Origin of the sequence: Methylobacterium radiodurans (assembly GCF_003173735.1) — a bacterium.
GTDB lineage: Bacteria > Pseudomonadota > Alphaproteobacteria > Rhizobiales > Beijerinckiaceae > Methylobacterium > Methylobacterium radiodurans.
This window is the reverse complement of record NZ_CP029551.1, coordinates 3,579,256-3,633,507: the sequence shown is the minus strand read 5'-3', so window position 1 is coordinate 3,633,507 and position 54,252 is coordinate 3,579,256. Positions and strand designations below refer to the sequence as shown.

58 protein-coding genes and 2 pseudogenes (1 of these 60 only partly in view) are annotated in these 54,252 nt (G+C 70.0%); 30 read left to right on the top strand and 30 right to left on the bottom strand.

What is annotated here, in order from left to right; all coding sequences use genetic code 11:
* Positions 1–137 precede the first annotated feature (137 nt).
* Positions 138–419 (bottom strand): hypothetical protein, encoded by a 282-nt coding sequence (locus DK427_RS16980; protein WP_162559819.1) that lies wholly within the window; start codon positions 417–419, stop codon positions 138–140.
* A 1,286-nt stretch (positions 420–1,705) separates the two neighbouring features.
* Here DK427_RS16980 and DK427_RS16970 point away from each other — a divergent pair.
* From DK427_RS16970 to DK427_RS26420, 4 genes are all read left to right on the top strand, one after another.
* On the top strand, positions 1,706–1,975 hold the full coding sequence (locus tag DK427_RS16970) for a hypothetical protein (protein ID WP_109954230.1): 270 nt from the start codon (positions 1,706–1,708) through the stop codon (positions 1,973–1,975).
* Between the two features lie 345 nt (positions 1,976–2,320).
* Positions 2,321–3,007 carry a DUF2490 domain-containing protein gene (locus tag DK427_RS16965; protein WP_245930603.1) on the top strand — a complete coding sequence of 229 codons (687 nt, stop codon included), beginning with the start codon at positions 2,321–2,323 and terminating at the stop codon, positions 3,005–3,007.
* Between the two features lie 93 nt (positions 3,008–3,100).
* Positions 3,101–3,322 (top strand): hypothetical protein, encoded by a 222-nt coding sequence (locus DK427_RS16960; protein ID WP_109952287.1) that lies wholly within the window; start codon positions 3,101–3,103, stop codon positions 3,320–3,322.
* A gap of 686 nt (positions 3,323–4,008) precedes the next feature.
* On the top strand, positions 4,009–4,194 hold the full coding sequence (locus tag DK427_RS26420; RefSeq protein ID WP_162559818.1) for a hypothetical protein: 186 nt from the start codon (positions 4,009–4,011) through the stop codon (positions 4,192–4,194).
* Between the two features lie 322 nt (positions 4,195–4,516).
* Here DK427_RS26420 and DK427_RS26415 read toward each other — a convergent pair whose 3' ends face one another.
* Together DK427_RS26415 and DK427_RS26410 are read right to left on the bottom strand one after the other, a co-directional pair.
* On the bottom strand, positions 4,517–4,666 hold the full coding sequence (locus DK427_RS26415) for a hypothetical protein (RefSeq protein ID WP_162559817.1): 150 nt from the start codon (positions 4,664–4,666) through the stop codon (positions 4,517–4,519).
* 75 nt (positions 4,667–4,741) lie between these two features.
* Positions 4,742–4,918, bottom strand: coding sequence for a hypothetical protein (locus tag DK427_RS26410; RefSeq protein WP_162559816.1), 177 nt, complete (start codon positions 4,916–4,918; stop codon positions 4,742–4,744).
* Between the two features lie 160 nt (positions 4,919–5,078).
* Here DK427_RS26410 and DK427_RS16950 point away from each other — a divergent pair, with 160 nt between their 5' ends.
* The gene (locus DK427_RS16950) at positions 5,079–5,453 is read left to right on the top strand and encodes a VOC family protein (RefSeq protein ID WP_109952286.1); all 375 of its coding nucleotides are present in this window, start codon (positions 5,079–5,081) and stop codon (positions 5,451–5,453) included.
* Positions 5,454–5,567: 114 nt separating this feature from the next.
* Here DK427_RS16950 and DK427_RS16945 read toward each other — a convergent pair whose 3' ends face one another.
* Positions 5,568–6,911: an MFS transporter gene (locus DK427_RS16945; RefSeq protein ID WP_162559815.1), complete on the bottom strand. Its 1,344-nt coding sequence runs from the start codon at positions 6,909–6,911 to the stop codon at positions 5,568–5,570.
* Positions 6,912–7,683: 772 nt separating this feature from the next.
* Here DK427_RS16945 and DK427_RS16940 point away from each other — a divergent pair.
* The 6 genes from DK427_RS16940 to DK427_RS16925 all read left to right on the top strand — a co-directional run bounded on the left by DK427_RS16940 (position 7,684) and on the right by DK427_RS16925 (position 11,075).
* Positions 7,684–8,742 (top strand): zinc ribbon domain-containing protein, encoded by a 1,059-nt coding sequence (locus tag DK427_RS16940; protein ID WP_109952284.1) that lies wholly within the window; start codon positions 7,684–7,686, stop codon positions 8,740–8,742.
* A gap of 217 nt (positions 8,743–8,959) precedes the next feature.
* The gene (locus tag DK427_RS16935) at positions 8,960–9,412 is read left to right on the top strand and encodes a hypothetical protein (protein ID WP_162559814.1); all 453 of its coding nucleotides are present in this window, start codon (positions 8,960–8,962) and stop codon (positions 9,410–9,412) included.
* Between the two features lie 69 nt (positions 9,413–9,481).
* Positions 9,482–9,646: a hypothetical protein gene (locus DK427_RS26405; protein ID WP_162559626.1), complete on the top strand. Its 165-nt coding sequence runs from the start codon at positions 9,482–9,484 to the stop codon at positions 9,644–9,646.
* Between the two features lie 92 nt (positions 9,647–9,738).
* Positions 9,739–9,969: a hypothetical protein gene (locus DK427_RS16930; protein WP_109952282.1), complete on the top strand. Its 231-nt coding sequence runs from the start codon at positions 9,739–9,741 to the stop codon at positions 9,967–9,969.
* Between the two features lie 129 nt (positions 9,970–10,098).
* Positions 10,099–10,251, top strand: coding sequence for a hypothetical protein (locus DK427_RS26400; protein ID WP_162559625.1), 153 nt, complete (start codon positions 10,099–10,101; stop codon positions 10,249–10,251).
* 41 nt (positions 10,252–10,292) lie between these two features.
* Positions 10,293–11,075, top strand: a complete 783-nt coding sequence (locus tag DK427_RS16925; protein ID WP_109952281.1) for a DJ-1/PfpI family protein — start codon at positions 10,293–10,295, stop codon at positions 11,073–11,075.
* A 57-nt stretch (positions 11,076–11,132) separates the two neighbouring features.
* On the opposite strand, the gene DK427_RS16920 is transcribed toward DK427_RS16925, so the two are convergent.
* Positions 11,133–11,321: a hypothetical protein gene (locus DK427_RS16920; protein ID WP_109952280.1), complete on the bottom strand. Its 189-nt coding sequence runs from the start codon at positions 11,319–11,321 to the stop codon at positions 11,133–11,135.
* Between the two features lie 216 nt (positions 11,322–11,537).
* On the opposite strand from DK427_RS16920, the gene DK427_RS16915 reads away from it, so the two are divergent.
* Positions 11,538–12,035, top strand: a complete 498-nt coding sequence (locus tag DK427_RS16915; protein WP_109952279.1) for a DUF427 domain-containing protein — start codon at positions 11,538–11,540, stop codon at positions 12,033–12,035.
* A gap of 43 nt (positions 12,036–12,078) precedes the next feature.
* On the opposite strand, the gene DK427_RS16910 is transcribed toward DK427_RS16915, so the two are convergent.
* Positions 12,079–12,324 carry a DUF6894 family protein gene (locus DK427_RS16910; protein WP_109952278.1) on the bottom strand — a complete coding sequence of 82 codons (246 nt, stop codon included), beginning with the start codon at positions 12,322–12,324 and terminating at the stop codon, positions 12,079–12,081.
* 155 nt (positions 12,325–12,479) lie between these two features.
* Between DK427_RS16910 and DK427_RS16905 the strand changes: the two are divergent.
* Both DK427_RS16905 and DK427_RS16900 read left to right on the top strand, forming a co-directional pair.
* Positions 12,480–12,829: pseudogene (locus DK427_RS16905) on the top strand (SOS response-associated peptidase family protein); the annotation flags it as partial.
* 105 nt (positions 12,830–12,934) lie between these two features.
* Positions 12,935–13,294: an MmcQ/YjbR family DNA-binding protein gene (locus tag DK427_RS16900; protein WP_109954229.1), complete on the top strand. Its 360-nt coding sequence runs from the start codon at positions 12,935–12,937 to the stop codon at positions 13,292–13,294.
* A 381-nt stretch (positions 13,295–13,675) separates the two neighbouring features.
* Here the strand turns inward: DK427_RS16900 and DK427_RS16895 are convergent, their stop codons facing one another.
* Entirely contained in the window at positions 13,676–16,093 is a 2,418-nt protein-coding gene (locus DK427_RS16895; protein ID WP_109952277.1) for an MASE4 domain-containing protein, read from the bottom strand.
* Positions 16,094–16,253: 160 nt separating this feature from the next.
* Between DK427_RS16895 and DK427_RS26395 the strand changes: the two genes are divergently transcribed.
* Positions 16,254–16,583 (top strand): hypothetical protein, encoded by a 330-nt coding sequence (locus DK427_RS26395; protein ID WP_162559624.1) that lies wholly within the window; start codon positions 16,254–16,256, stop codon positions 16,581–16,583.
* Positions 16,584–17,015: 432 nt separating this feature from the next.
* Here DK427_RS26395 and DK427_RS16885 read toward each other — a convergent pair whose 3' ends face one another.
* Complete coding sequence (locus tag DK427_RS16885; RefSeq protein WP_109952276.1) at positions 17,016–17,975, bottom strand: AraC-like ligand-binding domain-containing protein; 960 nt, start codon at positions 17,973–17,975, stop codon at positions 17,016–17,018.
* Positions 17,976–18,096: 121 nt separating this feature from the next.
* Here DK427_RS16885 and DK427_RS26740 point away from each other — a divergent pair, with 121 nt between their 5' ends.
* Both DK427_RS26740 and DK427_RS16875 read left to right on the top strand, forming a co-directional pair.
* Positions 18,097–18,537 (top strand): DUF6894 family protein, encoded by a 441-nt coding sequence (locus DK427_RS26740; protein WP_204165179.1) that lies wholly within the window; start codon positions 18,097–18,099, stop codon positions 18,535–18,537.
* A 94-nt stretch (positions 18,538–18,631) separates the two neighbouring features.
* Entirely contained in the window at positions 18,632–19,090 is a 459-nt protein-coding gene (locus DK427_RS16875; RefSeq protein ID WP_109952275.1) for a Ros/MucR family transcriptional regulator, read from the top strand.
* A gap of 297 nt (positions 19,091–19,387) precedes the next feature.
* Here the strand turns inward: DK427_RS16875 and DK427_RS16865 are convergent, their stop codons facing one another.
* The 3 genes from DK427_RS16865 to DK427_RS16855 all read right to left on the bottom strand — a co-directional run bounded on the left by DK427_RS16865 (position 19,388) and on the right by DK427_RS16855 (position 21,621).
* The gene (locus DK427_RS16865) at positions 19,388–20,395 is read right to left on the bottom strand and encodes an inorganic phosphate transporter (RefSeq protein ID WP_109954228.1); all 1,008 of its coding nucleotides are present in this window, start codon (positions 20,393–20,395) and stop codon (positions 19,388–19,390) included.
* A 5-nt stretch (positions 20,396–20,400) separates the two neighbouring features.
* Positions 20,401–21,057, bottom strand: a complete 657-nt coding sequence (locus tag DK427_RS16860) for a DUF47 domain-containing protein (RefSeq protein WP_109952273.1) — start codon at positions 21,055–21,057, stop codon at positions 20,401–20,403.
* A gap of 297 nt (positions 21,058–21,354) precedes the next feature.
* Positions 21,355–21,621: a PepSY domain-containing protein gene (locus DK427_RS16855; protein ID WP_245930602.1), complete on the bottom strand. Its 267-nt coding sequence runs from the start codon at positions 21,619–21,621 to the stop codon at positions 21,355–21,357.
* 495 nt (positions 21,622–22,116) lie between these two features.
* Here DK427_RS16855 and DK427_RS16850 point away from each other — a divergent pair, with 495 nt between their 5' ends.
* Positions 22,117–22,515 carry a TIGR02300 family protein gene (locus DK427_RS16850; RefSeq protein WP_109952271.1) on the top strand — a complete coding sequence of 133 codons (399 nt, stop codon included), beginning with the start codon at positions 22,117–22,119 and terminating at the stop codon, positions 22,513–22,515.
* Between the two features lie 106 nt (positions 22,516–22,621).
* Here DK427_RS16850 and DK427_RS26390 read toward each other — a convergent pair whose 3' ends face one another.
* On the bottom strand, positions 22,622–22,762 hold the full coding sequence (locus tag DK427_RS26390; protein ID WP_162559813.1) for a hypothetical protein: 141 nt from the start codon (positions 22,760–22,762) through the stop codon (positions 22,622–22,624).
* 266 nt (positions 22,763–23,028) lie between these two features.
* Between DK427_RS26390 and DK427_RS16845 the strand changes: the two genes are divergently transcribed.
* The gene (locus DK427_RS16845) at positions 23,029–23,286 is read left to right on the top strand and encodes a hypothetical protein (protein WP_245930601.1); all 258 of its coding nucleotides are present in this window, start codon (positions 23,029–23,031) and stop codon (positions 23,284–23,286) included.
* 59 nt (positions 23,287–23,345) lie between these two features.
* Here the strand turns inward: DK427_RS16845 and DK427_RS16840 are convergent, their stop codons facing one another.
* Together DK427_RS16840 and DK427_RS16835 are read right to left on the bottom strand one after the other, a co-directional pair.
* On the bottom strand, positions 23,346–23,627 hold the full coding sequence (locus DK427_RS16840) for a hypothetical protein (protein ID WP_109952270.1): 282 nt from the start codon (positions 23,625–23,627) through the stop codon (positions 23,346–23,348).
* 255 nt (positions 23,628–23,882) lie between these two features.
* Complete coding sequence (locus DK427_RS16835; RefSeq protein ID WP_109952269.1) at positions 23,883–24,092, bottom strand: cold-shock protein; 210 nt, start codon at positions 24,090–24,092, stop codon at positions 23,883–23,885.
* Positions 24,093–24,495: 403 nt separating this feature from the next.
* On the opposite strand from DK427_RS16835, the gene DK427_RS16830 reads away from it, so the two are divergent.
* Positions 24,496–25,506 carry an SDR family oxidoreductase gene (locus DK427_RS16830; RefSeq protein WP_109952268.1) on the top strand — a complete coding sequence of 337 codons (1,011 nt, stop codon included), beginning with the start codon at positions 24,496–24,498 and terminating at the stop codon, positions 25,504–25,506.
* A gap of 388 nt (positions 25,507–25,894) precedes the next feature.
* Here the strand turns inward: DK427_RS16830 and DK427_RS16820 are convergent, their stop codons facing one another.
* The 4 genes from DK427_RS16820 to DK427_RS16805 all read right to left on the bottom strand — a co-directional run bounded on the left by DK427_RS16820 (position 25,895) and on the right by DK427_RS16805 (position 31,154).
* Positions 25,895–26,320: a response regulator gene (locus DK427_RS16820; RefSeq protein ID WP_109954225.1), complete on the bottom strand. Its 426-nt coding sequence runs from the start codon at positions 26,318–26,320 to the stop codon at positions 25,895–25,897.
* A 425-nt stretch (positions 26,321–26,745) separates the two neighbouring features.
* The gene (locus DK427_RS16815) at positions 26,746–28,434 is read right to left on the bottom strand and encodes a methyl-accepting chemotaxis protein (RefSeq protein WP_109954224.1); all 1,689 of its coding nucleotides are present in this window, start codon (positions 28,432–28,434) and stop codon (positions 26,746–26,748) included.
* Positions 28,435–28,728: 294 nt separating this feature from the next.
* Positions 28,729–29,064, bottom strand: a complete 336-nt coding sequence (locus tag DK427_RS16810; protein WP_245930600.1) for a thermonuclease family protein — start codon at positions 29,062–29,064, stop codon at positions 28,729–28,731.
* A 113-nt stretch (positions 29,065–29,177) separates the two neighbouring features.
* Complete coding sequence (locus DK427_RS16805; protein ID WP_109952266.1) at positions 29,178–31,154, bottom strand: alpha/beta hydrolase domain-containing protein; 1,977 nt, start codon at positions 31,152–31,154, stop codon at positions 29,178–29,180.
* Between the two features lie 234 nt (positions 31,155–31,388).
* Here DK427_RS16805 and DK427_RS16800 point away from each other — a divergent pair, with 234 nt between their 5' ends.
* On the top strand, positions 31,389–32,048 hold the full coding sequence (locus DK427_RS16800) for a phosphatase PAP2 family protein (protein WP_109952265.1): 660 nt from the start codon (positions 31,389–31,391) through the stop codon (positions 32,046–32,048).
* Between the two features lie 190 nt (positions 32,049–32,238).
* Here the strand turns inward: DK427_RS16800 and DK427_RS16795 are convergent, their stop codons facing one another.
* Positions 32,239–32,901, bottom strand: coding sequence for a ribonuclease H family protein (locus tag DK427_RS16795; RefSeq protein ID WP_109952264.1), 663 nt, complete (start codon positions 32,899–32,901; stop codon positions 32,239–32,241).
* 258 nt (positions 32,902–33,159) lie between these two features.
* Here DK427_RS16795 and DK427_RS16790 point away from each other — a divergent pair, with 258 nt between their 5' ends.
* Positions 33,160–35,199, top strand: a complete 2,040-nt coding sequence (locus DK427_RS16790) for a YgiQ family radical SAM protein (RefSeq protein ID WP_109952263.1) — start codon at positions 33,160–33,162, stop codon at positions 35,197–35,199.
* Positions 35,200–35,248: 49 nt separating this feature from the next.
* Here DK427_RS16790 and atzF read toward each other — a convergent pair whose 3' ends face one another.
* The 4 genes from atzF to DK427_RS16770 all read right to left on the bottom strand — a co-directional run bounded on the left by atzF (position 35,249) and on the right by DK427_RS16770 (position 39,736).
* The gene (atzF, locus tag DK427_RS16785) at positions 35,249–37,054 is read right to left on the bottom strand and encodes an allophanate hydrolase (protein ID WP_109952262.1); all 1,806 of its coding nucleotides are present in this window, start codon (positions 37,052–37,054) and stop codon (positions 35,249–35,251) included.
* Between the two features lie 84 nt (positions 37,055–37,138).
* Positions 37,139–37,921 carry an ABC transporter ATP-binding protein gene (locus tag DK427_RS16780; RefSeq protein WP_109952261.1) on the bottom strand — a complete coding sequence of 261 codons (783 nt, stop codon included), beginning with the start codon at positions 37,919–37,921 and terminating at the stop codon, positions 37,139–37,141.
* Positions 37,914–38,774: an ABC transporter permease gene (locus DK427_RS16775; RefSeq protein WP_109952260.1), complete on the bottom strand. Its 861-nt coding sequence runs from the start codon at positions 38,772–38,774 to the stop codon at positions 37,914–37,916. Before DK427_RS16775 ends, DK427_RS16780 begins: the two co-directional genes overlap by 8 nt.
* Positions 38,771–39,736: an ABC transporter substrate-binding protein gene (locus tag DK427_RS16770; protein ID WP_109952259.1), complete on the bottom strand. Its 966-nt coding sequence runs from the start codon at positions 39,734–39,736 to the stop codon at positions 38,771–38,773. The genes DK427_RS16775 and DK427_RS16770 overlap by 4 nt, the downstream gene beginning before the upstream one ends.
* A gap of 118 nt (positions 39,737–39,854) precedes the next feature.
* Between DK427_RS16770 and DK427_RS16765 the strand changes: the two genes are divergently transcribed.
* The 4 genes and pseudogenes from DK427_RS16765 (at position 39,855) to DK427_RS27125 (ending at position 43,025) form a co-directional block, all read left to right on the top strand.
* Complete coding sequence (locus DK427_RS16765; RefSeq protein WP_109952258.1) at positions 39,855–40,745, top strand: LysR family transcriptional regulator; 891 nt, start codon at positions 39,855–39,857, stop codon at positions 40,743–40,745.
* A 75-nt stretch (positions 40,746–40,820) separates the two neighbouring features.
* Positions 40,821–42,011: pseudogene (locus tag DK427_RS27135) on the top strand (PAS domain S-box protein); the annotation flags it as partial.
* 100 nt (positions 42,012–42,111) lie between these two features.
* Positions 42,112–42,663, top strand: coding sequence for an HWE histidine kinase domain-containing protein (locus DK427_RS27130; RefSeq protein WP_245931038.1), 552 nt, complete (start codon positions 42,112–42,114; stop codon positions 42,661–42,663).
* The gene (locus DK427_RS27125) at positions 42,660–43,025 is read left to right on the top strand and encodes a response regulator (protein ID WP_109952257.1); all 366 of its coding nucleotides are present in this window, start codon (positions 42,660–42,662) and stop codon (positions 43,023–43,025) included. Before DK427_RS27130 ends, DK427_RS27125 begins: the two co-directional genes overlap by 4 nt.
* Positions 43,026–43,031: 6 nt before the next feature.
* Here DK427_RS27125 and DK427_RS16750 read toward each other — a convergent pair whose 3' ends face one another.
* Positions 43,032–43,745: an HWE histidine kinase domain-containing protein gene (locus DK427_RS16750; RefSeq protein ID WP_109952256.1), complete on the bottom strand. Its 714-nt coding sequence runs from the start codon at positions 43,743–43,745 to the stop codon at positions 43,032–43,034.
* A 197-nt stretch (positions 43,746–43,942) separates the two neighbouring features.
* On the opposite strand from DK427_RS16750, the gene DK427_RS16745 reads away from it, so the two are divergent.
* Positions 43,943–44,206 carry a hypothetical protein gene (locus DK427_RS16745; protein WP_109952255.1) on the top strand — a complete coding sequence of 88 codons (264 nt, stop codon included), beginning with the start codon at positions 43,943–43,945 and terminating at the stop codon, positions 44,204–44,206.
* A gap of 40 nt (positions 44,207–44,246) precedes the next feature.
* Here the strand turns inward: DK427_RS16745 and DK427_RS16740 are convergent, their stop codons facing one another.
* The 6 genes from DK427_RS16740 to DK427_RS16715 form a co-directional block, all read right to left on the bottom strand.
* Positions 44,247–45,236 carry a catalase family peroxidase gene (locus DK427_RS16740; RefSeq protein ID WP_109952254.1) on the bottom strand — a complete coding sequence of 330 codons (990 nt, stop codon included), beginning with the start codon at positions 45,234–45,236 and terminating at the stop codon, positions 44,247–44,249.
* Positions 45,237–45,469: 233 nt separating this feature from the next.
* Positions 45,470–46,474 carry a D-erythronate dehydrogenase gene (denD, locus tag DK427_RS16735; RefSeq protein WP_109952253.1) on the bottom strand — a complete coding sequence of 335 codons (1,005 nt, stop codon included), beginning with the start codon at positions 46,472–46,474 and terminating at the stop codon, positions 45,470–45,472.
* A 14-nt stretch (positions 46,475–46,488) separates the two neighbouring features.
* Positions 46,489–47,754: a 3-oxo-tetronate kinase gene (gene otnK, locus DK427_RS16730; protein ID WP_109952252.1), complete on the bottom strand. Its 1,266-nt coding sequence runs from the start codon at positions 47,752–47,754 to the stop codon at positions 46,489–46,491.
* The gene (otnI, locus tag DK427_RS16725; RefSeq protein ID WP_109952251.1) at positions 47,751–48,533 is read right to left on the bottom strand and encodes a 2-oxo-tetronate isomerase; all 783 of its coding nucleotides are present in this window, start codon (positions 48,531–48,533) and stop codon (positions 47,751–47,753) included. The genes otnK and otnI overlap by 4 nt, the downstream gene beginning before the upstream one ends.
* A gap of 8 nt (positions 48,534–48,541) precedes the next feature.
* Positions 48,542–49,453 (bottom strand): L-threonate dehydrogenase, encoded by a 912-nt coding sequence (gene ltnD, locus DK427_RS16720; protein ID WP_109952250.1) that lies wholly within the window; start codon positions 49,451–49,453, stop codon positions 48,542–48,544.
* 241 nt (positions 49,454–49,694) lie between these two features.
* Positions 49,695–51,011, bottom strand: coding sequence for an MFS transporter (locus DK427_RS16715; protein ID WP_109952249.1), 1,317 nt, complete (start codon positions 51,009–51,011; stop codon positions 49,695–49,697).
* A gap of 233 nt (positions 51,012–51,244) precedes the next feature.
* On the opposite strand from DK427_RS16715, the gene DK427_RS16710 reads away from it, so the two are divergent.
* From DK427_RS16710 to nhaA, 3 genes are all read left to right on the top strand, one after another.
* Positions 51,245–52,255: a LacI family DNA-binding transcriptional regulator gene (locus DK427_RS16710; protein ID WP_425452600.1), complete on the top strand. Its 1,011-nt coding sequence runs from the start codon at positions 51,245–51,247 to the stop codon at positions 52,253–52,255.
* Complete coding sequence (otnC, locus tag DK427_RS16705; RefSeq protein ID WP_109952247.1) at positions 52,252–52,914, top strand: 3-oxo-tetronate 4-phosphate decarboxylase; 663 nt, start codon at positions 52,252–52,254, stop codon at positions 52,912–52,914. The genes DK427_RS16710 and otnC overlap by 4 nt, the downstream gene beginning before the upstream one ends.
* A 394-nt stretch (positions 52,915–53,308) precedes the next feature.
* Positions 53,309–54,252, top strand: partial view of a Na+/H+ antiporter NhaA gene (gene nhaA / locus DK427_RS16700; protein ID WP_109952246.1) — the 5' portion only. Its footprint extends 250 nt past the window's final position; only the first 944 of its 1,194 coding nucleotides appear in the window; its start codon is at positions 53,309–53,311; its stop codon lies beyond the right edge, outside the window.

The window sequence follows — 54,252 nt, the reverse complement described above, 5'->3', positions numbered from 1 at the left end:
CAACAGCGGCTGGGATCTGGGTCACGGCAACGCTCGGCGTTGTCGGCGGGCCGCAGCGACACGAGCCCGGACGCCGTGCATTGCAAGGCCTACGGTCATCTCTGCTGAACATCCCCGACGAGGGGACGTAGCGCCGGTCAGGGCGTCAGGCGACGGCGACCGGTGCGGTCCTCCACATATCCCGCGAGCGTCGCAGCGAAGGACCGGCCTGCCGACAGGGCTTCGGTGATCTGGACGGACACCTGCCCGGTCGTGCTCGCCGCCTTCTCGCCAGCGAGCGTCATGATCTCCGTATCCGTGCGCTCGGCGGCCTTCCAGCCCGCCACTCCCGTGAAGCCGATCAGGGTCAGGCTGACCGCTGATCCCGCGATCACGACAAGCTTCTTGGATGAACTGCGGCTGCGTGCGCCCGGCAACATTGCTCGCCCTCTACGTGATCGATTGCTGAAGGTGATAGATGTCCGGGGTTGCTGTCGGGTAAATGTCCGCTAATAGCTACGAATTGTTATTTGAGTTCACGTCGTTTCATGACGAGGAGCGGTCGCGATTTCGACAGACGCCGATGCACGGCAGGTGTAAAATTCACGACGCGTGAGCGCAGGCCGCTTCTTAGGGGCGCAAACGATCTCTCTCGCAATGGTGTTTTCATGGACTGGGGCTGGGTCTCGAAGGTCTTTAAAGACGAATTGCAAGCCGTCGATTCGCACTTGTGAGTGGTCCGTGCTGAGGTTTGGCCTGCGGGGCGGTCTGCTGGGTCAGGGCCGCGGTACCCTGGAGGAATCCTGGAAGCGGACGTTCGAGTGGCACCCGAAGCGCTTGGGAAGGCCCTCGATTTGAAATCGGACGAGGCAGGCATCCATCAAGGCTCGACGAGCTCCACTCGAGGCTGAGGGAGCGAACGCCGCCGAGCGGTGCTGGAGGTAGAAGCTTTCAGGATCGCTACGTTCAGGTGAGGGGCGCGGGGCAAGCTTTGCAACGGCATGAATGAAAGCCGCGCGAGCCGCGCCCAGGGTCTCACAAATCTCGGCTCAGTGCTTGATGTCTGGAAGGCGGTTTTTACAGCTGCGCTTGCTCTACGCCTCGTGCTCGGCTGAGGGAATTGCCCGTCGACGGGCCACGCATGAATGTGGAAGGCCAGCCACTGCGGGCCGCACCTGCGGCGACGCCACCGAGGCCGCGCTCAATAGCCATTTCGTGGGGGACGTGGCGCTGCTCTGCGGGCGTTCGGACCTGGAAGCCCCGGCCCGCGAGATGCGCCTATGTCGGATTGGTCATCGACGCATTGCGCCTGCGCAGATCAGCCGACTAGGCAGGTCAGCGCCAGCAGGCTGGCGAAGAACAGGCCCGACGAGGCGAGTACGCCCGCGATCTCGCGATGCTGGAGGATGAGGGTGCGGGAAGCGGCGATCATGGCGTGGACCGGATCGGGTTTGATCCGGTCAGCCTCGGGCCGAAAGATTGACGTTTCGAAGGCGAACCGTGCCGTCCACAGCATCCGGTCCCGTGCTGCGGCGGCCGAGATACAACGGAACTGCGTGCGGCCAGTACGCCGGCTGTGAGACGCGCCGGGTCGTGGATTTGATTCCGTGATGGGACGTGCGTCCTGACACGTCGCGCCGGCAGAGGTCGCCCCATCTGGAGATCACGCAAGACGATGCGGACCGGATCGGCCGGCCGCCAGCGTGATCAGGAGTTGAAGACCGCTATGAAGACCCGTGTCGCCGCCGCTGTCGCCGCCCTTATGCTCGGCGTTGTTGCCCCGGCCTCGTCTGCGCTGGCCTTCAGCTATGATGCGCCCCGCGGCCACTACACCGGCTTCGTGCCCTACGAGCCGCAGACCACCGGCGCGATCGGGGTTTTCGGCAGCCGCGATCCGGCCATCTGCCCGATGAGTTCGGCGGCGGAGGGCAACGCCAACCAGCAGAACTTCCCGGTCAAGCAGTACGGCCAGACCGCGGGCGGCAACCGCTGCTAAGGGGCGGGCCAAGTGCAGCAAATCGTGAGGGCGTTCTGCTGCGGCATGATCGGCGCGTTCATGGTCGCCCTCGGCCTGACGCTCTGGGGATCGGCCGGTGTGCGCGCCGCGCTCTGAGGCATATGGCGACGTGATGTTGCACGGGGCCGCCAGCGAGCGGCCTCGTGCTCCTTTCGCAGCCTGCAATGGAGGGTAGGCGCCGCCTGTGATCGACCCGCAACACGGGTCAACCTGAGATCTCCACGCGATGACGGGGGATCTTGCGGGCGCCATGCCGGACGGAACACACCATGTCCCGCTGGCCGCTGTTCCGAGGCTAGAGGTGCTGTTCCGGGAGACGGGATCGTGATCAGGTCTGTGCTCCGCCTCGCGTCGGCCTTCGGCCTTCTGGCGTCGGGCCTCCCAGCGGCAGCGCAGGTGGCGCATGACGGGCAGCTGTGGATCAATACGACACTCTTCGGCGGCGTCGATGCCTTCGCCTATTTCGCTGAGATTCAGCCCCGCTTCGGCGATGGCATCTCGCGCCTCGACCAGCTGATCCTCCGGCCGGCTGTCGGCTGGAAGATCAACGACCAGCTCACGATCTATCAGGGCTATGCCTATGTGGAGACGGCGCCGCTCGGCCAGCCGCCCCTCACCGAGGACCGCAGCTTCCAGCAACTGAGCTGGGAGGTCGGCGAATGGCAGCGCGTCAAGATCTCTTCGCGCACCCGCTTCGAGCAGCGCTGGCAATCGAATGGCCGCGATGTCGGCTTTCGCATCCGCGAGCAGCTGCGCGCTTCCTATCCGCTGACGATGGACGAAGGAGGCATCGCGGCACTCGGGTGGACCGAGGCATTCTTCGCGCTGAACGACACGGATTGGGGGGCCCGGGCCGGCTTCGATCGTGCCCGCACGTTCATTGGGCTGGAAATCCCCTTCGCGGGCAAATCGGCAGTCGAGATCGGGTACATCAACCAGACCGTCAACGCGCCCGGCACCCGCGGCGAGATGGACCACATCGTCTCGCTCAACCTCTTCGTGCGGCAGTAGAGCGTTCTCGGCGGTGCGCGTCGCGCTTCCGTCGCAGGAGCGCATGCCGCCGCCCCGGGTTCTCTCCTCAGCTAGAGGATAGGGAGCCGCATTGTGGAAGCCGACGATCTGCGGGGCGCTTCGTTCCGGGTCCTCACCTACCGCGATGGGCGACAGGTCATCTGTGAGAGCGTGGAGACCGAGGTGGCGGCGCGTACGCGCTTCGCCTCCGCGATCGACCTGTGCCGGGCGCGAGATGATGACCATGCGCATCGGGTCGAGCTCTGGCCGGAACACAGCCTGCTTGAGGCTCGGCCGGAGGAGACGAGCGCATGAGATGGGTCACAACCTGCACCGCGGCGGCTCGACGCGGATCACCAAGCCCGCTCGATCCGACGAGCGGCACCGATCATCCGATCAGGCCTGCCGCAGCTGCGCATCGGCAGCCAACGCCTCCATAACGAGATTGTTGACCTGAGCATCCCGTCTTGGCCGGCCGCGGAACGATCCGCGCGGCCGCACGGGCATTGGCCGCTCGTAGCGCGCCCCGAAGCCGACCATCGCGCAGCGCGCCAAGCCAGGGGCGCAGCGCGCCAAGCCAGGGCGCGAAACCTTTTGGCATCCGCGATGGCGGTTGCGCGCCTCTCAGCGAATGCGCCACGCGTGACCGCGTCTGGAGCAGACAGCACCGGCATGGCTTTGAGGCCTGGGCGGCCGGTCTTGCCTGTTCTGAAATGGCTGAAGGCGGGATACAACGCGCCGAGCAGACTCTGTTCCCGAGCTGCGGTCCCCTGCGGACGCTGCATGCGCGCCTTCGGGTTTTCTGCCCTCGCGGATCCGGTCAGCCGACATGTGCCACGGCAAGGTGCCGTTGGGGATTGGCCGCTTCCTTCCATCGTAATCCTGTCCCCTGCATCCGAATGCAGGGGTACGTGGGCGCAGCCGCGTCGAAATCCTGGCCGGAACTGCATCCTGGCAGAATGATTGGCATCATAGGTGCTCGTTGGCAGGATGGCCGCAACATGCCGCAGATGTTCGATTGGATCTTCTTCGCGATCATGATCCCGTTCCCGGCGTTTCTTGTCTGGGATTACCTCGCACATCGTTCGCCGAAAGATCGGCCGCTTGGCCAAATTCTCTTCGGACCTGCAATCCACGGCAAGGGTGGAAACAGACTCTCTGAGTCGGGCGTGTCTCAATCGGATTGAATGCCGCTTCGTGGGGATGCCTGCTGGGCCGGACGCGCAAAAGTGCGAGCCGAGCGATCGAAGATGAGTTCGGTCCGCCCGCCGTTCGGTCTCGCATGTCCGCGAGACCGCAGCGATGCCGTATAGGAGCATGCGCGCTCGGCCCGCCCCGTCAGGCGGCAGGTACGGCCCCGGCGGATACGGCCACGGCGGCCTACGTTAGCCTTGGGCTGCTGGTGAAGCCTTGGTGGGCTGCTGGTGAGCCTGTCGGCGATGAGCGGGGCGACTCGGCCCGCAGAGATCCTCGGCGAGCGCACGATTCGGTGCGCCCGTCGTCTGATCGTCAGGTCGGCTGCTGCTCGGTGTCCTTCACGGCCGGGTCGTCCTCTTCCGGCACGTCCGCCTGAGGCGGCGGCAAGGGGTTGCCCTCGCTGTCTTCCTCGATGAGGGCTCCGGGATCTTCGCCCGGCATCGGGGTATCGGCGATCGTCATGGGCTCGCTCCTCCTCGTGATGATGGATGTGCAAGTCCCGGTCGCGAGCCGTGTTCCGGGCGCCCGGGATGCGCCTCAGGCCACGCAGGTGCGGGTCAGGTAGGGCCACGACGGTCTGCAGGGCTCGACCGTCACGGCATGCGGTGCGCGCGGAAGCACGCGGCTCGGCGCGGCGGCCCGGACGGGCGCGGTGAAGGCGGTCGCACCGTAGAGCAGCGTGCCGGCGGCGAGGATCCTGAGCATATCGATCATGGCGTGATCCCCCTGCGACCTCGAGCGGCCGTCCTATGAGGCGGGTGTCTAGGAGCTTGGCTTTTCGGCCCGATTGCGTGGATTGTTGCGCGGTGCCATCCATGAGGCCGCCGGGGAGACCACTTGGCGGCCCGATTTCGAAGCTGGATCGGGAGGAAGCATGTTCACGCACGTCATGATCGGGAGCAACGACCTGGAGCGGGCCAGGAGCTTCTACGACGCCACGTTCGCAGCCCTCGGCGGCGAGCCGGGCAAGATGGATGAGCGAGGCAGGCTGATCTATGCCCACGCGGGCGGTCGGCTGATGATCACGAAGCCGATCGACGGCAATCCGGCGACAGCGGCCAACGGCGGGACCATCGGTATCGCCGCCGCGAGCCGCGATCATGTCCTCGCGTGGCACGAGGCCGGCGCGACGCACGGGGGCACCGCGATCGAGAGCCCGCCCTCGGAGCGTCCGAACGGGGCGTTCGTCGCCTACCTGCGCGATCCGGACGGCAACAAGCTCACCGCACGGACCGTGCCGGGAAAGTGACCCGAGCGGCCGGCCTCACCGCGCCGCCTTCAGACGCCTGCTCTCGACCGGGAGCACGGCGGGAGGTCGAGGCCGAGCCCATGGGAAGGCAGCAGGAGCGAGCCTCAGGCCGGATCACCCCTCGGAGGTATCCGTGCCGCGCAGAGACCGACGCCCCAGCATCGGACGCTGCAACCCGTTCGCCGAGGCCGGTCGATGGCCGGGCGTCGGCACGGATCGTGTGCAGACCAGAAACAGGATCGCGACGCCGAATGCGACGAGCGTCGGCGCCATCACCGCGGCAAGCGTGCCAGCCAAGGCCGATCCGACGACGTCGCCGAGATTCATCGCCGCCATGTAGACCTGGAACTGCGTCGCCGACGCATGCCCCGCGCGGCTTGCCAGCAGCACAGTCGGCAACAAGGCGACATAGAGCAGGGCGGGTACGACACTTGTCAGCCCAATGATGAAGGGACCCGCCGTGGCCTCCAACCCGGCACCGATCAGCGCTCCCGCGGCTCCGAGCGCCACCGCGCAGGCGAAGAGAAGGGTGCGCAGGGCCCGACGCGGCCCGACGCGGTCGACGGCTGCACCGAGACCCGCCGCGCCGAGGGTTCCGCCCAGGAGCGCAAGCCCTGCCTGAAGACGCGACAGGTCACCCGCGGTCCAGCCATGGACCTGCACCAGCGCGACGGTGAAGGGCACCTGGAAGAGCGCGAGCCCGAAATCGATGGCAAAGCACATCGTCAGCAGAATCGTCGCGTCGCGCGTTCGGAACGCGGCGAGAAGCCGACGCGCAAAGGAGATCATCTCCGACGCGCGGCCCCGGCCCGGTGCGCGCGTTGAGGCTGCTCTGTGCGGGGAGAGGAAACGGTCGCCCGGCGTCTCGCGCACGAGGATGGCCGTGAGAGCCAGCGATGTCGTCAGGGCGCACAGCACGCCGGCCGCAACGGGCAGGCCCTTCCCCGCGAGGAGCCAAGCGAAGATCGCGGCCCCCGCCGCGCTGCCGATCACGAAACCTGCCCGCGTTCCGGCGCTGGTGCGTCCCAATTCGTCGTCCGGCACGCTGTCGGCGATCATGCGGTCGGTGGCGGTATCGGCAAGGGACGCGGCCATGCTGTGCAGGAAGAGCACGGCACTGACGGTCGTCAGGCTCGGAGCCTCGCCGAGCAGGAGCAGGCTGGCGAGGCACGCCTGCGCGAAGGCCAGAGACAGGACGAGCCAGTAGCGACGGGGCCCCATGCTGTAGGGAGAGGCGCGATCGATCACCGGCCCCCAGAGCAGTGGCTGCAGGACCCAGGGCAGGCCAACGATCGCGAGGTGGCGGCCGATATCCGTGGCGGAAGTTCCGGCCGCAGCGAAGTGGTTGGCGAGCGCCGTCAGTGCGAAGCCGGCCACGACGCCCTGATAGAGGTAGAGCAGCGTGAAGAGGCCGAATCGCCAGCTTGACGACCTTAAGCTCGGCGGTCCTGGGCGCACCGGTTCGATCTCCGATCACTGCGAAGGCCCGGAAACGGACTTTCCCAAGGCAAGCTGAGGGCCCAAGGCCAGCTGAGGGCCCAAGGCCAGCTGAGTGTCGATAGCGGGGCTTCAGACCCCCCGAGGCCAGTGTCTGCGCGTGGCGTGGTGGTTGAGGTCATCGCCCGGCTGGCTCGAAGGCAAAGAGGCCGACCAGTCTCCGTGGCAGCGCTCCGCCAGCGCAGCGATCCGGGGTGCCCGGCCCTGTCATTGGCTTAGCAGTGCCCCTACTCAAATCATAATCCTTCCGTCTGAGGTCGTCTCTCCCTCGCCACCCGCTCTCGCCCGAGCGGTTGCAGCCGCGGTGAAACTCGAAAAATCAAAAGCTTACGACTGCTCGGCCGGCACAAGCGGGTGGTCCATATGCCTGTGACGATGGCCCGCGCCTCAGGCACCCATCGACCGGCATGTACGGGTTCCGGTGCGTCGTGCCGGAGGAGCTACGGGCGCTTGTTGGCGTTCCGTGCTGGCCGGTCTGGTCGCCGGGGTCGGCGCAAGGGCATCCTGGGCCGCATCCCGGTGGTCGCGGTCGGTGCAGCGGCGCAACCCTGTATCAGGATTGATGTCCTGCTGTCGGCCTGAGCTGCCGGAATGCGCAGCCCGTGGCTTGCCGAACGGAGGCACCTGACGCACCGGTAAGAGTTTGCAGCGCGACGATTTTTCGGCACAAAGCCGGACAGTGAGCCGCCGCGTCCCGGGCTCACGGCAGCAGGCTGCGGTGGGGGAGACTCGGTTGCGATCTGGAAAGCGGCTGTCCGAACGCTGGTTCAACCTCGTCCTCTGGCTCGTCGCCCTCGTCTTCGCGGTCTTCCTGATCGGCCTCGGCGCGCTCGTCGTCGGCGATCTGCCACAGGTCGAGCGCCGCTTCACGCTGGAGCAGTTCCTCGACGGCGAGCAGGCAAGAGCTTCGGCGAGCGCCCTGAAGCAGTTGCGTCGCGAGCAGGACGACAACCAGCGGCAGGCGGAGCAGGCGCGCCTCGCCCTCGACGCAGCGCGCTCGGCCTCCGAATCCGCCCGCGAGACCTTCGCCAACTGGCTGAGGACGCGCGATGCCACGCAACGGGTCGATCAGGATCCCGGGCTGATCGCGCGGACGGAGCGGCTCGATGCCCTGAAGGCGGCCGAGCGCGCCGTCGAGGAGCGACTGGAAGCGCTCGACAAGGCGGGACTGGACCTGTCCCAGCGACAATCCGCTCAGATCGGCATCGACACCGAGCTGCGCAGCGCCGCTCAGGAGAAACTCGACGCGGCCGAGCGGGGGCAGGAGCTACGGGTCTTCGCCTACCGACTGGCCTTCACCCTGCCGCTTCTGGCGCTGGCCGGCTGGCTGCTGCTCAAGCGGCGTCATGGCCGGAACTGGCCTTTCGTCTGGGGCTTCGCTCTGGCGGCGACCTTCGCCTTCTTCGTGGAACTCGTCCCCTACCTGCCGAGCTACGGCGGCTATGTGCAGTACAGCGTCGGCATCGTCGCAACCCTGCTGGCCGGAAAGGCGGTCATCAACGCGCTCCACGCCTACAGCGAGCGGCAGCGGGCCGCCGAGTTGCGGCCAGACGAGGAGCGCCGCACCGAGATCGCGACGGATCAAGCCTTGCAGCGGCTCGCCAAGAAGGTCTGCCCCGGCTGCGAGCGGCCGGTCGATCTCGCCAACCCAGACGCGAATTTCTGCCCGCATTGCGGCATCGGCATCTTCGAGCGATGCGTGGCTTGCAATCACCGCAAGAGCACCTTCGAGCGGTTCTGCTACGCCTGCGGCAAGACGGCGACCACGTTGCCGATCCCTGGGATCACCTAGCACTCCTTTGGCAGACGGGCGCACAGGCCTAAGAACGCCTCGAAAGCGGCCGTCGCAGTTCGGGCTCAACCTCGCGCCCTGGGGCGGAGCCGACGTGGGCGTTCGTCCTGTTCGAACCCTCGTAAGTCGATGTTAACGCTGCAGCCCTCTTACTCGGCGCATGGGCAGGAGCCTGTGAGGTCGATTGACCGGCCCTGAAGCAGCGAAGGCGAGAGCGATGATGCATTCCCTGCTTGCAAACCCGCGCTGGGATCGCCGGGCCGTGATGGCCTGGAGACCGCGTCGGGCCGCCGTACTGCCGATGATCCTGGGAGCCTGTGCCCTGTCGGGATGGGGCGCGTACATCGGCAAGTCCGCTGAGCTCCGTGGACTGACCGAGACGATGATTGTCGCTCGCAGCGAACGCGATGGCTTGGAAGCACGGGTTCAGCGGGCGGAGCAGGCAAATGCCGAGCTACTGACCGCCACGGAGAGCAAGCTCAGCGCGCTCCGCGAGGAGCTGCGCCAGACCTCGGCGGCACGCGAAGTCACCAAGGCACAGCTTGCAGCCGCACAAAAGGAGCTTGGCGTCTCCAAGAAGCGTCTGGAGCAGGCAGCGCGTGATCGCATCACCGAGACAGGCAGCATCAAAGCCGGCGAGCCCGGCAAGAAGCCGCCTTCCAAACCCTGATTCCGAGGCTCCGACACAGGCACGTTGATTCCCGGTCGGCTGGGCGGGCGATCCGCCGGTGGTCGGCGCATGGGCGCCGGTCGGCTCGACGCAGCCGCAGCCCTGCCGGCCAGGGTTCTGCGGCTGCGTCGAGCCTGGGACGAGGCGATCTGGCCGCACGCGACGCGCGGCTACTTCAAGATGCGCTCGGCCATCCCGCGCATCCTCGACGGCGTCGCGTCCGAGGCGGCCTGAGGCGGTGCGCTGCCCGTCCGGCGTCGGTCGGAGTCCGGGATCGGGCCTTCTGTCACAGCGCGAAGGCGTGCCCTGCCGACCATCTTCAGGCCATGCGATCAACTCCCTTCACCATCGTCATCTTCGGCAAGCGGTACGAGTGCCGTGTGGCCGGCAACACCGAGTCCGAAGTGGCCGACACGGCCGAGCGTATCCTCCACCAGCTCCGGCAGGAGGATCGGGTCTGGCCCGCGCAGGTGAACATCGACTGCGCGGATCTCGAGGCGGGAAAGCGCCTCGCCGCGTACTTCGCGGCCATCACGGTAGAGCCCGACCTCGACTGACTCATGAAAGATCCGGTGCGGCCGGATGCGACGATGCCGGTGCGTAGCCGCTTAGGTGCCTTCACAGTCTCGCCGCGTTCCAGGCGCCATCATCGCGCGATGGGCAGACTACCCAAGGCGGGTCGGCCCTTGGCTCAGCAGAGAGTGCGCGCGTTGATCAATGCCCTGGCCGCAATCCTCACCGTTCTCGCAGTGCTCCTCCTGCGTGCGGTGCTGAAGCTCGCACTTCTCCCCTTCCGCGTCGTGCGCGGCCTGTGGCGACGGCAGACGGCCCCGGCCTGATATCGGCGCGAGATGGCGCCTCGATAGAAGGATCGACGGTCATGGTGAGCCGCCGCGAGGTCGGTGCGGCCGCCCTCGTGGCCGCGAGCCTCCTACCTCGCCGCACCCAGGCACGCGATGCGCCCTCGCCAACCACGACGGCGCAGCCGCCGCGCATCGCCATGCTGCTCTATCCTGGCATGACGGCCCTCGACGTGGTCGGCCCGCAAGGCTTGCTCGCGGGCCTCGCACCCGGCAGCCTGCATCTCGTCGCCCGAGCCGCCGGCCCCGTGCCGAGCGACACCGGTATCAGCCTGCGCGCCACGACGAGCTTTGCCGATTGTCCCGCCGACCTCGACGTGCTGTTCGTGCCCGGCGGTGACGGCACCCCCGCCCAGATGCGCGACGCCGCCACGCTCGCCTTCCTGCAGGATCGTGCGGACCGGGCGCGCTGGGTCACGAGCGTCTGCACCGGCTCGCTGATCCTCGGTGCCGCAGGGCTGCTCGATGGATACCGCGCGACCTCGCACTGGTGCGTGCGCGACACCCTGCTCCCGCTCCTCGGCGCGATCCCGGTCGATGGGCGCGTGGTGTTCGACCGCAACCGGGTCACCGCGGCCGGCATCTCGGCCGGGCTCGACTTTGCCCTCGCGCTCGCCGCCCGCCTGCGAAGTGAGGAGTATGCGCGGACGGCCCAGCTCGTCGCGGAATACGCACCGCAGCCGCCCTTCGCGGCGGGCAGCCCAGCCATCGCGGGACCGGCGACGACACGCGAGGCCCTTGCGATCCTCGGCGATCTCGTCGCCGAGGCGCGAGCAGCAGCAACGACGCGTCGCCCCCGTTAGCCAGGCTCTTCGGGCGAGCGACCCTGCGGTGCAGTGGCAGCAGTGGTCCCGTCGCCGTCAGGCGAAGTCGCCGAGCTTGTCGCCCGCATCGCCCACCTTGGTCAGCGCGTCCGAGCGACCACCTTTCACGGGCGGTGTCGCCGGCTCGGAGGGTGGATCCCCCCCGGGTGCCTGGGGCGGTGCCGGCGGATCGCTGACCGGTTCGGGCGTCTCGTCGGGTATCGGGGTATCGGACTCGTCCAGCATTGTGGTGCACCGTGGCGATCGTAGGCGGGAACCAAGCCACGCATCGCATCTTCGTTCCGGCAGGTTGCGCGCCCGCGAGACTTGGAAACGCGAGACTTGGAAACGCGAGGCGGATGGCGGCGAGCGGCTGCCCGGCGATCCGGGCCTCTCAGGCCACCCGGGCATGGAGCGGGTAGCCTGCGACACCGACACCGCATGACCGTACGGGGGCGAAGAATGAGACGACCCATCCCCTTGCCGATCAGCCCCGGTCAGGAAAGCGTATGGGACTATCCGCGCCCGCCACGCTTGGAACCGGTGCCCGAGCGTCTGCGGGTGATCTTCGACGGCGTGACCGTCGCCGACACGGTGCGGGGCTGGCGCGTGCTGGAGACGAGCCACCCGCCGACCTACTACCTACCGCCGCGCGATATCCTCCCCGGCGCGCTCGCCCCGGCTGGCGGCGGCAGCTTCTGTGAATGGAAGGGCCGGGCGGCCTACTTCGATGTCGTCGGGCCGCAGCGGCGCGCCGAGCGGGTTGCGTGGGCTTATCCGATGCCGGCCGACCCCTTCGCCGGACTCGCCGACCACGTCGCCTTCTACGCCGGTCCGATGGATGCCTGCTTCGTCAACGAGGAGCGGGTCACCCCGCAGCCGGGCGGCTTCTACGGCGGCTGGGTCACGAGCCGGGTCGTCGGCCCGTTCAAGGGTGAGCCCGGTACGATGGGGTGGTGAGGATCTGTCCCAATCCTCGTGTTGGGAGGCCTCTGGGCGCGCCTCACGCGAGGCGAAGGTGATCCTCTGCACCCGACACGAATGGCTGCACCAGCACGCGCCGGCCGCTGAGATCGTGCACGCTGACGTGCCAGTCCGACCAGTCGGCCCGATCATCGAGGCTGCGCATCACCTCCTGGGCGACCTCATCGGCGCGACGCACCAGCCGTTCCGGCACCCGGATGTCCTTGCCGCGCGCGTCGAACACGCACTCCAAACCGTTCGTCGCGTGGAAGCGGTAGCGGGCCATGATACGCCGATCCTCCGAGCCGACCGAGCAAAGGCGCGAGTTCGCCTTTCGTTCCATTCTGGGGATAGGTGGTGGAGAACCGCAAGCCGCTGCGTGGCCGAGCAACGGGTTACACCCAGGTTCGAGCGAGCGGCCTGCCTGGGGACCGGCCCGGGATGTGCAATCTCTACAGCCTAACGGCGACGTCCGAGGAAATCCGCCGTTGGTTCGGCGTGACGCGCGACGAGACCGGCAACCTGCGCGCCATCTTCCCTGACCAGCCTGCGCCGGTCGTGCGGCAGGGGCGGCGGGCGCGCTGACGCTGATGCGCTGGTGTATTCCGGGGCCGAAAGCCTTCGGCGAGCACCCGGTCACCAACGTGCGCAACGTGAAGAGCCCGCACTGGCGGCCCTGGCTCAAGCCCGCGTACCGCTGCCTCGTGCCCCTGACCGCCTTCAGCGCGTACGCCGACACCAGACCGCGCAAGACGCCGGGCTGGTTCGCCCTCGGCGAGGCGCGGCCGCTAGGCAGGAGGTCGCGCGAGGCGAGCGCAAGGACGAGGCCCCTCGCTGATGCCGCCGGACCACGCAGCCGACGGTTCGGCAGCGCGAGGTGCGTGCTATCAGGGGTGATGCCCTGCCTTCCCGAAGACGTACGTGCGTTGGCGTTGATGCTGCCCGAGACGGTGGAGGGCGCGCATCAAGGGCACCCTGACTTTCGAATCGTCGGCCGAATATACGCGACCCTCTGGACGGACGAGGAGCGCGTCGTGGTCAAGCTCACGCCCGAGTTGCAAGCCGAGCTGTGTGAGGCTGAGCCCGACGCCTTTGAGCCGGTGCCGGGCAACTGGGGCAGCCGCGGCTGGACGAGCCTCGACCTCAACGCGGCGGAAGAGGAGACGCTGCGAAGCGCCCTTTTGACGGCGTGGAGAACGGTGGCCCCACCGCGCCTTGTCGCCCGCTACGAGGGGCTGGCGCTTGATCCCGAGTAGGCTCGTCGAAGGCGGAAGGGGTAAGTGGCGGCGAAGCCTCCACCTACCTAACGGGAGGCGATTTGGCGGCGGACTGAAAGGTTTGGCGGGCAGCCTCGCGGATGTCCCCGAGCGCGGGTCGTCCCGTCCGGGGTGCCGGGCTTGTGTAGGCGGACGCTCGGCACGACCCTGCTGGGGATCGTGGTTCCAAAGACTGACCACTCACCCCGATGGCACTCGCCCGTCTCCGCGATTGGCAACCTAGCGGCGGAGGGACTCGGTCCATAGCGCGCCATGACGGAGGGAGAGATGTTCCCGAGGAGCGTTCAGACACGAAGTTCTGCCTGAGAACGCGTCCGTTGCAGCCAGCATCATCGGCAATGCACCTCGCCCGGCAAGCGGTCAGCCGAGGACGACGCGGAGCTTGTTCGCCAACTCGTCCCGCCGGTAGGGCTTGCTCAGCAGCGGCAGGTCGGCCGGCACCGCGTGCTCGTCGAGCGCCGTGCCTGTATAGCCGGACGTCAGCAACACCCGCAGTCCGGGACGCAGGCGACGCGCCTCAACCGAAAGCTGCACGCCGTTCATTCCACCCGGCATCACCACGTCCGAGAACAGGATGTCGATGCGCTCCCTGCCGGCCAGCCGTTTCAGGGCCTCGGACGCCTGCGTCGCGGTCAGCGTCCGGTAGCCGAGTTCGGTCAGGCTCTCGACCGCCATCTCCAGCACCGCCGGCTCGTCCTCGACCGCCAGCACCACTTCGCCCGAGACCGCCCGGCGCAGCGGCAGGGCATTCTCGGACCGGACTTCGACCGCCTTCTCCGCGGAGCGCGGCAGGTAGAGCTCGACGGTGGTGCCCCCGCCAACCTCGCTCTTGATCTGAGCATGGCCGCCGGCCTGCCGCACGAAGCCGTAGACCTGGCTTAGCCCAAGCCCGGTTCCCTTGCCGACGTCCTTGGTCGTGAAGAACGGCTCGAAAGCTCGGCCGCGCGTGGCGGCGTCCATGCCCTGACCGGTGTCGGAGACCGCGACCAGGACGTAGGGGCCGGGGCGCAGGTCCGGCCGGTCCGCGATCTCGTGTGCGTCGAGGTGGGCATTGCAGGTCTTCACCGTCAGGACGCCGCCGCCGGGCATCGCGTCACGGGCGTTGACGGCCAGGTTCAGCACCGCGCTCTCGAACTGCCCCGGGTCGAGTCGGACGGGGTCGAGGCTCGCATCGAGGTCGAACCGGATCTCGACGGTCTCGCCGACGGCGCGCCCCAGAAGGGCCTGGAAGTCCTTCAGCAGTCGGTTTGGGTTGACGGTCTCGGGCCGCACCACCTGACGTCGCGAGAACGACAGCAGCTTCTCGGTAACCTCGGCGCCGCGCCGCGCCGCCGTCATCGCCGATGTCGCCAAGCGCTCGACGCGCTGCGGGTTGTCGGGCTTGCGCACGATCAGGTCGAGGTTGCCCACGATGATGGTGAGCAGATTGTTGAAGTCGTGCGCGACGCCGCCGGTCAACTGGCCGATGGCTTCCATCTTTTGCGCCTGGTTCAGGCGCTCCTCCGCCTCGCGCTGGCGCGTGGTGTCCATGACGACGCCCGCCATCGCGCGGGGCTGGCCAGTCCCGCTCTGGTAGAACTTGCCCCGCACCGTGACCCAGCGCGTCGCGCCGTCGTCGGCCCGCCGGATGCGGCAGTCGATGTCGAGGCGTCCGTTCTTGCCCCCCGCCTCGAACGCGGCCCTGACCGCGTCGCGGTCCTCCGGCACGACGTGCGCCAGGAAGGTCTCGATGTCCCAGGCGGAAACCGGCTCGTTATAGCCGAAGATGGCGTCGTGCCGGGGGGACCGTCGCGAGACGCCGCTGCGCAAGTCGAGGTCCCAGTCGCCCATCTCCGCGGCCTCCAGCGCCAGGGCGAGGTTGTCACGCGCGAGCTGCAGTTCCGCGCGGCGCGCCTCGCGCTCGTCGGCGGCGGCCTCGGCACGGGCGTAAAGGAAGTCGATCTCGCGCAAATAGACGCCGAGCAGGATGAAGCCGGCGATCAGCGCCTCCATGCGGCCCGCGAACCAGCCGACGGTGGCGCGGGCGGCTCCCGGCAGCGTGACCATGTTGTCGAAGACGAGGAGGAGCAGCGACACTGCGAGCCAGAGCTGGAGCACAGTGCGCAGGCGGGTCTTCCAGCACAGGACCACCAGCGCGAGCACGGTCAGGCCGACGACCCCGGGACCGACGCCCGACGTGGTGAGCAGCCAATAATCGTCGCCGTCGACGCATTTGGGCAGGAGATGGACGTAGCGGGTCACCGCGACCCAGGTGAGCGCGACCGCCGCGAGGGTGCCGCCGACCGTGAGCAGTCCGATCCGTCCGGCGCGTTCCGGCGGAGCGCGCAGAGGGCGCTGGTGCCCGTCCATGACGGCGTAGGGCAGCGCGAAGAGCGGCGGACCGAGGTGCCAGAAGGTCCAGAGCCACGTCGTGGTGTCGGGGCCGTCACCGACGAGGCGTCCCTGCGCGAGGACGTTCGGGAACGAGAGCATCTGCAGGAGGACGACCAGCGTGACGTACAGGCTGCCGCTCCCAAGGACGAGCAGCGGGATCGAGCGGATGCGGCGGTACTGGGCGAGGAACAGGTAGGTGGTCAGGCCATAGACCACGATCAGCGCCGATTGGTAGACGGGCACGAAGCCCGGCATCGACGGAATCGGGCGGCCGGCCACCGGCAGCAGCGCGAGCGTGACAGCCCCGAAGGCGAGGCTGACGGCGACCGCGAGCCGGCGTTGAGCCCTGCCGGCCCGGGCGGTCGCGAGGGTCGCCAGGGTCGAGGCCGACGCGGCCTTGCTCATCGTGTGCTCCGTCCCGAAGCGCGATGGCTAACCGGGCCGGCAAGTCTCTCGCGGGTCATTGGAATACCATGATGCCGATCTGGCCGCCATTCGGCGGCGGCCTGCTGGCGTTCCAGTCCAAGCTTTGCGGCGCGCGGTCTGTTCCTGCGACGGGGCATCGATGCGGTCCTTCGCCGAGAGAGCCATCACGCGATCGGCGCTTGCCGCGAGAACACCCCTGGCGAACGCGCACCGCCTCGTTGGCCGCGGCGACGCGCCTGTGCGCGTCAACGTGGAAGCCGATGAGGTCGGCGAACATCCGGAGGATTATCGACGACCTCAGGCCGGTTCGATGAGGATCATCGCCGCGCGGGCGACGGCCATCGCCGTCATGCTGCCGGTGCTGGACTCGGCAGGCTGGCTTGGGGAATTCGGCACGCCCCTCGTGATCGCGAGCTGCGTCGCTGCCGCGGCGGCGCTCGCCACGATAATGGTTCTCGCCCGCTGGTGAATGGACCCGCGCCACATGCCCGGTCCGGCTGTTCGACCGCCGCGCCCCAAGCCAGGAGCCTGCCGATTGGCCGACGCCTCGTTGCCGGATCTCTATCGCGCCGAACGCTTCGACACGGGTCTCCTCGGCTTCGACGTCATGTGTCGCTATCCGGGTGCCCTGTTCCTCGGCGCCGGCGGCTATCATCACCAGCTGGCCTGCAACGTCTGGAACAGCCGCGGCGCCCCCGTGCGCGACGGCGCGACGAACCGGCCTCGCCGAGGTCGAGCTGCGCGCCGAGGCGCCGATCCTGATGGCTGCGCGGACGTGCTGGTGGGATGGCGGCCTGCCCCTGGTCGAGGACGGGGACGCGCTCCTCGTGGCGGACCCGTGGGGAACGCGTCTGCGCCTCACCCCCATGCCCGGGACGACGGTCCGGGCTCGGCGCTGCTCTCAGCTCCGGGCGCGCGCCTGCCGACGGCACGCGCTGGGCAATATTCCGTAGGCGGCCCTGAAGCGACGGCCGAAATGCGTCATGTCTGAGAACCCCCAGCCGTAGGCGATCTCGCTCACCGTCCGGTGCATCTGGCTCGGGTCCTCAAGCGCGTCCCGACAGCGGGCGAGGCGCCGGGCCTGGATGAGCCGGCCCAGCGACGTGTCCTCATCGGCCAGGATGGCGTTGGCGTGGCGCGTGCTCACGCCGGCGGCGGCCGCGACCGCTTCCGTGTCCAGGCCGGGGTCGGCCAACATCTCCTCGATCGCCGCGTGCAGCCTCATGCGGACAAGCGAGCGGGTCGAAGAGCCGGGCGATACCCGCCGTTCCGCGGCCTTGCCCAACGCGAGCGCGAGGAGGTCGAGCAGGTGCGTCTCGACCATGTCCTCGGCCGCCGAACGCAATCGGCCGGCCTGAGGGGGCAGCATTGCCAGATATCCGGCCGCCAGCCTCCCCTCGGCGGTGCCCGAGGTGAGCGGACGCGCCGTCAGGTCGTGGATCGCCCCGAGGCGGCTCTCCAGCGCCCGTCGCTCCAGGATCACCGTGAGGACCTCGGAATCCTCGGAGAAGCATCCCTCGTGCGGCAGCCGCGGGTCGACCAGCGCGACTTGCCCGGGCTCCAGCACGGCCTGCCGACCATTCTGACGGAGGGTCTTCGTTCCCGACAGGGGCATGAAGACGAAGAGCTGCTCGTCGCTGGGCTGGCCGCTGTGGCGCTTCGTGTGCGAGATCCGAAGCTCCGAACTGCGTGCGAGCGCAAGCTTGATCCCGCCGATCGCGCCGGCGCGAAGTTCCGCCCTGAAAGCTCTCCTCCGGGCCGGGACAGCATCGTTCTCGATGATGTCTCGGCGGATGACGCTCATCCAGTAGTCGAAGCGGTCGCGAGGGTGGAGGCCGACCGTCGTAAAGATTTTTCGCATGACGCCTTCTCGTGCGGCCGAGAATCCATTCCGAGGAAGCCGATCCCGCACCCTGCCTGCTGGCTAATATGGCCCATCGACAGCGGGAATAGAGGTGCCCGCAACGACGGACGGAGGACGCGTGCCGCGCTTCTATTTCGATATCGAGGATGGCGGGACCGTCCGCGACGATGAGGGCCACGAACTGGCGGACCTGGATGCCGCGCGCCGTCACGTTCGACGTGCGCTCGGCTCTCTGCTCGCGCACGACCTGCGCCGGGGCGGCTCAGCCCTGATCGGAGTCCACGTGCGAGACGAAGCCGGGCACTGCATCGCGACGCTCGTCGGGCGCGGCGAGGTGTCGATCGACGAGATGACGGAAGCGTCTGCCGGCGAGCGTCTTCCCCAAGCGGGCAGTTGCACGTCGAGCCCGCTGGTCCGGGCCGCGAACCACGCGATCGCGGCGCAGGGTGCCATCCAAGAGGATGGGGACACCTCCCTCCGGCACCATTCCGAGATGCTGATGTGGGCCATCGGGCGAACGATGATGCGGCGCCTCGCTCCCAAGCCCGCCCCGGGCTGAGATAGTCTCAGACTCCCGGTGTCCCAGCTTCGTCCCTTCCCGCTCCGGGGACAACGCGACCGCGCGCAACGAGGAGCATCCAGGGTAACCATCGATGAATTTCCACCACGGCCAGGGATCGGCGCTGCTCGAACTCACCGGCGGGATTGTCTCGGCCTACGTGTCGAACAATTCCGTTCCCGCCGCTGAGATGCCATCCCTGATCGCGAACGTGCATCTCGCCCTATGCGGGCTAGGGGCTGTTGCATCGGCCGAGAGCGCAACACCCGTCGAGAAGCCGACGCCGGCTCAGATCAGGAAATCCATCACCCCGGACGCTTTGATCTCCTTCATCGACGGCAGGCCCTACAAGACCCTCAAGCGCCACCTCGCGGCCCACGGGCTCGATCCCAAAGGCTATCGAGGGCGCTACGAGCTGCCCAAGGACTACCCTATGGTGGCGGCGAACTACGCGGCCCAGCGCTCCGCACTGGCCAAGGCTATCGGCCTCAGACGCCCGGGCGGGATGGCCGAGGATGGCGAGCCGAAGGAACGCGGTCGGAAGACCGGCTGACCGCGCCTTGCGCCGAGCGGGTGCTAACCCGGCGCATCGACGTGGGCCCGGGGAAGGCGCCATCTCAGGGCGTCATCGCGCGCGGGCTCGCGGCTGTGGGAGCCAGCCACGTGCCCGCCGCAGCGAGCATCGTCTCGATGCCCGAGCATGGTGAGAAGAGGCGGCTTCGGGGCGCTCGAGATGGCGGCCTCCCCTTCGACGACCCTCGGCCTGGTGTGGAATGATGTTGGCGCTGGCCCAGGCTCGATTCCCATGAAGCTCTCCTGCGCGGCCAGATCGCCGAAGAGGACGACACAGTCAGAGAAGCAGCGCAGTCAGCGCGTAGCAGATTGCTGCGATGAGACCCGCTGCAGGAAGCGTCACCACCCAGGCGATCACGATGTTGCCGGCCACGCCCCAGCGCACCGCCGAGGTCCGCCGGGCGGCGCCAACGCCGACGATCGCGCCCGTTATCGTGTGCGTGGTCGAGACCGGCACCCCGAGCCATGTCGCCAGGAACAGCGTCATCGCGCCCCCGGTCTCGGCGCAGAAGCCCTGCATCGGGTTCAGCCGGGTGATCTTCGAGCCCATCGTGTGCACGATGCGCCAGCCGCCGAACAAGGTGCCGAGCGCCATCGCCGACTGACAGGCCAGCACCACCCAGAGCGGCACGTGGAACGTGCCGCCCAGATGGCCCTGCGAGTAGAGCAGCACCGCGATGATCCCCATGGTCTTCTGCGCATCGTTGCCCCCGTGCCCGAGGGAGTAGAGCGAGGCCGAGGCGAATTGCAGGACCCGGAAGCTCCGATCGACCGCGAAGGGCGTCGCCCGCCGACAGGTCCAGGACACGATGAGGACGAGCAGGAGCGCCAGCAGGAAGCCGAGGAGCGGCGAGAGCACGATGGCGGCGACCGTCTTCAACAGGCCGGCCCAGACCACCACGTCGAGGCCCGCCTTCGCCATGCCGGCCCCGACGAGGCCCCCGACCAGCGCATGTGAACTGCTCGACGGGATGCCGAGCACCCAGGTGGCGATGTTCCACGCGATGGCGCCCACCAGCGCGCTCAGGATCACCTGAGGATCGATGATGCCCGCATCGACGATGCCGGTGCCGAGCGTCTGCGCGACGTGCAGGCCGAAGAACAGGAACGCGATGAAGTTGAAGAAGGCGGCCCAGAGGACCGCGTATTGTGGCCGCAGCACACGGGTCGACACGATGGTGGCGATGGAGTTCGCCGCATCGTGCAGACCGTTGAGGAAGTCGAAGAACAGCGCGACCGCGATGAGGCCGGCCAGAGCGGGGAGCGCGAGCGAGACGGCGTCCATGCGGATCACACGTTCTCGATCACGATGCCGCTGATCTCGTTGGCGACGTCCTCGAAGCGGTCGACGACGTCCTCCAAGTGCCCGTAGATCTCGGCACCGATGATGTAGGCCATGGTGTCGCCATCGCCGCCGTCCTTGCGGTGCGCCTGGTAGAGGGCCTTGAGGCCACGCTCCTGCAGGGCGTCCGAGCGGCCCTCGACGCGGGTGATCGTCTCCGTCAGCGCGCTGATGCGGGACGCATGGGTTCCGACCGCGTTGAGAAGCGGTACCGCCTCAGCGGTGAGCCGTGCGGCCTCGAGCACGGTCTCGCCCATCTCCTGCATCAACGGCTCGAAGCTGCGTACCTCGTAGAGCGCGATGGTCTTCACGGTCTTGTTCATCTGGTCGATGGCGTCGTCCATCGATTGGATCAGGTCCTTGATGTCACCGCGGTCGAACGGCGTGATGAAGCTGCGTCGCACGGCGAGCAGCACCTCGGCGGTGATCGCGTCCGCCTCGTGTTCCCGGTCGACGATGACCTGACAGTAGCGCGGGACGTCCTCGCCACCCTGCAAGACCCCCTGGAGCGCCTCGGCCCCTGCGATCAGGGTTTGGGAGTGGCGGGCAAACAGGTCGAAGAAGCGGTCCTCGCGCGGCATCATCGCCCGAAACCAACCCAGCATTCAGCGCCCCCTCTGCGAGACATTCGAACAATGCGACTCGGACGAGTCGGACCTCGCCGGGTTCGAGACATAGGCGACGGACCAAGTCCCGTGCGAGAGAGCCCGTGATTCCGACCTGCCTGCCCTCGACTGCCAGGGCGCGAACCCCTTCCAAGGCCGCATTCCGGGAGGCAGCGAGGACGGCCCAGGCCCGCACAGCCTCGCGCTTCTGCCGCACCCTGATGAGAAACGCCGTACCCTTCCGCCACTTCATGCCCGGCTGGCCCTCCATCGATGCCGGGCCTCCGAGGGGGGCAGTCAGCCCCTATCCGGCTTCTCGTTCGCGATCGCTCCTGTGTTGGGATCGACGTGGAACTCGATCGTCACACCGTTCTTGATTCCCTCGCCTTCCCAGTGGCCGTCCTCGGCCTCCAGTTCGGTGATGCTGGTATAACCTGCATCTGCGAGCCTCTGATTGACTTGGTCGGCGCGTATCCAATCCTCTCCGGGTCGGCGGAACCCAGCGCCAGCGCGGAGACCGTCATCCGTTTCATTAGCCGTCTCCGTATCGCTCGTGCCGAACAACGGGCGACGCGGGGAGCGGTTGCGCGCGGATCGGCACGACATCGGCCGGCCCTGGCCCCGGGCGTCCCGATCGTCTGGGGACGGCGAACGGCCGAGGCTCAAGCTCGGCTATATGCCTGCGCTGCATCCGGTACGAGCGGCCAGCAGGCTTCTCGTCTGCCTAACCTGCGGCGATGACGGCGTGCTCGGGGTAGTGAGGACCGCGCGGGTGGTGCTGGCGACCGCTCGCCGCAACCACGACACCGCCGCCGATTCCGACGCGAACCTGATGGCTGTCTGCCGGCGGTGCCACATGCTCCACACACGCGCCCAGGCATCGGCACAGATGGAGGCGCACGCTGTTCCGGCCGCCGCGGGCGACGGGCGACCTGTTCCGTGGTTCCTGCGGCTGATCCGAGCCGCTACGTCCGCTCCTCGCGACCGAACCTGACGATTGACACTGCCCGGTAGGCAAGCGCATCCCATGCGTTGCAACGATGTTACGACGAGGTTTGCGTGGATCATTCCGAGCGCGGGACCAAGCGGATCTGCCCGACCACGGGCAGGAAGTTCTACGACCTCAATCGCGACCCCATCATCTCGCCCTATACGGGTGAGGTTGTGCCCATCGTCGCGATGGCATCGCACGCTCGCCGGCCGGCGCCGGCCTTCTCCCGCAAAGGTCCCGAGACGGAAGAGGATGAGCCTGAGACGGAAGGTGCCGAACTCGTGTCGCTGGATGAGGCGGATGCCGAGGAAGCGGATACGGGCGGGAAGGACATCGAAAGCGACGATGATCTGGGTGTCGAGGATGACGCCAATACGGATGATGTGGACGACGATGCTACGCTCATCGAAGATGACGACGACAACGCTGACGGCTTAGTTGACGTCGAGGATGACGACGAAGATTAGCGCCAAGTCGGCCTTGCCCGCAGGAGGACTGAGCGGACCACGCTGCGCTGCGAGGGGGCGTGTGCGCCACTCGACGTCGCCAACTGCTGGGGTGACGCGTAGCGCGTCACTGCGGCGGCCGAATCGAGCGAGAAGCACGCGTCGAACCGACATCCTCGATGGCGATGCGCTCGGCAGACACAAGGTCCCAGAGTGTTCGGCCATGGATCATGCGAGATGTCCAAGCCTCGGCGTTCAGGCGCACCATCAGATCCATCCTGCAGGCCGGCACCCGCGGCGGATCGGGCCACATCGACCGGATGCTGAATGACACGCTCGCAGTCTGCTGACGCGCTCGTCCCAGGCCGGTCGTGCGGGCGATGCACGGTCTGTTGCCGCGTCTTGGAGATTGAAGCGCTCGCCAAGCCGGCAGGCACCCTGTGCAACCACAGCACCGGTGTCACGTGCACCATCTACCCTGAGCGCCCGGACGCGTGCGCCCGGTGGTACTGTCTGTGGCGGAGGATCGGCGCTTTGCCCGATGAACTCAGACCGGATCGGTCGGGGGTCATCTTCGCCCTGGAAAAGTCGTCGCCGGCCGCCGCCGCCCGCGAGGGGGCCTGCATCGTGGGCCGCGCCGTCGATGGGGAGCAAGCCTTCGAACGATGGGAGGCGACCGAAGCGTTCGCCATGTTCGTCCGCGAGGGATCGTTGCCGGTGTGGAGGGTGTCCGGGGATACAGCCATCCTGCTGAACCCGGGCAACCAGGACGTGCCGCAGAGACCGTGCTGAGGTTCGAGGCCACCGCCGGGGCGCCGACCTCATCGGGACCGAAGAGCAGGTTGGCCGGGTCACACATCGGCGTCCGGCGTGCTCGCCGCGTCGCCCAGTAGCCTGATCGAGGTTGCGACGGGATGGTCTGCGGCCGCGAAGTGCTCCAGCAACTGCCCGCCCCACCACAACTCGGCCCTCAGCCCTTGTGTGAGTTCACGAGCACGGCGCTTCGCCTCGGCTTCGCTGTGGGCCGGGACAGATACCGTGTCTTGGAGAGCGCCGTCCGGGGCAAACCGATGAAGCTTGTAGGCTGGCGAAAGGCTCCGCGGCCTGTCGGGAAACTTCGCAAGGTCAGCCATCGCCCATCCGTGAGGTCATGGGCGGGGGCGCAGAGCCCTCAGGCGCCGGAGCCCAGGGATAGATCATCCGGCGATGCGGACACTCTGCGCTTACAGGTGCGTGAATGATAGGTCCAAGCCAAGATCTTGGACGAGGATCGGCCGTTCTGCGGTATGCTTGGCCATATGCGGCCCCTGATGCGCTGGAGGCGAGCATACCGGGGGACGGGCGTGGTGTGACGAGCGGCCCAGATGCAGGCCGCTCGCTTCCAAGTCTCAGACCGCCTTTAGATTGGCAGCGCTCTCCTTGCCGGAGCGGCGGTCAGCCTCGACGTCGTAGGAGATCTTCTGCCCCTCGATCAGATTGCGCATGCCAGACCGCTCGACCGCGGAGATGTGGACGAAGACGTCCTTACCGCCGTCATCAGGCTGGATAAAGCCGTAGCCCTTGGTCTCGTTGAACCACTTCACGGTACCAGTGCTCATGGGATCCTCCGTCTCTCGCAGGCGATCGTTGGGTGAAGGTAACGTCCGGCTGCTTGTGGGGCAGCATGATCGACCGGAAGCGAAGAGAGGCTCGGGCCGGCCTGCGAGGGCGTGACGGTCCATGTGATCCAGTCATGCGCCGGTGCTCACGTCGTACGGTGCTTGGCTTCGTCTCGCAAGGCATGCTCCCGGAAACGTACCCAACGCGTCCGCCCGGTGGCCAGCACCTGCTGGCCTGACAGGCACAGTCGTCGATGCAGCCACCATCAATGCCAGAGGCGGGTATGGGGCTGGGTGAAACGCAAGACCCACGCGCACTGCCGGGACGATCGAGGCGCTTCGCCCTGTTGCGCAACCCGGCCTCGTTACGCCCGTTCACGCGGAGTGAGCGAGGAGGGTGAGCATGGCACGGGTCGCGGTTGTGACCGGCGGGACGGCTGGGATCGGGCTGGCGACAGCGCAGCTGTTTGCCGCCCGGGGGTGGAGCGTCGCGGTGATCGCCCGGGACGAGAGGCGCCTGCGCCAAGCTGAGAAGCTGCTGGCCGAGCATGGCCGGCCGGTGCTGGCGATCTCAGCGGATGTCGCGGACGCGGCGGCCGTAGATGCCGCGGCGGCACGGATCGAGGCTGAGTTCGGTCTGATCCGGGCTTGGGTCAACAACGCGATGTCGACCGTTGTGAGCCCGGCCGATCAGATCAGCCCGGAGGAGTACCGACGGGTCACCGAGACCACCTACCTGAGCCAGGTCTACGGCACGCTCGCCGCCCTCCGGCACATGAAGCCGCGCAACCGCGGTGCGATCATCCAGGTCTCGTCCGGCCTCGGCATCCGAGCGGCGCCGCTGCAGGCCGCCTACTGCGGGGCCAAGTTCGCCGTCTCGGGCTTCACCGACGCGCTGCGCTGCGAGCTGATCCACGATCGCGTGGATGTCTCGCTGAGCGTCGTCTACCTGCCTGCCGTGAACACCCCGCAGTTCGGCTGGTCCCGGACGCGCACCGGCCGCGGGCAGTATGCGCCGGATCCGGTGTTCGATCCCCGGCTGTGTGCCGAGGCGATCCTCTACGCGGTTGAGCACCCCCGGCGGGAGGTGTGGGTCGGGCGGACCTCCGTCATGATGGCTGCCGCCCAGGCGGTCGCGCCAGCGCTCGCCGACCGGAAGGCGGCTTCGATGTGGGATGCGCAGCTCGAGGACGCGGAGAAGCCGGATCGAGCCGGCAACCTGTTCGAGCCGGCGCCTGGGGATGCTGCGGTCGATGGGCGGTTCTCGAGCCGGATGCGGACGACCCGGCACGCATTCTGGACGAGCCGCGAGCGCGACCTCCTGGTGGCAGGCGTTGCTGGCGCCGCGCTTCTCGGCTTGGCGGGAGCGGTGGCCCTCGCGACGGCACCGCGCCGGCTGCTAGGCAACCCGTAGGGCCATCAACGGCTCGCAGCCGCCGGGCCCCAACCCGCTAGCGGCTGTCGACGCCTGATGTGGCTGACGCTTCGCGCTGGCTCGCGCCGTCTTCGCCTGGGTTGGGCCAGGGCGGAAACGGCATCCAATCCGTGAAGGCATCCGATGCGTATCCGTGATCGCAAGACGCGACACGCCAGGGCTCACCCTCTCCGAAGCTCCCCGGATCCCAGCGAATGACGGCTCGGCGGTCAGGCTCGCGCCGGTTGATGGCGATGATCCAGCGGCCGTCACGGGGGGCCCGATCCATGATCCGCCAGCTCCACATCGCGCAATCCTTGGATCCTTAGACCTGGGGACCCCCAACGCCCGATCGGGTCAAATCGTTCAGTCTGCTCGACCTCGATCTTCAATCGGTCATGGATCCGTCCGGTGCGAGGCGGCCAGCAGCTCGCGCCTCGACCAGGCCGCAGACCGCATCGACCAACGCTTCGGGCTCAAACGGCTTTTTCAGAAAGCGAGCACCTGCCGGCAGGGCCTCGGTTTCGGGATTCATCACGCCAGATACGATCAGCACATCGATATCCGGCCAGCGCGCCGCTGCGGCCTTTGCCAGCATCAGCCCTGTAAGCGGCTCCCCGCCGAGATCGATGTCGGCGACCAGAACGCGCAACTCCGGTTCGGCTGCGAGCGCCGAGGTGGCAGCCTCGACCGTTGGTGCCTCGACGACCCGCAGACCCGCATCCCGCAGGGCGCCTGCTGCCGCCATCATCTGGAGCGACTCGTCCTCAACCAAAAGCACCGCAAACGTGTCCGGAGCGTCGCCAGCTGTCATGATCACCCCGCTCTCGCTTGGCCTCCTGTTGAACGTGAGCGGTGCGGCTTCCGCCCCATCACAGATTGCGGCGCCGGCCGGCCCAGCGTGCCTCTGCTGCTCTGTCGCTGGTCCTTCCGCGAACGCGGACGAGCACCGATAAACTTCCGGAGATCACGAACTGGACGTTTTGTTCGCGCCGGTGCGTCGCCTGCGTTCCATAGCGACCCCCTCGCCTTTTGGTCGGAACGCCATCATGCTCGCGCTGGCGACGTCAGTCGACAGTGAGCGCTCCTGCGCGGACCCGGATCGAGTTGCTTTGCGCCGCGCACTGCCGGCTGCGGTGCGCGCTTGAGACCAGCGCGACGGCAGCATGCGACGACCTCCGCCTCGAGTGGGCGGGGTCGCAACGCGTCTGACATGCACGCCCGCAGGCGACGCCGCGGCTAGGCGGCGCGCACGGTCGCCAGGAAGTTGGTGACCTCGGCCGAGAGGTGCTCGGACTGACGCGACAGCTCGGAGGCAGCTCCCAGGACTTGGGACGCAGCGGCACCCGTCTCCTCAGCCGCACCAGCCACGCTCGCGATATTGTTCGTCACCTCGGAGGTGCCGCTCGCCGCGTGGGCCACGTTGCGCACGATCTCCTGCGTGGCCGACCCCTGCTCTTCGACGGCAGCAGCGATCAACGTAGCGACGCCGCTGATTTCTTGAATGCGCGCTGCGATGCTGCCGATCGCCTGCACGGCCTGACCGGTAGAGCCCTGGATCCGGGCAATCTGGTTTGAGATCTCATCCGTGGCCCGCGCCGTCTGGTTGGCCAGCTCCTTCACCTCGCTCGCGACCACGGCGAAGCCCCGGCCCGCCTCGCCAGCCCGCGCCGCCTCGATCGTGGCGTTGAGCGCCAACAGGTTGGTCTGACCGGCAATGGTCGAGATCATCGTGACTACGTCGCCGATCTTGGCAACTGATCCGCTCAGCTCCTGAACCAAGGCCGCCGTCTGGCCAGCCTCGTTGACCGCGAGTTGAGCCAAGCTGGCCGAGCCGTCGACTTGACGGCCGATCTCCTGCACCGACGAACTCAGCTCCTCCGCGGCGGCCGCGACGGTGCTGACGTTCTGCGCAGCCTCCTCGGCCGCAGCCGCGACGTGGCTCGATTGAGCCGCGGTCTGGCCTGCTGTGCTCGTCATCTGCTGTGCCGTAGCCTGCAACTCGGTCGCAGACGACGAGACCATGCCGACGATGCCGCCGACAGCCTGTTCGAACCGGTCGGCCATCTGGCGCATGCCGGCCTTACGCTGCTCCTCGGCCGATGCACGAGCGAGCGCGGTCTCCTCCTCGAGAGCCTTCATTCGGATCAGACCCTCTTTGAAGACCTGAACGGCATCGGCAATGACACCCATCTCCGTACGATTGCCTTGATGCGGGATCGTGACCGTTAGATCGCCGCCTGCCAGGGCCTGCATCGGCTGCACCACGGAGGCGATGCCACGGGTCACGCCCCGAATGATGAAGGTGGCTCCGAGGACGGAGAGGGCCAGCCCAAGGGCAATAGCGAGGAGGCCCGAGATTCGCGTGCTCTCAAACACCGCCTTGCTGTCGGCTTGAGCTTTTGCGGCACCCTCATTGTTGAGGGTCATCAGCTTATCGAGCGCTGCAGAGGCAGCCCGTCGAGGAATGATGCCTTTGGTCTCGTAAAGTTCGAATGCTTGCGCCTTCAAACCTTTGCGGGACAATTCCAGGACGGCGTCACGAACAGCCTCGAAGCTGCGGTACTCTCGCGAGAAAGCCTCGTAAAGCGCCTGCTCCTCCGCTGAGGCGATCATCGGCTCATAGAGCGCCTTCTTCTCTGCGAGCTTCTTGCCGAAGCGCTCCGTGTCCTTCTCGATGCTGGCGAGCAGGGCCGGGTCCGTCGCCTGCGTGTGCCTCAGCATAGAACCAGAGGTTCGAGCTGTCAGTGTGTCGATCTCGCCCAGAACCCGCAAGCTGGGAAGCCAGTTCGTCTCGATATCGAGTGCACGGTCGCGCATCCGCTGGGTGCCAACGGTGCCGAGAAGGCCTACACCCACAACCAAAATGGTCAGAACGGAAAACGCCGCAACCAGCTTCGTGCGGATGGACAAGGCCTGGATGGACACGGGGGACCTCACGAGGCAGCCAGTATTGCGAAATTTCTTGCAGCTACCGGGATTAAGTTCTGAAGCATCACGGTTAACAATTTTACCGATCAATGCGTGATCGATGTTCGCCCTGAGGTAGCAATCTGGGTCGGTCTCGTTATGGTCGCGGATTGCCCAGGCGCATGACCCGGGAGCGAGGGCGCTGGATCGGGGTCGGATGTCGTGGGCGGCACCTCGCTGCGCTTCGGGGCTCAGCGGAGGGCTCTCCAGCGATGCTGGCCCGTATCCCCCGCGCCGGGCCGCGCGGGCAGCCTACTTCTGCGAGACGTAATCTGTGCTGTAGCGCCGGTAGGCGATGGCGTGAGCCTGCGACACCATCCCGGCGTTCGAATCCTCAGCCCCCTTCTGGCAAACGGCGACGGTGCGCCCGAACGGATCGGTGTCGCGCGGTTCGCAGGTGACGGTGGCCTCGCCGATGTGATCGGCGAATGCCAGCGCCGCGACCTGCCCGCAACGATAGTCCCGCCCTGCCTTGTTCTGGCAGATCCGCGCGTTTTCCGGAGTGTCGATGCCGTGCTGGCGGATACGGGCGTCTCGGATGACCGGGGTGTCGCCGTCTTTGACGCTCGCCCGGCCGGTGATCGACACAGCCGTGGCAACCCGACGCGATCGCGATTGCACACACCACGATCAGACCCGCGCACTGCCGCCCCGTCCGTGACGCGGCCGAAGTCTGCAGCGGGCAGATCGGTCATGCATGGCTAGCGCGAAGCCTCGTCGCGCGCCGATGCGATCAGCCGATCCCCGTCCTCGCGGAGAAGGAGCCGATCGGCCACGAGTGCGTCGACCGACTTCGTGACGGCTGCAACGTAGGCATCGGCGCTGGTGTAGCGCTCCTCGAGCGACGGGCGCGGATCGCCGCCGGCCTCTCGCTCGGCCCGGGTCGGCGCGAACGGAAGCTGGCTGCCCTCGCGGTCGCACAGAGCGCCGGCCGGGAACGGGTCGGCGTACAGGTTCCAGCCCGTGTACGTGGCGCGCGGGGCCGCGACCGCCGGCAGGCGGATGCCCGCCGCTTCGTTGCCGTCGGCATCGACCCGCGGCACGAGCGGCCGGTACTGCGGTCCACCCTCCGGATGCGGATCGACGTAGGTGCTGAACCGCGCGATCGTGTTCGGCGCCGTGGGCACCGGCACGCCGATCATGAAGGGGAAGCCGGTCTCGGCCGCCTCCACCAGTGTGCCGTCGGACAGACGGGGGACGCGGCTGTCCGGCGGGGCCTTCCCGTCCTTCACCCACTCCTCGAGTGCGACGAGAAGCGCCCGCACGGCCGGGGCCGGGTTCAGGGTGCTGCGCGTGTTCGCGCACGGCCCCTTGTTGGCGGTCAGGCCGGCCCGGCCGTAGTGGAACCCGCTCGAGACCAGGAAGGCCCGCGCCGTGTCGGGCAGCGGCACGTCGGTGCGGCCGGCAGGATCGGTCGTCAGCAGCGAGGCGCCCTTCTGCCAGTACTCGGTGCCGGTGTTCACCTCGATCAGGAGCGGGTCGAATCCGTCGCCGCGCAGGAGCGCGCCCGTTCGCCCCGTGACGGGGTCGTGCTGGCGGGCTGCCGAGAACGGGAAGGCGTTCTCCGGGTAGAGGTGGTCCTCGTGCTGCGTGTTCGTCCGGGAGGGTTGGCCGAACCGGGCGTTGAGGAAGACGCCGCCGATGCCGGCGATGTGCGAGAGCACGCCGTCGAAGACCCGGCGGCCGGCCTCGTCGCGGTTGAAGCCCTGGTAGATGAAGTCGCGCAGGTAGCGCCCGCTCTGCGAGATGCCGAGCGCCACGGCATGCCGGATCGCGCCGCCGGCCGGGTTCGACCCGCCGGCCGCGTCACCGCGCAGATAGGCCACGACGTCGCGCGTCGCGGCGAAGCCGATGCCGAGCACCTTCGGCTCGGTGGCCTCGTAGGTGAACTGGTAGATCGAGCCGGGCAGCGGCTTGGTGCCCTTCGGCAGCAATTCGAGCTGCCGCGGCGTCGCGTAGTGCCACGCCTCCGGCGGCACCGGCCGGGGCGGATCCGCCTCCCGGCGCCGGACGGTCAGCTGCGCGGCGGCCTTGTCCTGGCTGGCGGCCTTGAAGGTGAGGTAGAACGGCGCCTCCGGCGGCCCGCGCGTCGCGCTGACGAGCTCGTCCCGCACGGTCTCGACGATCGGCTTGCCGTTGCGGGAGGCCACCGGCACGTCGATCGCCATGCCGCCCTGCTGGCGCAGCGCGTCCGCCTCCCAGCCCGACCAGACGACCGTGTCGCCGCGGCGCAGGACGAGGCCGGTCCCGGCATCCGCGGCGCTGCGCGGGTCGTTGACGGCCTGCGCCGCCTGGGCGGGGGCGTCGAGCACCCAGTTGAACAGGAACTTGCGGCCGCGGTTCAGCACCTCGAACAGCAGCGTGCCGCTGCCGCGGGCGGGATCCTTCGGCCGCAGGATGAACAGGTCGGTCCTGTACTCGACCATCCCGCGGGCGTTGCGGGGCGCCAGGGCGATGTCGGCGATGCCGGCATTCGCCGGGTCGGCCGGATCGAGTTCGCCGCGGGCTGTCCCGATCACGCGCTCGTAGGCGCCGGCAGCCCCGAACTCCGCGCCATCCGCGAAAGGCTCGACGGCGGAGATGTCGATGCCCGTGATGCGCGCCTGTGCGGGCACGGCGCAGAGCGCATATCCAAGCACGCATCCGAGCGCGCCGGCGATAGCCAGACCGGTCCGCATGGTCTTTCCTCCCCTCCGGCTCGTTGTACTGGCCGGTATGCTCAACAACCATAGCGTGAAACGGACCTCGAGGGATGCGCCGAGGGTGACACTGCGCCCGAGGCTTCGTGCAAGCCGGTCCGCAGGCAAGGGCGGCCGGGATCGGCGCCTGCTGACGGACGTGGCCCGCTGCTGCGGCCAACGCCATACGTTGGGCGACCTCGAACGATTGCCGATGGCTGTGCGTTTACGGCCATGCTTGCACGTTCTCCCACCCGACCGCCTCACGCCACCGCTGCCAACCCCGGCAATCGCGTCGAAGCTGCGGATGTCGCGGCTGGGCTCAGGCTCGCTCGCGCAAAGGATCATCCTGCAGTGCGCGCTCTCGCACGGGCTAGCGAGGTGGGAAGCTGGCAGTCACTGCTCGCCCTCTCTGTCGGCACCTTGGCTTGGGGTGCGATCGCGCGTGATCGCCGGCTTGCCGAGGCGGGTCGGCACATGCTGCAGGCTGGCATCTTAGCCAGCGTCGTGAAGACGAGCCTGAAGCGGACGGTGCACCGGACCCGGCCGAACGTCCTCATGGATGAAGGGTTCTACGCGCGAGGCTGGCCAGGGACGGGCGTTGGGCCGTGGCAGTCCTTCCCCTCGGGTCATTCTGCACTGAGTGCGGCCGTCGCGTGTGCCACCGCTCGCGCCTATCCGGAGATGAAGGGGCCCGCATATGGCGCCGCGGCCGGCGTCATCGTTGCGCAGGTTGTTCGGGGCGCGCATTTCCCCGGCGACGTGCTGGCGGGGACTCTTATCGGCGTTGCCGCGGAGGCCGCCGTCAACAGGCTCGCGCCAACGCTGCGGACCGTAGCCCTGCAACGAGAAGGACTCGGTCCGCACGCGCGGCCAGGGCGCACGGGGACCTGAGCTCGATTTTGCCGACGGCGGATCAGCCCCTCGCGACTTGGAGTAGTCCTACGGGGCAGTCTTCCGGACAAGCCTGGCCAGTGGGCCGCTGCTTGCCCGGAGGCGAACCTCTCGGTGCCTGACCTGCGAACGCATGGACCGAGGCCCGGACCGGGCAGGCGGCCGGGCGTCGCCGCGAGAGGTTCGGCCGCTAGGCCCGGCCTGATCGCAGGCGCGCAACCGCGTCAGGCCCGAGCTCGAGGTAGAAGCGGATCGCGTCGTCGATCAGGGCGTCGGGCGTGACACCCGCAGCCTTCGCGGCCCGGCTGACTTGGAGCCCCAGCGCAAGATCGACGCGCATGACGGCGCCCTGGGCCGGCGGAGCGGGTGCGGCGTCAGGGGCGGGTATGGGCGCAGAACTGTTCCGCGACTCGAGCTTGCCAAGCTTCGCCTCGCGACGGCCCCGGTGCACGAGAGCGTCGGCGCGCTCGTTGAGGCGGTCGCCCGCATGGCCCCGGACCCAGGTCCATTTCACGTCGCGTGCCGCGTTCAATGCGTCGAGGCGCTTCATGAGGTCGACGTTCTTCACGTCCCCCGTCGTCGTGCGCCAGCCCTTCGCCTTCCAGCCGCGCATCCACTCGGTCACCGATTTGACGACGTACTGGCTGTCGCATCGCATCTCGATCGCGGCACCGGCCGGGAAATGCTCGAGCCCCTTGATCGCGGCCGTGAGTTCCATGCGGTTGTTGGTCGTGGAGCCAGGCTCTCCGCCGCACAGCTCGACCGTGCCGTCCGGGGCCGCAACGACGACACCCCAACCCCCAGGCCCGGGATTGGGGTCGCATCCTCCATCGGCATAAACGATCGTTCGCATCGTGGCGTCGGCTCTTCCATACGGGGTTGGTCGATCGGAGGCGGCCACCGATGCCCGAAATTGGCTGACAGATGGTATCCCCATCCCTTGGACCGGACGGGCCGCCCCGCCCCCTGTCGCAGCGCTGGGAAATAGTCTCCGTCACGCCACCTTCGAACGATAGGTGGACGTGAGGCCGGGCCGCCTTGACCCCGCCGCGACCCCGCCCTGCCCTGCCGTTCGTTGAGCTCGCGGGCCGGGCAGATTATGCATGGACCCATGGAACTCCGAGCTTCCGCCGATCGACCCCTGGCTCCCGTCGCCCGCAAGCCGTCTGCCGGGCAGGCGGCGCCGTTCCTGCCGATGAGCCGCGCCGAGATGGCGGCGCTCGGCTGGGACGCCTGCGACATCGTGCTGGTGACGGGCGACGCCTACGTGGATCATCCGAGCTTCGGCATGGCCATCATCGGCCGGCTGCTCGAAGCGCAGGGGTTCCGGGTCGGCATCATCGCGCAGCCCGACTGGCAGTCGGCGGAGCCGTTCCGGGCGCTCGGCCGGCCAAAACTGTTCTTTGGCGTCACCGGCGGCAACCTCGATTCGATGGTGAACCGCTACACGGCGGACCGCCGGTTGCGCCACGACGACGCCTACACGGCCGGCGGCGAGGGCGGAAAGCGGCCGGACCGCTGCACCATCGTCTACACGCAGCGCTGCCGCGAGGCCTACAAGGACGTGCCGGTCGTGCTCGGCGGCATCGAGGCCTCGCTGCGCCGCATCGCCCACTACGATTACTGGTCCGACAAGGTGCGCCGCTCGATCCTGGCGGACGCCAAGGCGGATCTGCTCATCTACGGCAATGCCGAGCGCGCCGTGGTCGAGGTGGCCAACCGCATGGCCGCCGGCGAGGCGCCGCACGAACTGGATTCCATCCGGGGCGTCGCCCTGTTCCGCCGCGTGCCCGAGCACTACACCGAGCTGCCCGCCGACGACCTCGATTCGACCGACGAGGCCGCCGCCCGGAAACCCGGCGACACGGTGATCCGGCTGCCCGCCTACGACGTGGTCAAGGACGACAAGGAGGCCTATGCCCGCGCCTCGCGCGTGCTTCACCGGGAGGCCAATCCCGGCAACGCGCGCCCGCTCGTCCAGCGCCACGGCGACCGCGACCTCTGGCTGAATCCGCCGCCGATCCCGCTGACCAGCGACGAGATGGACGCGGTCTACGACCTGCCCTACGCCCGCGCCCCCCATCCGTCCTACGGCGACGCGAAGATCCCCGCCTGGGACATGATCAAGTTCTCGGTGACGATCATGCGCGGCTGCTTCGGCGGCTGCACCTTCTGCTCGATCACCGAGCACGAGGGCCGCGTCATCCAGAACCGCTCGGAGGGCTCGATCCTGCGCGAGATCGAGCGGATCCGCGACAAGACGCCGGGCTTCACCGGGGTGATCTCGGATGTCGGCGGGCCGACCGCCAACATGTACCGGATGGCCTGCAAGGACCCGAAGATCGAGGCGGCCTGCCGGCTGCCCTCCTGCGTCTTCCCGGACATCTGCCCGAACCTCAACACCTCGCACGACGACCTGATCCGGCTCTACCGCAAGGTCCGCGAGGTGAAGGGCGTCAAGAAGGTGATGGTGGCCTCGGGCGTTCGCTACGACCTCGCGGTCCGCAGCCCCGAATACGTCAAGGAGCTCGTGACCCACCATGTCGGCGGGCGCCTGAAGATCGCGCCCGAGCACACCGAGCGCGGGCCCCTCGACAAGATGATGAAGCCGGGAATCGGCACCTACGACCGGTTCAAGGAGATGTTCGACGCCGCCGCCAAGGAGGCGGGCAAGAAGTACTACCTGATCCCGTACTTCATCGCGGCCCATCCCGGCACGACCGACGAGGACATGATGCACCTCGCGCTCTGGCTGAAGAAGAACAACTACCGGGCCGATCAGGTCCAGACCTTCCTGCCCTCGCCCATGGCCACCGCCACGGCCATGTACCACACCGAGGTCAACACGCTGAAAGGCGTGCGGCGGGGCGGAGCCGAGCCGGTCGAGGCGATCAAGGGGCTGCGGCAGCGGCGGCTGCACAAGGCCTTCCTGCGCTACCACGACCCCGAGAACTGGCCGCTGCTGCGCGAGGCGCTGCGGGACATGGGCCGCGCCGATCTCATCGGGCCGCGGCCGGACCAGCTCGTGCCGTTCTCGCAGCCGCCGGGGACGGGCCCGGGTGCCGGCAAGCCCGGTGGCCGGCCGCGGCCCGCGCGGCGCCCGGGCGGCGGGCCGCGCTTCACCACGAAGGGCGTGCCGCTGAGGCCGTGACGACGCGATCCCGGCACGGGTCCCGATCGCAGCGCGATCGGGACCTGCCCTAGGCCGCTCCGCGGCCGGCGAGATAGCTGCGCCAGCCGCCGGACTGCGTGATGTCGAGGGCACCCGCGAGGCCGGCCGCCTCGACCAGGAAGCCCTTCGGTGCCGTCCCGTCGGCGAGCCGCAGGGTGCCGATGCCGAGCGGGGCCGGGATCTCGGCCACGAAGGCGCCGAAGGCGGCCGGCGGCAGCGCCCACACCTCGGTGTCGATGCAGCCCCCCTCGCCCGCAGCCACGCGCAGGAGGCCCGGGCGCTGCGGCGGACCGCCTGGAAGTGCGTAGAGGCGATACTCCGCCGCGGTCGTCGCGCTGCGCAGATACCGGGCGCCGCACGCCGTCAGCGCGGGGTTCAGGGGCAGCCCCGACAGATGCGCGCCGACGACCGCCAGCTCGATCTCGCCGGGCCCGGCCCGGGCCGGGCCCGTTTCCGGCACCGGCACCGTCACCGTCCCGGCGCCGATCCGCGGGCCCGCCGCCGCGTGCAGGCGCGCGCCCAGGGCGGCGAGCAGGCCGTCGCGACCGCGCGGCGCGAGCAGCGTGATCCCGGCGGGGAAGCCGTCGGCGCGGGGCCGCCCCGGAACCGCGAGGGCGCACCAGTCGAGCAGGTTGACGAAGTTGGTGTAGGTCCCGAGCTCGCTGTTCGGCCCGATCGGGTCGGCCGCCACGGCCGCGCAGGTCTGCGGGCGCGGGTAGGTCGGAACCGCCAGAACGTCGATGCGGTCCCAGACAGCGTCGGCGGCCCGGCGCAGCTCCGTCAGGCCGTAGAGGCCCGCGAAGGCGTCGGCCGCGCTGTGGCGCCCGGCGGTGCCGATCACCGCCCGCGTCGTCGGGTGCAGGATCTCCGGGCGCGTCTCCATCACCGGACGGATCGCCGCGTAGCGCTCGGCGACCCACGGCCCGTCGTAGAGCAGGCCCGCGACGCGGAACATCGGGCCCATGTCGACCGGCACGGCCGGGCCGGCGATGGCTTCGAGATCGGCCCGCGTCGCCGCGAAGGCCGCCTCCGAGAGCGGGTCGCCGCCGAAGCGCAGGCCCGCCGCGTCCGGCAGGCCCAGGCGCAGGCCCGGGGGCAGCCCGGCGGGCGCGGGCGGCACCGGCAGCGCCCGCGACCACGGATCGGCACCGTCGTAGCCCAGCATGACGCGGAAGGCCGCGTCGGCGTCGGCGACGGTGCCGGCGAAGACCGAGAGCGTGTCGAGGGTGCGGCAGGCCGGCAGCATGCCGCGGCTGGAGACCGCCCCGAGGGAGGGCTTGAGCCCGACGACGTTGTTGAGCGCCGCCGGCACCCGCCCCGAGCCCGCGGTGTCGGTCCCAAGCGCGAAGGCGACGATCCCGTGCGCGACCGCGACGGCCGAGCCGCTGCTGGAGCCCCCCGGCACGTAGGCCGGATCGACGGCGTTGCGCGGGGCCGGATAGGGCGTGCGCAGGCCGACGAGCCCGGTGGCGAACTGGTCGAGATTGGTCTTGCCGACGAGGATCGCCCCGGCCGCGAGGAGGCGGACCACCGCGGGCGCGGTCTCGGCGGGGCTGTAGGCGAAGTCCGGGCAGGCGGCGGTGGTCGGCAGGCCGGCCACGTCGATGTTGTCCTTCACCGCGAAGGGCACGCCCCAGAGCGGCATCGCGGCGGGATCGAAGGGCGGGAGCGCCGCCGCGGCGGCCCGCGCCTCGGCCTCGGGTACCAGCGCGAGGAAGATGCCGGGATCGTCGACCGCGGCGAGCCGCCGATAGGCCTCGGCTACGACCGCGCGCGGGTCGAGGCCCGCCGCGTAGGCGGCGTGCAGGAGCGGGATCGTCGGGAAGGGGGGCACGGCGGCTCCTCGTCTCGGGCCGGGGCGGGCGTCAGGCGACGCGGCGGTTCCCGGGCGGCCGCGGGCCGCCCGGCGCGGTGCCGGTCACGCGGCCGCGCGCGGGGCGTGGTGGCTGTGGAGCTGCGCGGCCAGCATGCGGCGCAGATCGTTGAAGGCCGGGCTCGACACGTCGCGCCGCCGCGGCAGGTCGATGTCGTGCACCGCCTCGATCCGGCCGGGACCGGGCGACATCATCACGATGCGGTCGGCCAGGAAGATCGCCTCCTCGATCGCGTGGGTGACGAAGAGGATCGTCAGCCCGGTGCGGGACCAGAGGTCGAGCAACTCGTCCTGCAGGCGCTCCCGTGTCATGGCGTCCAGCGCCCCGAAGGGCTCGTCCATCAGCACCACCTCGGCCTCGTTGGCGAGCACCCGGGCGATGGCGACCCGCTGCTTCATCCCGCCCGAGAGCTGGTGCGGATAGGCCTCGGCGAAGGCCTGGAGGCCGACGAGCGCGATGTAGCGCTCGGCGACGTCGCGCACCTCCGCGGCGGGCCGCCCGCGCGCCCGCGGCCCGAAGCCGATATTGTCGCGCACGCTCAGCCACGGGAACAGGCCGTAATCCTGGAACACCATGCCCCGGCTCGGCCCGGGGCCGGCGATGGGCGTGCCCCACATCAGCGCCTGGCCGGAACTCGGCGTCTCGAAGCCGGCGGCCACGCGCAGCAGCGTCGACTTCCCGCAGCCCGAGGCGCCGAGCAGGCAGACGAATTCCCCGCGCGCGACCGTGAGGTTCGCCTCGCGCAGGGCCTCGGTCCTGCGCCCGCCCGCCGCGTAGGTCTTCGAGACCGCGCGCATGTCGAGGATCGGGATCGTGGGATCAGCCATGGTTCGGGCTCCAGGCGAGCAGCCGGCGGCCGAGCTGCATGACCAGCCAGTCGGAGACGAAGCCCGCGACCCCGATCACCGCCATGCCGCAGATCACGATCTCGGTGCGCGAGAGCTGGCGCGCCTCCATGATGATGGCGCCGAGCCCGGTCTGGACGCCGGTCATCTCGCCGACCACGATCACCACCCAGGCGAAGCCCAGCCCCAGCCGCAGGCCGGTGAAGATCGACGGCAGGGCGGCCGGCAGCACGACCCGGACGAACTGCGCCGGCCCGGTGCAGCCCAGCATCGCGGCGGCTTCGAACAGGCGCGGCTCCACCGAGCGCACCCCGAACACGGTGTTGACCAGGATCGGGTAGAACGCCCCGAGGAACACCAGGAAGAAGGCCGAGCGCGGCCCCAGGCCGAACAGGATCATGGCCAGCGGCAGCCAGGCGGTGACCGGGACGGGGCGCAGGACCTGCAGGACGGGATCGAGCAGCGCCCGGATCAGCGGGACGCGGCCGATCAGCAGGCCGAGCGGCAGGGCGGCGGCCGCGGCCAGCGCGAAGCCGCCGTAGACGCGCTCCAGCGAGGCGGCCAGATGCGTCCACAGGGTCCCGCTGAAGGCGTCGTCGTTGACGCCGCCCACCGCGAGGTCGCGCAGCTGCGCCCAGACCTCGGCGGGCGGCGGGATCAGGCTGTAGGGCCGGCCCGCGGTGGTGACCTGCCAGACCGCGACGAGCGCGGCCGGCACGAGGCAGGCCAGCGCCGGAGCGCGCAGGCGGGCGAGCCCGGCCCGGGCCCGTTCCGCCGCGGAGGCCGGCACCGGCATCGCGGCCGGAAGCGCGCCGGCCTCGGTTCCGGTGCTCACGCCCGCCCCATCGCGTCGACGAAGCGGGTGTCGATGAAGCCCGGCTCGGGCAGGCGCTTGATCTGCTTGAGCGCCAGCATCTGCCGCGCGTAGGCCCCGGCCTGCCGGACCTCGTCCGGCCCGAGGCGCCAGGTCAGCTCGACGTTCGGGGCGGAGCGTTCCAGCGCCTCGCGCTTCTGGCCGAGCTTGGCCACCGCCATGGCGATCATCGCCTCGCGGTCGCCGGCCGCGAAATCCGTGGCCTTGCGGTGGATCTCCAGCATGGTCCGCACGAGGTCCGGCCGCTCGGACAGCGTGTCGCGGTGGGCCCCGAACACCATGTTCAGGGCGCCCATCTCGGTGCCGTAGGGATACTCGACGAGCTGCCCCACGCCCGAGGCGAGGCTGACGCCCGGGCCCGGCTCGGCGCCCACATAGGCGTCGACGTCGCCGCGGGCCAGCGCGATGTGCATCTCCGAGAAGGAGACCCGCACGGGCGTGATGTCCTTCACCGAGAGGCCCTCCATGCGCATCCGCTCCAGGACGAAGACCTCCTGGGTGCTGCCCGGCCAGATCGCGACGCGCTTGCCGCGCAGGTCCCGGATCGCGCGGATGTCGGAATCCTTCCGGGCGATCACCGCCATGCCGCGGTTGCAGGTCGAGGCGATCACCGTGATCGGCTCGCCCGCGGCCGCGCCCAGCGTCGCGGCGGCGATGCCGAAGGTGCCGAAATCCACCGACTTGGTGACGACGGCGTTCTTGCACTCGGTGGGGCTCTCGAAGGGCACGACCTCCACGCGCACGCCCTCGGGGGTGAAGCGCTCGTAGAAGCTCGGTGCGATCGAGTGGATCAGCTTGAGCGATCCCATCCGGATCGTCGTGGGCGCGCCCTGCGCGCGGGCGCCCGACAGGCGGCCACCCGGCAGGGGGGCGAGGGCGAGGCCGGCCCCGAGACCGGCCAGGAGAGTGCGGCGGCGGATCATCGAACGGCTCCTCGAGAGTCCCGATGGCCGCGACGCTAGGCCTGCCCCTTGTTGCGAGGAAGTGCTATTTTCCGAGCGTGCCGTTGCATTTTGGACAACGGCAGCCGGAGGGCCGCGCGTGAGGCACCTGCGCACCGTCACCTATGTCGCCGAGGTCGCCCGCGCTGGCTCGATCCGGCGCGCGGCTGAGCGGCTGAACCTGACGCCGTCGGCGCTGACGCGGCAGATCCAGGACCTCGAATACGAGCTCGGCACGCCGATCTTCGAGCGCCTGCCGCAGGGCATGCGGCTCAACGCGGCCGGCGAGCTGTTCGCCCGCCACATCCGCGACCAGATAGCGGATCTCGACCGGGTGCGCTCGCAGATCGCCGACCTGTCGGGGGTGCGGCGGGGGCACGTGGCCCTGGCCTGCAGTCAGGCCTTCGTCACGCAGGTGGTGCCGGAGGAGATCGAGGCCTACCGCGCCCGGTTTCCCCAGGTCGGCTTCGCCGTGCGGGTCCGCGACCACGCGCAGGCGGTGACCGCCCTGGGGGCGTTCGAGGCGGACCTCGCCCTGATCCTGCAGCCGCCGCCCTCGGCGGAGCTGCACCTCCTCTATTCCGGCCACCAGACCCTGTGCGCATTGATGCGCCGGGGCCACGCGCTCGCGGCCGAGACGGGGCCGGTGCGGCTGCGCGACTGCCTCGCCCACGCCCTGGCGCTGCCCGACCACTCGCTCGCCATCCGCCACCACATCGAGCAGGCCCTGGCGCGCCGCGGCGTCGAGCTGCGGCCGGCGGTCGAATCGGGCTCGCTCGAGTTCCTGCGCAACCTCACCCTGCGGGAGGACGTGGTCAGCCTGCAGATCCCCAGCGGCATCCCGAAGGATCCGCGCCTGCACAGCCGACCGATCGACGCGCGCGACCTCACCCCGATGACGCTGGTCCTGGCGCAGCTGCGCGGGCGCTCGCTGTCGGTCGCCGCGGCCAAGTTCGCCGACCAGCTCGTCCTCCGGCTCAACCGGGCGTGACCGGCGCCCGCGGGGCGCACTATAAGGCCCCTCCCCGCCTCGCGGATCGGAAAGCCTCGCCGTGAGGGCCCGAGCATGGTCGATGATCCGGTGCGCGCCTTCGTGGACAGCCTGCTGGCCGGCGGCGCCTGCGGCCGGCTGATGGCGTCGCGGGACTGGTCCGGCACGCCGCTCGGTTCGATCGAGGCGTGGCCGCAGAGCCTCAGGACGGCGACCGCGCTCCTGCTGCGCTCGCCGGTGCCCATGGTCATGCTGTGGGGCGAGGCCGGCACCATGATCTACAACGACGCCTACTCGGTCTTCGCGGCCGGCCGTCACCCCCGGCTCCTGGGCTCCGAGGTCCGGGCGGGCTGGCCGGAGGTCGCCGCGTTCAACGACAACGTGATGAAGGTCTGCCTGGCCGGCGGCACGCTCTCCTACAAGGACCAGGAGCTCACGCTCTTCCGGAACGGGCGTCCCGAGCAGGTCTGGCTGGACCTCGACTACGCGCCGGTGCTCGACGAGGGCGGCCGGGCGGCGGGCGTGCTCTGCGTCCTGGCGGAGACCACCGAGCGCGTCGCGGCCGAGCGCGAGCGCCGGGCCGCCGAGGCGCGGCTGCGGGAGAGCGAGGAGCAGCTGCGTCTGGCGACGGAGGCGGCGGAGGTCGGCCTCTGGGACGTGGACGTGGTCAACGACCGGCTGTTCTGGCCGGCGCGGGTGAAGGCGATGTTCGGCATCGCGCCTGACGCTGCGGTCTCGATGGCGGACTACTACGCGGGACTGCACCCGGAGGACCGTGAGGCGACGAGCGCGGCCTACGCGGCGGCAGCCGATCCGGCGCGGCGGGCGGTCTACGACGTGGAGTACCGCACGGTGGGCCGTGAGGACGGGGTGGTGCGCTGGGTCGCCGCCAAGGGCCGGGGCCTGTTCGAGGGCGGGCGCTGCGTCCGGGTGATCGGCACCGCCCTCGACATCACCGCGCGCAAGCGGACCGAGGCGGCCCTGCGCGAGAGCGAGGCGCGCCACCGCGCCCTGATCGAGGGCGTCCCCCAGCTCGTCTGGCGCGCCGTGGGCGCGGGGCAGTGGACCTGGGCGAGCCCGCAATGGACCGCCTATACGGGGCAGGCCGAGGCGGAGAGCCGCGGCCTGGGCTGGCTGGGGCCGATCCACCCGGACGACCGCGACCGCGCGGGCGGCCTGGGCCGAGGCCGCCGGCCGCGGCGTGCTCGACGTGGAGTACCGGCTGCGCAACGCGGCCGAGGCGCGCTTCTGCTGGTTCCAGGCCCGCGCCGTTCCGGTGCGGGAGGCGGACGGCGCGATTCGGGAGTGGCTCGGGACCTCGACGGACATCGACAACCTGCGCAGCCTGCAGGAGCAGCAGCGGGTGATGGTCGCCGAGCTGCAGCACCGCACCCGCAACCTGATCGCCGTGGTCACCGGCATCGCGCAGGAGACCCTCGCCCAGACCGGTCCCGGCGCGGCCTTCGCCGCACAGTTCGAGGACCGCCTCGCCGCGCTCTCGCGCGTGCAGGGGCTGCTGTCGCGCTCGGCCGAGGCCCCCATCACCATCGAGGCGCTGGTGCGCATGGAGCTGCGGGCGCTCGCCATCCACGAGCTGGCCACCAACGCCCGGAAGTACGGCGCGCTGGCGACGGCGCGGGGCGCGCTCGCGGTCGGCTGGCACATCCGCATCGACGCGGCCGAGGGGGCCGACGACGGTCGGCGCTGGCTCGTCATGGACTGGGTCGAGACGGAGCCGGATCCGGTCCGCGCGGAGGCCGGGCGGGCCGGCCGCCGCGGCTACGGGCGCGAGCTGATCGAGGAGGCGCTCCCTTTTGCGCTGGGCGCGCGCACGCGCTACGAGCTGGACCTGCGGGGCGTGCGTTGCCGGATCGAACTGCCCCTCGACAGACGCGCCGTCGAGGAGGTCTGCCCGTGACTGCTGCCCTGGCCGCATTCGCGGGCCGCGCCGTCCTGCTGGTCGAGGACGATTACTTCATCGTCAAGCACCTGCGCCGCCGCCTTCAGCAGGAGGGCGCCCTCACCCTCGGGCCGGCCTCCAACGTTCCGGACGCGCTCGATCTGGTCCACAGGGTTCCGCGCATCGACGCGGCGGTGCTCGACATCAACCTGCAGGGCGAGATGGTCTTCCCCGTGGCCGACGCGCTGGCCGCGCGCGGTGTCCGCTTCGTGTTCGCGACGGGCTACGACCCGGTCGAGGTTCCGGCCCGCTACGCGGGGGTCCGGCACTGCAGCAAGCCGGTCGATCTCGCCAGCCTCGCCGAGGCTCTGTTCGGCTGAGGCCGCTCAGGCCGGCGCGTCGTCGGCCAGGACCGAGCCTATCCGCTCCGGGAGCGGGAAGCGGATCGTGCAGCGCAGCCCGTCGGGCTCGTAGGACAGGGCGGCCACGGCTTTCAGCTCGTAGGCGAGCGTCTCGGTGAGCACCTCCGTGCCGAATCCGCGCCGGACCGGCGCGGCGAGGCCGCGATCACCCGTCTCCTTCCAGACGAACGTGAGCGGGGCGCCGTCCCCGGCAGCGTCGTGGCTCCAGCGGACGTCCAGGCAGCCGCTGGGCCGCGCGAGGCAGCCGTGCTCGATCGCGTTGATGGCCAGTTCATGCACCGCCAGGGCCAGCACCTGCGCGGCCTGCGGCTGCAGGCGGACCGCCGGGCCCGCGAGCGTCGCCTGCTCGCCCTCGCGCACGGTGTAGGCCAGCAACTCGCTCGCGATCAGGTCCGCGAGCTCGACATGTCCCGAGACGTCGATCGCGGCCTGCACGCGCGCGACCGCGTCGAGCCTGTCCTCGAGGTGCGAGACGTAGGCCTCCAGATCCCCGGCCGCCTCGGAGGAGGCGCGGATCAGCATGCGCAGCATCGCGAAGGTGTTGCGCTGGCGGTGCCGGAGCTCGCCCGAGGCGCTGCGCGCGTCGAGGAGCCGGCGCAGGCGCGCATTGTCGGCCCTGAGCGCGGCGAGCTCGGCGCCGAGCGCGGCGATACGGTCGGCCTGGGCATCCTGCGTCATGCGGTATCCACCCCTGCCCCGGTCAACCCTCGCGCCCGGGCGGGGTTCAGCGCCGGCCCTCGCCACACGCCCTCGCCACACGCGGATCCCGCCGCGGAGCCTCCCGGGCGGTGGGTCAGGCGGGAACGCTCCGGAACGCCCCCGGTTGACCGACAGGACGATCCGCGCAGGCCGCGGGATCTCCGAGGAGACGACACGTGAACGCAGAGATCCGCGCCATCCTGCTCGCGGCAACCCTCCTCGCCGGCCCCGGCGGGGCGGCTGGGGCGGCGGAACGGACCGACGGCGGCCCGAAGCCGGCCCAGGCGGGCGGCACGGCCGCGTCGGGCGAGAGCGTGGGCGCGGGCGGGCTGACCGGGTCCGGGGCAACCCGGGACGGTGGAGCCCGCCGCACCGACGACAAGCCCGCCGCCGAGCGGGGCGGCTCGTCCGCCGCGCCCGCCGCCGGCACGGCGCGCTGAGGCCGGGCGCCGGGCCCATGGGCCGGCGCCGCGGTCCGGCCTACTGCGAGCGGCGACCGAACGAGACCGCGTAGGCCTGGACGCGCGCGTCGATCAGGGGGTCGTCCGAGACCTCGATCCCGTCCGTGAGCGCGTTCGGCATGAACAGCAGCGCCTTCTCGGCCTCGCGGCTGTCGGGCACGGCCTTGTCGATCGTCAGGGTGCCGAGGTCGATCGTGCGGCGGTCATCGGGCCAGGGCTTGGTGGCGTCGTTCGTCGGGTCGCCCGGCTGAGCGAGCTGGGCCAGGACGCGGAAGCGGGCGGGCTGCTTCGCCAGGCGGGCGCCGATCTCCTGCATCAGGTAGTCCGGTCCCCGCTTGGCGGCCTCCTCGGGTGCCAGGATGTCCTCGCCCTCGACCGGGACGAAGCGGTAGCGGAAGGGCTGACGCTTGCCGTCCTTGTCGACGAAGACGAAGGCGTTCACCCCGTTGTAGGTCTGCCGGGCGAGGCTCGACGGGGTCGGGGCCGTCTTGCCGGCCGTGGCGGCGGCGGGGTGGGCGGCGGTGAAGGTTTCGAGCGCCGTCGGACGGGGCGCGTCCGGGCCGCTCGCGGCGACCGCCTTCAGGAGGTCGCGGAACTCCTCGCCGGTGGCGACGGGGAAGTACTTGAGGGCGTTGACGACGACGTCCATCTCGGCGCCGTCGGCGAGCTTGAACTTCAGCGCCAGCCCGTGCGGGTTCGCGTTGGCCGAACCATCCGGGATCGTCGGAATGCCGGTGGCGTCCGAGAACCGGACCGTCACGGGCACGGCCGGGCCCCGGAACAGGGAGGCCTTGCTGATCCCGGCGGCCTCGGCCGAGGGCGTGAAGCTGCCCTCGGCCACGATGCCCTTGGCGTGGTTCGCCCGGAAGCCCGGATGCTTGCCGAACAGCGTGTTCATCGCGTCGACCGTCTGCTCGGCGGTCGAGGCCTCCTGAGCGGACGCGGCTCCCGCCGCGAGTGCGAGCGCGACGCCTGTGGCAAGAGCGCGTGCAATCCTGAGTTGTCGCATGGAGGGTCCCTGACGGCGTCGGCGGCCGGCCGACCGGCTCGCGTGCGGGACCGTTCTTAAGTGGCGTCGGGGACCGCGCACAACTCAGGATGCTCGGCGTGTCGCCGGCCTACAGCGCTCGCGGGCATCAATTCATCGGGATCGACCTGTCCTGGGATCGACCTGCCCTCCCCCTGCGCAGCAGTCCCCGCCTCTCCGCCCGATCCATCGATGGGCCGGGGCCGGATGGGCACTCAAGCCGTGCCGCGGGGCGAGGGCATCCCGGCCGCGCCGGATTCTGCGACGTGTTGGGCCACGATCGCGTCGAAGGAGGCGTCCGCCGCGAAGCCGAGCGCCAGCGCCGCCCGGGTGTCGAAGGCCTCCGGCCAGGTCTCGATGATGCGCATCACGGCCGGGTCCGGCTCGCGCCGGATCAGGCCGACCGCGGCCTCGCCCGCCACGCGGCGCAGGGCCTCGATCTCCTCGGCCACCGTCGCGGAGACGCCCGGCATGGTCAGCGTCCGCCGGGTGCCGAGGCCCGCGAGGTCGAGCCCGGCCGCGTGCAGCAGGAAGCCGGTCGCGGCGCCGGGGCTCGCGAACCAGTGGCGCACGGTGTCGGGCACCGGCAGCACGGCGGGAAGGCCGGCCAGCGGCTCGCGGATGATGCCGGAGAAGAAGCCGGAGGCCGCCTTGTTGGGCTTGCCCGGCCGCACGCAGATGGTGGGCAGGCGCAGGCCGATCCCGTCGAGGAAGCCGCGGCGGCTGTAATCGGCGAGCAGCAACTCGCCCATCGCCTTCTGCGTGCCGTACGAGGAGGCGGGCGCCGGGATGAAGTCGTCGCCGATCACCGGCGGCAGCGGCTGGCCGAAAACCGCGAGCGAGGAGGTGAACACCACCCGCGGCCTGTAGCCCTCCGCCTCGCTCAGGTGCCGGATCGCCTCGAAGAGCAGGCGGGTGCCGTCGAGGTTGACCCGGTAGCCGAGGTCCATGTCGGCCTCCGCCTCACCCGAGACCACCGCCGCGAGGTGGAAGACGATGCCGGGGCGCTCCTTGAGCGCCGCCGCGGCGGCGCCGGGTGCCGAGAGGTCGGCGGCCTCGACCCGGACCGGGCCCGCGAAGCCCGCGGGAGTCTCGGGTCGCACCACGTCGACCAGGGTGAGGCCGGTGAGCGGGTCGTTGCCGACGCGGCCGGCCGCGACCAGGGCCGCGGTGAGGCGCCGGCCGATCATGCCGGCGGCGCCGAGGATCAGGGCGTGCATGGACGTGTCTCCGCTCAGCGCATCAGGTCGAGGGCGCGGGCGAAGAAGTCGCGCCCGCCGAAATTGCCGGATTTGAGGGCGAGCAGCATCGGCGTGCCCGCGACCGTGCGCAGCACGGGCACGCCCGCCGCGATCTCCGGCCCGACCCGGAAGGCCTTCAGGCCCAGATGATCGACCACCGCACCGGAGGTCTCGCCGCCCGCCACCACGAGGCGGCGCACGCCGCGCTCGACCAAGGCCGCGGCGAGCCGGGCCAGCGCTCCCTCGATGGCGTGGCCGGCGGCCTCGACGCCGTGGCGGGCCTGGAGGGCGCGGACCGCCTCGGGGTCGGCGCTGCTGGCGATCAGCACCGGGCCCTCACCGACGCGCTCGCCCGCCCAGGCGACGGCTTCGGCGACGCCGTCCGGGCCCGCGAGCAGGCGCTCGGGATCGAGGCGCAGCACCGGCATCCGGTCCTCCGCCGCCGCGATCTGCTCGAGCGTCGCCCGCGAGCAGCTGCCCGCGAGGCAGGCGGCGAGCCCGCCGACCGGCTCGGCCAGCACCTCGGCGGCGGGATCCGGCGCACCGGCCCGGGCCAGTGCCCGGGCGAGGCCGAGGCCGAGGCCGGAGGCACCGCAGGAGACCCGGTGCGCGAGCGCGGCGCGCCCGAGAGTCTCGAGATCGGTCTCGAAGATCGCGTCGGCGACGGCCGCGCCAGCCCCCTCCGCTGCCAGCGCGTCGAGGCGGGCGCGCACGGCCGCCTCACCCCGCGCCACGGTCGCCACGTCCACGAGTCCCACCGGGGCGGCGCTCTGGCGGGCCAGCACCCGGACGAGGTTCGCGTCCCGCATCGGGTTCAGCGGGTGGTCCTTCAGCGGGCTCTCGTCGAGGGGCACGGCGCCCACGAAGAGGTGGCCCTGGTAGACGCTGCGCCCCGTCTCCGGAAAGGCCGGCGTGACGAGGGCGATCGCCTCGCCGGCATCCGCCCGCAGCGCGTCGAGGACGGGGCCGATATTGCCCCGGTCGGTCGAGTCGAAGGTCGAGCAGATCTTGAACATCACGTGGCCGGCGCCGCGCCCGCGCAGCCACGCGTCGGCGGCCCGCGACAGGGCGACCGCGCGCTCGGGCTCGATCGAGCGGCTCTTCAGGGCGACGACGACGGCGTCGACCGCGCCCAGCGCGAGGTCGTCCGCCGGGATGCCGATGGTCTGGACGGTGCGCAAGCCCGCCTTGGTCAGGGTGTTGGCAAGGTCCGAGGCGCCCGTGTAGTCGTCCGCCACGCAGCCGAGGGCGAGGGTCATCGGGCAGCTCCCCGGTAGGATTGGAACCAGCCGAGCCCTTCGACGGTGCCCGCTGCCGGGATGTACTCGCAGCCGACGAAGCCGGCGTAGCCGAGGCGGTCGAGCTCGGCGAAGAGGTGGGCGTCGTTCATCTCGCCGCTGCCGGGCTCGTGCCGGTCGGGCACGCTCGCGGTCTGGACATGGCCGATCAGCGGCATCAGCGCGCGCAGCCGCATGGTCACGTCCCCGTGGATGATCTGGCAGTGATAGAGGTCGAACTGGAGCCTCAGGTTCGGCAGCGCCAGCTCGCGGATCAGCGCGGCGGCGGCGCCGAAGTCGTCGAGGAAGTAGCCCGGCATGTTGCGGGCGTTGATCGGCTCCAGCACGAGGTCGAGGCCCCGCTCGGCGAGCCGCTCAGCCGTCCAGGTCACGGCGCGGCGGTAGGCGTCCTGCGCCCGCGGGTCGCGGGGATCGGCGAGGCCCGCCATCAGGTGCAGGCGGGCGACGCCCGTGGCCTCGGCGTAGCGGAGCGCCGTCTCGACGCCCGCCGTCAGCTCGTCGAAGCGCTCAGGGAGAGCCGCGATGCCCCGCTCGCCCGCCGCGAAGTCGCCCGGCGGCAGGTTGAACAGGGCCTGGGTCAGGCCGTGGCGGGCGAGCCGCTCCGCGATCGCCTCCGGCGGATGCTCGTACGGGAACAGGAACTCGACCGCGTCGAAGCCCGCATCCGCGGCCGCGGCGAAGCGGTCGAGGAAGGCGTGCTCGTTGAACATCAGGGTGAGGTTGGCGGCAAAGCGCGGCATGGCTCCTCTCAGGCCTTCGTGGGCAGGGTCGCGCCCGAGAGCTGGGCGTAGATTCGCGCCACCGAGGCGTCGTCGTCCCGGCCCATGCCGGCGCCCGACGCCGCCAGGAACATCTGGAGGGCGGCGGCCGCCACCGGCACGGGGTAGCGCTCGGCCCGGGCCATGTCCTGCACGATGCCGAGATCCTTCACGAAGATGTCGACCGCGCTCTTCGGGCTGTAATCGCCCGCGACCACGTGCGGCATCCGGTTCTCGAACATCCAGGAATTGCCGGCCGAGGCCGTGATCACCTCGTAGACCCGGGCGAGGTCGAGACCTTGCTTGGCGGCGAAGCTCATCGCCTCGCTGGCGGCGGCGATGTGCACGCCCGCGAGCAGCTGGTTGATCATCTTGAAGGCCGCGCCCTGGCCGGCCGCGTCGCCGAGCTCGTAGAGCCGGCCCGCCATGGCGTCGAGCGCGGGCCGGGCCGCCGCGAAGGCTTGGGCCGAGCCCGAGGCCAGGAAGGTCAGGGCGCCCTCCGCCGCGCGGGCCGCGCCGCCGCTCATCGGCGCGTCGAGGTAGTGCCGGCCGGTCTCCTCGAGCCGCGCCGCGAGCGCGCGGGCGATCGCCGGGTCCATGGTGGCCGATGAGACGAAGACGGCGCCCGGCCGCATCGTCTCGGCGGCTCCCTCGGATCCGAACAGCACGGCCTCGGTCTGGGCGGCGTTGACCACGACGCAGACCACCACATCCGCCCCTTCGGCCGCCTGCGCGGGGCTCGCGGCGCCGCGCCCGCCCGCCGCCTCGAAGCGGGCGACCGCGTCGGGGTTCACGTCGCAGGCGGCGACGGAAAAGCCCGCCCGCAGGAGCGAGGCCGCCATGCCGGCGCCCATCGAGCCGAGGCCGATCACCGCGACGCGGCCTGTCTGAGTGGTGCTCATGGTGTGGGATCCTGGGTTGTTCGGGATCGGGGCGGTAAGGCCGCCGCCTCTTCCCTCCCCCCTCTGCGGGGGAGGGTGGGCCGGCCGTCAGGCCGGGTCGGGAGAGGGGAGCGACGGTGCAAAATCTGGCTCAGCCCTGCATGAAGGCCGCGCCTCAGCCTGAACCCGGGCTCCCCTCTCCCGACCCCTGCTGACGCAGGGGCCACCCTCCCCCGCAGAGGGGGGAGGGAGATCGCGCGTGCTACCGGTTCACCAGCCGCTTCGGCGTCGCGAATACGCAGACCGCGCCGATCACCAGCATCGCGGCGAGCGCGTACATGCCGCCGGCCGTGCTGCCGGTGGAGTCGCGCACCGCCCCGATCACGAAGGGTGCCGCGAAGCCCGCGAGGTTGCCGACCGAGTTGATCAGCGCGATGCCGGCCGCCGCACCCGTGCCGGCGAGGAACGCGGTCGGCAGCGACCAGAACAGAGGTGCGCAGGTGAGCACGCCGCCCGCCGCCACCGAGAGCGCCGCGATCGCGATCACGGTGTTGCCGGTGCTGGCCGCCACGATGAAGCCGATGGAGCCGAGAAGCGCCGGCACGATCAGGTGCCAGCGGCGCTCGCGCATCCGGTCGGCGCTGCGGCCGAGCAGGATCATCACGAAGACCGCGAACAGGAACGGGATCGCGCTCACCAGACCGATGTTGAGGTTGCCCTGGATTCCGGACGCCTTGACGATCGTCGGCATCCAGAAGGTCAGGCCGTACTGGCCCGTCACGAAGGCGAAGTAGATCAGGCTCATGAACCAGATCCGGCCGTTGCTGAACACGGTGGCGATCGAGTGCGGGCTCTCGGTCTTGCCCTGCCTCTCGGCCGCGATGTCGCGCTCGATCACGGCCTTCTCGGCCTCCGTCAGCCAAGCTGCGTCCGACGGCTTGTTGTCGAGGTAGAGGAACACGGCTGCGCCCACGAGGATGGCCGGGATCGCCTCGATCAGGAACATCCACTGCCAGCCCGAGAGGCCGTAGGCGCCGTTGAAGGCGTCCATGATCCAGCCCGAGAGCGGGTTGCCGAAGATGCCCGACACCGGGATCGCCGACATGAACACCGCGATCACCCGGGCGCGGCGGTGCGCGGGGAACCACGAGGTCACGTAGAGGATCACGCCCGGGTAGAAGCCGGCCTCGGCGAGCCCCAGCAGGAAGCGCATGATGTAGAACGAGGTCGCCGAGTTCACGAACATGAAGGCGCCGGAGATCACACCCCAGGTGATCATGATCCGGGCGATCCAGACCCGGGCGCCGACCCGGTGCAGGATCACGTTCGAGGGCACCTCGAACAGGAAATAACCGATGAAGAACAGGCCGGCGCCCAGCCCGTAGACCGTCTCGCTGAACTGCAGCTCCTGCGACATCTGCAGCTTGGCGAAGCCGACATTCACCCGGTCCAGGTAGGCGATCACGTAGCAGAGCATCAGGAACGGCACGAGGCGCCAGAACACCTTCGTGTAGGTCTGCTCGACGAAATCCTGTGGCGGGCTTGCGGCCCCCGGCACCGTTGCGGCCTGCACGGTCATGGCGTTCTCCCTGTCTGCCCCGATGCTCGGGGTGGCCCCGAGGCTCGGAGTGGCCCCATGGCGCGGGGCGATCGTGGCGACCGCTCTGACGGCGGTGCTCGGATCCAGAGGTATATCGGATTGGCAGCGCTGCCAACAATTTTTGGGAGCGCTGCCAATTCTGTTGTGACGGACCGGGCCGCTTGTTATGTCGGAGCCGTGCCGGACGGGTGCCGGAGGGGCAAGGCGTGACCATCCACCAGACACCGGGGCGTCTCGTGACCATCGCCGACGTCGCCCGGGAGGCGGGCGTCGGCGAGAGCACGGTCTCGCGCGTGCTGCGCGGCCAAGGCTCGTTCTCGAAGCGGGCGGGCGAGCGCGTGCTGGAGGTGGCCGCCCGGCTCGGCTACGTGCCGAACCGGCTCGCCGGGTCGCTCGCCGGCAACGCCGATTCGGCGGGCTCGCAGCTCGTCGGCGTGGTGATCCCCTCGCTCGCCAACATCGTGTTCCCTGACCTGCTGCGCGGCCTCACCGGGGCGCTGGACGGCGCCGGCTTCCAGAGCGTGGTCGGGGTGAGCGACTACGACCCGGAGCGCGAGGAGGCGCTGGTCGCCGGGCTCCTGTCCTGGCGCCCCGCCGCCCTGGTGCTGACGGGGCTGGAGCACACGGAACTCACGGTGACGCGGCTGCGGGCTGCCGGCATCCGGATCGTCGAGATGATCGACACGGACGGCCCGGGCCTCGACATCGTGGTGGGCTTCTCGAACTGGGCGGTGGGGCATGCCAGCGCCCGCCACCTCGTCGGTCGGGGCTACCGGCGCATCGCCTATGTGGGCCACGATCTCGGCCGGGACCTGCGGGCGGCCAAGCGGCTCGCCGGCTTCGAGGCGGGGCTCATCGAGTCGGGCCTCGCCCTGCACGCCCGCGAACTGGTGTCCGACCGCTCCTCGGCGGCGGCCGGCCGGGCCGCCCTGGAGGCGCTGATGGCGCGCGTGCCGAACACCGACGCGGTCTACTTCTCGAACGACGACATGGCGCTCGGCGGCTACTTCGCCTGCCTCGGCCGCGGCTGGGCCGTGCCGGAGCGCGTGGCCCTGTTCGGCTGCCACGCCCTCGACATCACCGCGGCGATGCCGCAGCCGCTCTCGACCATGCGCACGCCCCGCCTCGCCATCGGCCGCGCGGCGGCCGAGCACTTGCGCGCGGGCGGCCCACCCGGGACGATCGATCTCGGCTTTGAACTGAGCGAGGGAGCCACCGCATGAGCGCATCCGAGAGCCGGCTCCGCGAGGAGATCTGCCGCTACGGCCGCTCGCTGTTCGAGCGCGGCCTGACGCCGGGCTCCTCGGGCAACATCTCGGTGCGCCTCGACGACGGCGGCTGGCTGGTCTCGCCGACGAACGCCTCGCTCGGCTTCCTCGACCCGGCCCGGATCTCCAGGCTCGACGCCCAGGGCAATCTCGTCTCGGGCGACAAGCCCACCAAGGAGATCCCGCTCCACACCGCGCTCTACCAGAGCCGCCGGGAAGCGCGGGCCATCGTGCACCTGCACTCGACCCACGCGGTCGCGGTCTCGATGCTGCCCGAGATCGACCCGAAGGCCGTGCTGCCGCCGCTGACGCCCTATTACCTGATGCGCACCGGCGGCACGGCGCTGGTGCCGTATTTCCGGCCCGGCGACCCGGCGGTCGCTGACGCGATCCGGGGGCTGGCCGGCCGCTACAGCGCGGTGCTGCTCGCCAACCACGGGCCGGTGGTGGCGGGCGAGAGCCTGGAGGGGGCGGTCTTCGCCACCGAGGAGTTGGAGGAGACGGCCCGGCTCTATCTCCTCCTGCGCAACCTCAATCCCCGCGCCCTCTCCCCGGCCCAGGTGGATGACCTCGTCGCGCATTTCGGCCTGACGCTGCCCGACCATCGCGACTGAGAGGCTCCGGGCGCGTGGGCGCCCTGCCCTCCGGCAAGGGGCCGCCGCCGGTTGCGCCGCGCATCCATCGATGTGATATGGGCGTCCAAGGTGTGCGGCCCCGGGGTGGGGCCTGCAGGTCGTTGCCGCTGGTCGGGCCGCCAGCGGGGGAGACCTGTGCCCGTGTTCCATCCGAGGAAGCATCGCCGCGTCGGGCCGCCGGTTGCCGGCCGCGACGGCCGACCGGATGTCCGAACGCCGACCTCGTGCGCGCCGCCCTTCCAGGACTGGCCTGCCTCGTGAGGCTCGGCATCATCGTGGGTGCGGCCGACGAGCGCGGCTGCCGCGATGAGCGGCGCCGGTCCTTCGGCGGACAGCCGCCGCACCATCCTCCGCGAACCGGTCAGATGACGACATGAATGTCCAGGCGCCCGTGCCGATCCGCCGCCCGCTCTCCGCCCTGCGCAGCATGCTCCACAACGAGGCGAGCGGCGGCCTCGTGCTGATGGCCAGCGCCGCGCTGGCGCTGGTCGTCGCCAACTCGCCCCTGGCGGACGGGTACTTCGCGGTCCTGAAAGCCTATCTCGGCCCGCTCTCGGTTCTGCACTGGATCAACGATGCGCTGATGGCGGTGTTCTTCCTGCTGGTCGGCCTGGAGATCAAGCGGGAGTTGCTGGACGGGCGTCTGCGCACGTGGCCGGACCGCATCCTGCCCGGCGTGGCGGCCCTCGGGGGCATGCTGATGCCGGCGCTGGTCTACGCTGCGGTCAACCGCCACTCGCCGGAGACGCTGCGCGGCTGGGCCATCCCGGCCGCCACCGACATCGCCTTCGCGCTCGGCGTGCTGGCCCTGCTGGGCTCGCGCGTGCCGGTCTCGCTCAAGGTGTTCCTCACCGCGCTCGCCATCATCGACGACCTCGGCGCGGTGGTCATCATCGCGGCCTTCTACACCGCCGACCTGTCGCTGCCGATGCTCGGCGGCGCGGCCGTGACGCTCGCAATCCTCTACGGCCTGAACAAGGCTGGAGTGGCGCGGCTCTCGCCCTACCTGCTGCTCGGCGCGGTGCTGTGGGTGTTCGTGCTCAAGTCGGGCGTCCACGCGACGATCGCGGGCGTGCTGCTCGCCCTGACAATCCCGCTCCGCCTCAGCGTCGGCCGGCCGGACGATCCGACCTCGCCGCTGCACATCCTCGAACACGCCATCCATCCCTGGTCGGCGTTCCTGATCCTGCCGATCTTCGGCTTCGCCAACGCGGGCGTGTCGCTGGCCGGGTTCGCGCCGGGCATGCTGCTCGATCCGGTGACACTCGGGGTGGCGCTGGGCCTGTTCCTCGGCAAGCAGCTCGGGGTGTTCGGCTT

Coding starts and splice junctions, on each gene's coding strand:
- DK427_RS16980 (WP_162559819.1), bottom strand. CDS start 419: ATGTTGCCGGGCGCACGCAGCCGCAGTTCATCCAAGAAGCTTGTCGTG.
- DK427_RS16970 (WP_109954230.1), top strand. CDS start 1,706: ATGAAGACCCGTGTCGCCGCCGCTGTCGCCGCCCTTATGCTCGGCGTT.
- DK427_RS26420 (WP_162559818.1), top strand. CDS start 4,009: ATGCCGCAGATGTTCGATTGGATCTTCTTCGCGATCATGATCCCGTTC.
- DK427_RS26415 (WP_162559817.1), bottom strand. CDS start 4,666: ATGACGATCGCCGATACCCCGATGCCGGGCGAAGATCCCGGAGCCCTC.
- DK427_RS26410 (WP_162559816.1), bottom strand. CDS start 4,918: ATGATCGATATGCTCAGGATCCTCGCCGCCGGCACGCTGCTCTACGGT.
- DK427_RS16950 (WP_109952286.1), top strand. CDS start 5,079: ATGTTCACGCACGTCATGATCGGGAGCAACGACCTGGAGCGGGCCAGG.
- DK427_RS16935 (WP_162559814.1), top strand. CDS start 8,960: ATGATGCATTCCCTGCTTGCAAACCCGCGCTGGGATCGCCGGGCCGTG.
- DK427_RS26405 (WP_162559626.1), top strand. CDS start 9,482: ATGGGCGCCGGTCGGCTCGACGCAGCCGCAGCCCTGCCGGCCAGGGTT.
- DK427_RS16930 (WP_109952282.1), top strand. CDS start 9,739: ATGCGATCAACTCCCTTCACCATCGTCATCTTCGGCAAGCGGTACGAG.
- DK427_RS16925 (WP_109952281.1), top strand. CDS start 10,293: ATGGTGAGCCGCCGCGAGGTCGGTGCGGCCGCCCTCGTGGCCGCGAGC.
- DK427_RS16920 (WP_109952280.1), bottom strand. CDS start 11,321: ATGCTGGACGAGTCCGATACCCCGATACCCGACGAGACGCCCGAACCG.
- DK427_RS16915 (WP_109952279.1), top strand. CDS start 11,538: ATGAGACGACCCATCCCCTTGCCGATCAGCCCCGGTCAGGAAAGCGTA.
- DK427_RS16910 (WP_109952278.1), bottom strand. CDS start 12,324: ATGGCCCGCTACCGCTTCCACGCGACGAACGGTTTGGAGTGCGTGTTC.
- DK427_RS16900 (WP_109954229.1), top strand. CDS start 12,935: ATGCCCTGCCTTCCCGAAGACGTACGTGCGTTGGCGTTGATGCTGCCC.
- DK427_RS16895 (WP_109952277.1), bottom strand. CDS start 16,093: ATGAGCAAGGCCGCGTCGGCCTCGACCCTGGCGACCCTCGCGACCGCC.
- DK427_RS26395 (WP_162559624.1), top strand. CDS start 16,254: ATGCGGTCCTTCGCCGAGAGAGCCATCACGCGATCGGCGCTTGCCGCG.
- DK427_RS16885 (WP_109952276.1), bottom strand. CDS start 17,975: ATGCGAAAAATCTTTACGACGGTCGGCCTCCACCCTCGCGACCGCTTC.
- DK427_RS16875 (WP_109952275.1), top strand. CDS start 18,632: ATGAATTTCCACCACGGCCAGGGATCGGCGCTGCTCGAACTCACCGGC.
- DK427_RS16865 (WP_109954228.1), bottom strand. CDS start 20,395: ATGGACGCCGTCTCGCTCGCGCTCCCCGCTCTGGCCGGCCTCATCGCG.
- DK427_RS16860 (WP_109952273.1), bottom strand. CDS start 21,057: ATGCTGGGTTGGTTTCGGGCGATGATGCCGCGCGAGGACCGCTTCTTC.
- DK427_RS26390 (WP_162559813.1), bottom strand. CDS start 22,762: ATGGTGCGCCTGAACGCCGAGGCTTGGACATCTCGCATGATCCATGGC.
- DK427_RS16840 (WP_109952270.1), bottom strand. CDS start 23,627: ATGGCTGACCTTGCGAAGTTTCCCGACAGGCCGCGGAGCCTTTCGCCA.
- DK427_RS16835 (WP_109952269.1), bottom strand. CDS start 24,092: ATGAGCACTGGTACCGTGAAGTGGTTCAACGAGACCAAGGGCTACGGC.
- DK427_RS16830 (WP_109952268.1), top strand. CDS start 24,496: ATGGCACGGGTCGCGGTTGTGACCGGCGGGACGGCTGGGATCGGGCTG.
- DK427_RS16820 (WP_109954225.1), bottom strand. CDS start 26,320: ATGACAGCTGGCGACGCTCCGGACACGTTTGCGGTGCTTTTGGTTGAG.
- DK427_RS16805 (WP_109952266.1), bottom strand. CDS start 31,154: ATGCGGACCGGTCTGGCTATCGCCGGCGCGCTCGGATGCGTGCTTGGA.
- DK427_RS16800 (WP_109952265.1), top strand. CDS start 31,389: ATGCTTGCACGTTCTCCCACCCGACCGCCTCACGCCACCGCTGCCAAC.
- DK427_RS16795 (WP_109952264.1), bottom strand. CDS start 32,901: ATGCGAACGATCGTTTATGCCGATGGAGGATGCGACCCCAATCCCGGG.
- DK427_RS16790 (WP_109952263.1), top strand. CDS start 33,160: ATGGAACTCCGAGCTTCCGCCGATCGACCCCTGGCTCCCGTCGCCCGC.
- DK427_RS16780 (WP_109952261.1), bottom strand. CDS start 37,921: ATGGCTGATCCCACGATCCCGATCCTCGACATGCGCGCGGTCTCGAAG.
- DK427_RS16770 (WP_109952259.1), bottom strand. CDS start 39,736: ATGATCCGCCGCCGCACTCTCCTGGCCGGTCTCGGGGCCGGCCTCGCC.
- DK427_RS27130 (WP_245931038.1), top strand. CDS start 42,112: ATGGTCGCCGAGCTGCAGCACCGCACCCGCAACCTGATCGCCGTGGTC.
- DK427_RS16750 (WP_109952256.1), bottom strand. CDS start 43,745: ATGACGCAGGATGCCCAGGCCGACCGTATCGCCGCGCTCGGCGCCGAG.
- DK427_RS16740 (WP_109952254.1), bottom strand. CDS start 45,236: ATGCGACAACTCAGGATTGCACGCGCTCTTGCCACAGGCGTCGCGCTC.
- denD (WP_109952253.1), bottom strand. CDS start 46,474: ATGCACGCCCTGATCCTCGGCGCCGCCGGCATGATCGGCCGGCGCCTC.
- otnK (WP_109952252.1), bottom strand. CDS start 47,754: ATGACCCTCGCCCTCGGCTGCGTGGCGGACGACTACACGGGCGCCTCG.
- otnI (WP_109952251.1), bottom strand. CDS start 48,533: ATGCCGCGCTTTGCCGCCAACCTCACCCTGATGTTCAACGAGCACGCC.
- ltnD (WP_109952250.1), bottom strand. CDS start 49,453: ATGAGCACCACTCAGACAGGCCGCGTCGCGGTGATCGGCCTCGGCTCG.
- DK427_RS16715 (WP_109952249.1), bottom strand. CDS start 51,011: ATGACCGTGCAGGCCGCAACGGTGCCGGGGGCCGCAAGCCCGCCACAG.
- otnC (WP_109952247.1), top strand. CDS start 52,252: ATGAGCGCATCCGAGAGCCGGCTCCGCGAGGAGATCTGCCGCTACGGC.